Source organism: Pseudomonas sp. IT-P2, assembly GCF_949767575.1.
In the GTDB taxonomy this organism is placed as follows: domain Bacteria; phylum Pseudomonadota; class Gammaproteobacteria; order Pseudomonadales; family Pseudomonadaceae; genus Aquipseudomonas; species Aquipseudomonas pharyngis.
The window spans coordinates 1-50,918 of sequence record NZ_CATKQA010000013.1; the positions used below are offsets into that span (position 1 = coordinate 1).

General features: G+C 60.0%; 71 protein-coding genes and 1 tRNA gene. 28 read left to right on the forward strand and 44 right to left on the reverse strand.

All coding sequences use genetic code 11. The features are described 5' to 3' along the window. Position 1: 1 nt before the first annotated feature. Positions 2-70 (reverse strand) — tRNA-Pro (locus tag ACM6JM_RS12040). 229 nt (positions 71-299) lie between these two features. Between ACM6JM_RS12040 and ACM6JM_RS12045 the strand changes: the two genes are divergently transcribed. Both ACM6JM_RS12045 and ACM6JM_RS12050 read left to right on the forward strand, forming a co-directional pair. Continuing rightward, entirely contained in the window at positions 300-1,025 is a 726-nt protein-coding gene (locus ACM6JM_RS12045; protein WP_414881935.1) for a hypothetical protein, read from the forward strand. Positions 1,026-1,047: 22 nt separating this feature from the next. Next, positions 1,048-1,731 (forward strand): SOS response-associated peptidase family protein, encoded by a 684-nt coding sequence (locus tag ACM6JM_RS12050; RefSeq protein WP_414881936.1) that lies wholly within the window; start codon positions 1,048-1,050, stop codon positions 1,729-1,731. Here the strand turns inward: ACM6JM_RS12050 and ACM6JM_RS12055 are convergent. Genes ACM6JM_RS12055 through ACM6JM_RS12095 form a run of 9 tightly spaced genes read right to left on the reverse strand, consistent with a single transcriptional unit; the run spans position 1,721 to position 10,347 of the window. After that, entirely contained in the window at positions 1,721-2,224 is a 504-nt protein-coding gene (locus ACM6JM_RS12055; RefSeq protein WP_414881937.1) for a lysis system i-spanin subunit Rz, read from the reverse strand. The genes ACM6JM_RS12050 and ACM6JM_RS12055 overlap by 11 nt on opposite strands. Continuing rightward, complete coding sequence (locus ACM6JM_RS12060; RefSeq protein ID WP_414881939.1) at positions 2,224-2,649, reverse strand: cell wall hydrolase; 426 nt, start codon at positions 2,647-2,649, stop codon at positions 2,224-2,226. Before ACM6JM_RS12060 ends, ACM6JM_RS12055 begins: the two co-directional genes overlap by 1 nt. A gap of 42 nt (positions 2,650-2,691) precedes the next feature. Continuing rightward, entirely contained in the window at positions 2,692-3,237 is a 546-nt protein-coding gene (locus ACM6JM_RS12065; RefSeq protein WP_414881940.1) for a phage tail assembly chaperone, read from the reverse strand. 7 nt (positions 3,238-3,244) lie between these two features. After that, positions 3,245-4,621, reverse strand: coding sequence for a phage tail protein (locus tag ACM6JM_RS12070; RefSeq protein ID WP_414881941.1), 1,377 nt, complete (start codon positions 4,619-4,621; stop codon positions 3,245-3,247). Positions 4,622-4,642: 21 nt separating this feature from the next. Further along, on the reverse strand, positions 4,643-5,329 hold the full coding sequence (locus ACM6JM_RS12075; RefSeq protein WP_414881995.1) for a hypothetical protein: 687 nt from the start codon (positions 5,327-5,329) through the stop codon (positions 4,643-4,645). Further along, positions 5,326-5,631: a hypothetical protein gene (locus tag ACM6JM_RS12080; protein ID WP_234205116.1), complete on the reverse strand. Its 306-nt coding sequence runs from the start codon at positions 5,629-5,631 to the stop codon at positions 5,326-5,328. The genes ACM6JM_RS12075 and ACM6JM_RS12080 overlap by 4 nt, the downstream gene beginning before the upstream one ends. Positions 5,632-5,646: 15 nt before the next feature. Beyond that, positions 5,647-9,210, reverse strand: a complete 3,564-nt coding sequence (locus tag ACM6JM_RS12085; RefSeq protein WP_414881942.1) for a host specificity protein J — start codon at positions 9,208-9,210, stop codon at positions 5,647-5,649. A gap of 58 nt (positions 9,211-9,268) precedes the next feature. Continuing rightward, the gene (locus tag ACM6JM_RS12090; protein ID WP_414881943.1) at positions 9,269-9,871 is read right to left on the reverse strand and encodes a tail assembly protein; all 603 of its coding nucleotides are present in this window, start codon (positions 9,869-9,871) and stop codon (positions 9,269-9,271) included. Between the two features lie 53 nt (positions 9,872-9,924). Continuing rightward, positions 9,925-10,347 (reverse strand): hypothetical protein, encoded by a 423-nt coding sequence (locus ACM6JM_RS12095; protein ID WP_102687661.1) that lies wholly within the window; start codon positions 10,345-10,347, stop codon positions 9,925-9,927. A gap of 137 nt (positions 10,348-10,484) precedes the next feature. Between ACM6JM_RS12095 and ACM6JM_RS12100 the strand changes: the two genes are divergently transcribed. After that, the gene (locus ACM6JM_RS12100) at positions 10,485-11,042 is read left to right on the forward strand and encodes an ATP-dependent Clp protease proteolytic subunit (RefSeq protein ID WP_414881944.1); all 558 of its coding nucleotides are present in this window, start codon (positions 10,485-10,487) and stop codon (positions 11,040-11,042) included. Positions 11,043-11,138: 96 nt separating this feature from the next. Further along, on the forward strand, positions 11,139-11,384 hold the full coding sequence (locus tag ACM6JM_RS12105; protein WP_414881945.1) for a hypothetical protein: 246 nt from the start codon (positions 11,139-11,141) through the stop codon (positions 11,382-11,384). Here the strand turns inward: ACM6JM_RS12105 and ACM6JM_RS12110 are convergent. The 34 genes from ACM6JM_RS12110 to ACM6JM_RS12275 form a co-directional block, all read right to left on the reverse strand. Then, positions 11,377-11,574 carry a hypothetical protein gene (locus tag ACM6JM_RS12110; protein ID WP_414881946.1) on the reverse strand — a complete coding sequence of 66 codons (198 nt, stop codon included), beginning with the start codon at positions 11,572-11,574 and terminating at the stop codon, positions 11,377-11,379. The two genes, ACM6JM_RS12105 and ACM6JM_RS12110, sit on opposite strands and share 8 nt — an antisense overlap. 17 nt (positions 11,575-11,591) lie before the next feature. Further along, a complete protein-coding gene (locus tag ACM6JM_RS12115) occupies positions 11,592-12,362 on the reverse strand; it encodes a C40 family peptidase (RefSeq protein WP_414881947.1) in 771 nt (256 codons plus the stop codon). Between the two features lies 1 nt (position 12,363). Continuing rightward, the gene (locus ACM6JM_RS12120; protein ID WP_414881948.1) at positions 12,364-13,113 is read right to left on the reverse strand and encodes a phage minor tail protein L; all 750 of its coding nucleotides are present in this window, start codon (positions 13,111-13,113) and stop codon (positions 12,364-12,366) included. A 9-nt stretch (positions 13,114-13,122) separates the two neighbouring features. Next, positions 13,123-13,461: a phage tail protein gene (locus ACM6JM_RS12125; RefSeq protein ID WP_414881949.1), complete on the reverse strand. Its 339-nt coding sequence runs from the start codon at positions 13,459-13,461 to the stop codon at positions 13,123-13,125. Then, positions 13,461-16,439: a phage tail tape measure protein gene (locus ACM6JM_RS12130; protein ID WP_414881950.1), complete on the reverse strand. Its 2,979-nt coding sequence runs from the start codon at positions 16,437-16,439 to the stop codon at positions 13,461-13,463. Before ACM6JM_RS12130 ends, ACM6JM_RS12125 begins: the two co-directional genes overlap by 1 nt. A 10-nt stretch (positions 16,440-16,449) precedes the next feature. After that, positions 16,450-16,698 carry a DUF1799 domain-containing protein gene (locus ACM6JM_RS12135; protein WP_414881951.1) on the reverse strand — a complete coding sequence of 83 codons (249 nt, stop codon included), beginning with the start codon at positions 16,696-16,698 and terminating at the stop codon, positions 16,450-16,452. A gap of 62 nt (positions 16,699-16,760) precedes the next feature. Beyond that, positions 16,761-17,144 carry a phage tail assembly chaperone gene (locus tag ACM6JM_RS12140; protein ID WP_414881952.1) on the reverse strand — a complete coding sequence of 128 codons (384 nt, stop codon included), beginning with the start codon at positions 17,142-17,144 and terminating at the stop codon, positions 16,761-16,763. A 3-nt stretch (positions 17,145-17,147) separates the two neighbouring features. Next, positions 17,148-17,801, reverse strand: coding sequence for a phage tail protein (locus ACM6JM_RS12145; RefSeq protein ID WP_414881953.1), 654 nt, complete (start codon positions 17,799-17,801; stop codon positions 17,148-17,150). A 70-nt stretch (positions 17,802-17,871) separates the two neighbouring features. Next, the gene (locus ACM6JM_RS12150) at positions 17,872-18,288 is read right to left on the reverse strand and encodes a phage tail terminator-like protein (RefSeq protein WP_414881954.1); all 417 of its coding nucleotides are present in this window, start codon (positions 18,286-18,288) and stop codon (positions 17,872-17,874) included. Continuing rightward, the gene (locus tag ACM6JM_RS12155) at positions 18,285-18,710 is read right to left on the reverse strand and encodes an HK97 gp10 family phage protein (protein ID WP_414881955.1); all 426 of its coding nucleotides are present in this window, start codon (positions 18,708-18,710) and stop codon (positions 18,285-18,287) included. Before ACM6JM_RS12155 ends, ACM6JM_RS12150 begins: the two co-directional genes overlap by 4 nt. Positions 18,711-18,721: 11 nt before the next feature. Continuing rightward, positions 18,722-19,108 (reverse strand): hypothetical protein, encoded by a 387-nt coding sequence (locus ACM6JM_RS12160; RefSeq protein WP_414881956.1) that lies wholly within the window; start codon positions 19,106-19,108, stop codon positions 18,722-18,724. Further along, positions 19,108-20,145, reverse strand: coding sequence for a hypothetical protein (locus tag ACM6JM_RS12165; protein ID WP_414881957.1), 1,038 nt, complete (start codon positions 20,143-20,145; stop codon positions 19,108-19,110). The genes ACM6JM_RS12160 and ACM6JM_RS12165 overlap by 1 nt, the downstream gene beginning before the upstream one ends. Beyond that, positions 20,142-20,663 (reverse strand): DnaT-like ssDNA-binding protein, encoded by a 522-nt coding sequence (locus ACM6JM_RS12170; protein WP_414881958.1) that lies wholly within the window; start codon positions 20,661-20,663, stop codon positions 20,142-20,144. Before ACM6JM_RS12170 ends, ACM6JM_RS12165 begins: the two co-directional genes overlap by 4 nt. 50 nt (positions 20,664-20,713) lie before the next feature. Then, positions 20,714-21,112 carry a hypothetical protein gene (locus tag ACM6JM_RS12175; RefSeq protein WP_414881959.1) on the reverse strand — a complete coding sequence of 133 codons (399 nt, stop codon included), beginning with the start codon at positions 21,110-21,112 and terminating at the stop codon, positions 20,714-20,716. Positions 21,113-21,122: 10 nt separating this feature from the next. Beyond that, positions 21,123-22,082, reverse strand: coding sequence for a major capsid family protein (locus ACM6JM_RS12180; protein ID WP_414881960.1), 960 nt, complete (start codon positions 22,080-22,082; stop codon positions 21,123-21,125). A gap of 1 nt (position 22,083) precedes the next feature. Further along, complete coding sequence (locus ACM6JM_RS12185) at positions 22,084-22,566, reverse strand: hypothetical protein (RefSeq protein ID WP_414881961.1); 483 nt, start codon at positions 22,564-22,566, stop codon at positions 22,084-22,086. A 9-nt stretch (positions 22,567-22,575) separates the two neighbouring features. Then, positions 22,576-23,703 carry a DUF2213 domain-containing protein gene (locus ACM6JM_RS12190; protein ID WP_414881962.1) on the reverse strand — a complete coding sequence of 376 codons (1,128 nt, stop codon included), beginning with the start codon at positions 23,701-23,703 and terminating at the stop codon, positions 22,576-22,578. Continuing rightward, on the reverse strand, positions 23,700-25,520 hold the full coding sequence (locus ACM6JM_RS12195; protein ID WP_414881963.1) for an anti-CBASS protein Acb1 family protein: 1,821 nt from the start codon (positions 25,518-25,520) through the stop codon (positions 23,700-23,702). The genes ACM6JM_RS12190 and ACM6JM_RS12195 overlap by 4 nt, the downstream gene beginning before the upstream one ends. Next, complete coding sequence (locus tag ACM6JM_RS12200; RefSeq protein WP_414881964.1) at positions 25,517-26,797, reverse strand: terminase large subunit domain-containing protein; 1,281 nt, start codon at positions 26,795-26,797, stop codon at positions 25,517-25,519. Before ACM6JM_RS12200 ends, ACM6JM_RS12195 begins: the two co-directional genes overlap by 4 nt. Next, positions 26,772-27,293: a DUF2280 domain-containing protein gene (locus ACM6JM_RS12205; protein ID WP_414881965.1), complete on the reverse strand. Its 522-nt coding sequence runs from the start codon at positions 27,291-27,293 to the stop codon at positions 26,772-26,774. Before ACM6JM_RS12205 ends, ACM6JM_RS12200 begins: the two co-directional genes overlap by 26 nt. Positions 27,294-27,324: 31 nt before the next feature. After that, the gene (locus ACM6JM_RS12210; protein WP_414881966.1) at positions 27,325-27,948 is read right to left on the reverse strand and encodes a putative metallopeptidase; all 624 of its coding nucleotides are present in this window, start codon (positions 27,946-27,948) and stop codon (positions 27,325-27,327) included. 8 nt (positions 27,949-27,956) lie between these two features. Next, a complete protein-coding gene (locus ACM6JM_RS12215; RefSeq protein ID WP_414881967.1) occupies positions 27,957-28,295 on the reverse strand; it encodes a hypothetical protein in 339 nt (112 codons plus the stop codon). Further along, positions 28,292-28,612 carry a peptidase M48, Ste24p gene (locus tag ACM6JM_RS12220; protein ID WP_414881968.1) on the reverse strand — a complete coding sequence of 107 codons (321 nt, stop codon included), beginning with the start codon at positions 28,610-28,612 and terminating at the stop codon, positions 28,292-28,294. Before ACM6JM_RS12220 ends, ACM6JM_RS12215 begins: the two co-directional genes overlap by 4 nt. Positions 28,613-28,919: 307 nt before the next feature. Then, a complete protein-coding gene (locus ACM6JM_RS12225; protein ID WP_414881969.1) occupies positions 28,920-29,084 on the reverse strand; it encodes a hypothetical protein in 165 nt (54 codons plus the stop codon). A gap of 138 nt (positions 29,085-29,222) precedes the next feature. Next, complete coding sequence (locus tag ACM6JM_RS12230) at positions 29,223-29,918, reverse strand: hypothetical protein (RefSeq protein ID WP_414881970.1); 696 nt, start codon at positions 29,916-29,918, stop codon at positions 29,223-29,225. Continuing rightward, positions 29,915-30,514 (reverse strand): recombination protein NinG, encoded by a 600-nt coding sequence (locus tag ACM6JM_RS12235; RefSeq protein WP_414881971.1) that lies wholly within the window; start codon positions 30,512-30,514, stop codon positions 29,915-29,917. The genes ACM6JM_RS12230 and ACM6JM_RS12235 overlap by 4 nt, the downstream gene beginning before the upstream one ends. Beyond that, positions 30,511-30,762, reverse strand: coding sequence for a hypothetical protein (locus ACM6JM_RS12240; RefSeq protein WP_414881972.1), 252 nt, complete (start codon positions 30,760-30,762; stop codon positions 30,511-30,513). Before ACM6JM_RS12240 ends, ACM6JM_RS12235 begins: the two co-directional genes overlap by 4 nt. Beyond that, entirely contained in the window at positions 30,762-31,163 is a 402-nt protein-coding gene (locus ACM6JM_RS12245) for a recombination protein NinB (protein WP_414881973.1), read from the reverse strand. The genes ACM6JM_RS12240 and ACM6JM_RS12245 overlap by 1 nt, the downstream gene beginning before the upstream one ends. Continuing rightward, the gene (locus ACM6JM_RS12250) at positions 31,160-31,834 is read right to left on the reverse strand and encodes a hypothetical protein (protein ID WP_414881974.1); all 675 of its coding nucleotides are present in this window, start codon (positions 31,832-31,834) and stop codon (positions 31,160-31,162) included. Before ACM6JM_RS12250 ends, ACM6JM_RS12245 begins: the two co-directional genes overlap by 4 nt. Next, positions 31,834-32,640, reverse strand: coding sequence for an ATP-binding protein (locus tag ACM6JM_RS12255; RefSeq protein WP_414881975.1), 807 nt, complete (start codon positions 32,638-32,640; stop codon positions 31,834-31,836). The genes ACM6JM_RS12250 and ACM6JM_RS12255 overlap by 1 nt, the downstream gene beginning before the upstream one ends. Next, positions 32,630-33,436, reverse strand: coding sequence for a hypothetical protein (locus ACM6JM_RS12260; RefSeq protein ID WP_329517401.1), 807 nt, complete (start codon positions 33,434-33,436; stop codon positions 32,630-32,632). The genes ACM6JM_RS12255 and ACM6JM_RS12260 overlap by 11 nt, the downstream gene beginning before the upstream one ends. After that, complete coding sequence (locus ACM6JM_RS12265) at positions 33,436-34,263, reverse strand: Rha family transcriptional regulator (RefSeq protein WP_329517267.1); 828 nt, start codon at positions 34,261-34,263, stop codon at positions 33,436-33,438. Before ACM6JM_RS12265 ends, ACM6JM_RS12260 begins: the two co-directional genes overlap by 1 nt. A gap of 334 nt (positions 34,264-34,597) precedes the next feature. Then, entirely contained in the window at positions 34,598-34,789 is a 192-nt protein-coding gene (locus ACM6JM_RS12270; protein ID WP_024013551.1) for a hypothetical protein, read from the reverse strand. Positions 34,790-34,817: 28 nt separating this feature from the next. Then, a complete protein-coding gene (locus ACM6JM_RS12275) occupies positions 34,818-35,027 on the reverse strand; it encodes a transcriptional regulator (RefSeq protein WP_123587636.1) in 210 nt (69 codons plus the stop codon). Between the two features lie 91 nt (positions 35,028-35,118). Between ACM6JM_RS12275 and ACM6JM_RS12280 the strand changes: the two genes are divergently transcribed. From ACM6JM_RS12280 to ACM6JM_RS12395, 24 genes are all read left to right on the forward strand, one after another. Further along, positions 35,119-35,868 (forward strand): helix-turn-helix transcriptional regulator, encoded by a 750-nt coding sequence (locus ACM6JM_RS12280; protein WP_329517402.1) that lies wholly within the window; start codon positions 35,119-35,121, stop codon positions 35,866-35,868. A gap of 80 nt (positions 35,869-35,948) precedes the next feature. Continuing rightward, the gene (locus ACM6JM_RS12285; protein ID WP_329517268.1) at positions 35,949-36,524 is read left to right on the forward strand and encodes a hypothetical protein; all 576 of its coding nucleotides are present in this window, start codon (positions 35,949-35,951) and stop codon (positions 36,522-36,524) included. A gap of 465 nt (positions 36,525-36,989) precedes the next feature. After that, on the forward strand, positions 36,990-37,565 hold the full coding sequence (locus ACM6JM_RS12290; RefSeq protein ID WP_414881976.1) for a hypothetical protein: 576 nt from the start codon (positions 36,990-36,992) through the stop codon (positions 37,563-37,565). 487 nt (positions 37,566-38,052) lie between these two features. After that, positions 38,053-38,640, forward strand: coding sequence for a hypothetical protein (locus ACM6JM_RS12295; RefSeq protein WP_414881977.1), 588 nt, complete (start codon positions 38,053-38,055; stop codon positions 38,638-38,640). Positions 38,641-38,664: 24 nt separating this feature from the next. After that, positions 38,665-39,090 (forward strand): hypothetical protein, encoded by a 426-nt coding sequence (locus tag ACM6JM_RS12300; protein ID WP_414881978.1) that lies wholly within the window; start codon positions 38,665-38,667, stop codon positions 39,088-39,090. Continuing rightward, complete coding sequence (locus ACM6JM_RS12305; protein WP_414881979.1) at positions 39,087-39,302, forward strand: hypothetical protein; 216 nt, start codon at positions 39,087-39,089, stop codon at positions 39,300-39,302. The genes ACM6JM_RS12300 and ACM6JM_RS12305 overlap by 4 nt, the downstream gene beginning before the upstream one ends. Continuing rightward, complete coding sequence (locus ACM6JM_RS12310; protein WP_414881980.1) at positions 39,299-39,493, forward strand: hypothetical protein; 195 nt, start codon at positions 39,299-39,301, stop codon at positions 39,491-39,493. Before ACM6JM_RS12305 ends, ACM6JM_RS12310 begins: the two co-directional genes overlap by 4 nt. After that, positions 39,490-39,615 carry a hypothetical protein gene (locus ACM6JM_RS12315; protein ID WP_329514808.1) on the forward strand — a complete coding sequence of 42 codons (126 nt, stop codon included), beginning with the start codon at positions 39,490-39,492 and terminating at the stop codon, positions 39,613-39,615. The genes ACM6JM_RS12310 and ACM6JM_RS12315 overlap by 4 nt, the downstream gene beginning before the upstream one ends. A 168-nt stretch (positions 39,616-39,783) precedes the next feature. After that, positions 39,784-40,590, forward strand: coding sequence for a phage recombination protein Bet (gene bet, locus ACM6JM_RS12320; protein ID WP_414881981.1), 807 nt, complete (start codon positions 39,784-39,786; stop codon positions 40,588-40,590). Beyond that, positions 40,587-42,209 carry a YqaJ viral recombinase family protein gene (locus tag ACM6JM_RS12325; RefSeq protein WP_414881982.1) on the forward strand — a complete coding sequence of 541 codons (1,623 nt, stop codon included), beginning with the start codon at positions 40,587-40,589 and terminating at the stop codon, positions 42,207-42,209. Before bet ends, ACM6JM_RS12325 begins: the two co-directional genes overlap by 4 nt. Continuing rightward, positions 42,206-42,448 carry a hypothetical protein gene (locus ACM6JM_RS12330; RefSeq protein WP_414881983.1) on the forward strand — a complete coding sequence of 81 codons (243 nt, stop codon included), beginning with the start codon at positions 42,206-42,208 and terminating at the stop codon, positions 42,446-42,448. The genes ACM6JM_RS12325 and ACM6JM_RS12330 overlap by 4 nt, the downstream gene beginning before the upstream one ends. Beyond that, positions 42,445-42,909 carry a hypothetical protein gene (locus ACM6JM_RS12335; protein ID WP_047301322.1) on the forward strand — a complete coding sequence of 155 codons (465 nt, stop codon included), beginning with the start codon at positions 42,445-42,447 and terminating at the stop codon, positions 42,907-42,909. Before ACM6JM_RS12330 ends, ACM6JM_RS12335 begins: the two co-directional genes overlap by 4 nt. Positions 42,910-42,984: 75 nt before the next feature. Continuing rightward, positions 42,985-43,296 carry a hypothetical protein gene (locus ACM6JM_RS12340; protein WP_414881984.1) on the forward strand — a complete coding sequence of 104 codons (312 nt, stop codon included), beginning with the start codon at positions 42,985-42,987 and terminating at the stop codon, positions 43,294-43,296. A 57-nt stretch (positions 43,297-43,353) separates the two neighbouring features. Next, a complete protein-coding gene (locus ACM6JM_RS12345; RefSeq protein ID WP_414881985.1) occupies positions 43,354-44,385 on the forward strand; it encodes a hypothetical protein in 1,032 nt (343 codons plus the stop codon). A 70-nt stretch (positions 44,386-44,455) separates the two neighbouring features. Beyond that, the gene (locus ACM6JM_RS12350; protein ID WP_414881986.1) at positions 44,456-45,997 is read left to right on the forward strand and encodes a DNA cytosine methyltransferase; all 1,542 of its coding nucleotides are present in this window, start codon (positions 44,456-44,458) and stop codon (positions 45,995-45,997) included. 193 nt (positions 45,998-46,190) lie between these two features. Beyond that, the gene (locus ACM6JM_RS12355) at positions 46,191-46,754 is read left to right on the forward strand and encodes a hypothetical protein (RefSeq protein ID WP_414881987.1); all 564 of its coding nucleotides are present in this window, start codon (positions 46,191-46,193) and stop codon (positions 46,752-46,754) included. A 13-nt stretch (positions 46,755-46,767) separates the two neighbouring features. Continuing rightward, positions 46,768-47,268 (forward strand): hypothetical protein, encoded by a 501-nt coding sequence (locus ACM6JM_RS12360; RefSeq protein ID WP_414881988.1) that lies wholly within the window; start codon positions 46,768-46,770, stop codon positions 47,266-47,268. A gap of 80 nt (positions 47,269-47,348) precedes the next feature. Then, complete coding sequence (locus tag ACM6JM_RS12365; RefSeq protein WP_414881989.1) at positions 47,349-47,786, forward strand: hypothetical protein; 438 nt, start codon at positions 47,349-47,351, stop codon at positions 47,784-47,786. Between the two features lie 73 nt (positions 47,787-47,859). Then, on the forward strand, positions 47,860-48,321 hold the full coding sequence (locus ACM6JM_RS12370) for a hypothetical protein (RefSeq protein WP_414881990.1): 462 nt from the start codon (positions 47,860-47,862) through the stop codon (positions 48,319-48,321). 49 nt (positions 48,322-48,370) lie between these two features. After that, a complete protein-coding gene (locus ACM6JM_RS12375; RefSeq protein ID WP_414881991.1) occupies positions 48,371-48,877 on the forward strand; it encodes a DNA N-6-adenine-methyltransferase in 507 nt (168 codons plus the stop codon). A gap of 72 nt (positions 48,878-48,949) precedes the next feature. Beyond that, a complete protein-coding gene (locus ACM6JM_RS12380; RefSeq protein ID WP_414881992.1) occupies positions 48,950-49,120 on the forward strand; it encodes a hypothetical protein in 171 nt (56 codons plus the stop codon). Between the two features lie 56 nt (positions 49,121-49,176). Next, entirely contained in the window at positions 49,177-49,332 is a 156-nt protein-coding gene (locus tag ACM6JM_RS12385; RefSeq protein ID WP_414881993.1) for a hypothetical protein, read from the forward strand. Between the two features lie 36 nt (positions 49,333-49,368). Beyond that, positions 49,369-49,785: a hypothetical protein gene (locus ACM6JM_RS12390; RefSeq protein WP_414881994.1), complete on the forward strand. Its 417-nt coding sequence runs from the start codon at positions 49,369-49,371 to the stop codon at positions 49,783-49,785. After that, complete coding sequence (locus ACM6JM_RS12395; RefSeq protein WP_336353057.1) at positions 49,686-50,837, forward strand: tyrosine-type recombinase/integrase; 1,152 nt, start codon at positions 49,686-49,688, stop codon at positions 50,835-50,837. The genes ACM6JM_RS12390 and ACM6JM_RS12395 overlap by 100 nt, the downstream gene beginning before the upstream one ends. Positions 50,838-50,918 lie beyond the last annotated feature (81 nt).

Here is a 50,918-nt window from a genome sequence, read left to right on the forward strand (position 1 = left end):
ATGGTCGGGACGGAGTGATTCGAACACTCGACCCCTAGCACCCCATGCAAGCGGACTGATCTACAGCCCGCAAAAACAGAGGCTTCGCGCCGGGCGCTCGCTGCAACGATGCCCAACCGTGCGCAACCGTGTTTTACAAAGTCACTCGGAAAGTCACTGAGCCTTTTTGGCACCATCCCCGGCGTTCTGCCGACCGAACACCAATCCAAAATCCTACAGCTCGTCGCCTCGCCCTCGCCCACCTTGCGACACTCGATTACTGTACATGCATACAGCATTTGTACAGTGAATCCGTTCCCATGAATTTCGACCAGGCGAAAGCCCTCCGACTCCAGCGATGGCGCTCAACTCTCGATGATCAAGATTTCCGCATGCAAAACCCAGAGGGGCACCGAGAAACCCTTCATGAGATGTCAGCTGCGCTACAAACAGAGGGACTGATCGACCAGCTTGAACAGTTCGAAATGAACGAGGTGGCAGACGCTGCTTACTGGCACGCCGTCGAGGAGCTGCAGAATTCGCCGGGCCATTACCGCGGTGCGTCGACCTACAGGGTCGTGCAGATCGACAACGGAAAGCTGCTGGGCACCATCAGCCGGTCCATATTCAACTTCGCATCTGCCACGCCGCGAGGCGCGTCATTCGCGTACGACGGGAAGGTTTACTCTGGTCCAGAAGGCGTACATCTCAACCTGGGGCTCTCCAGGAACATTGGCAAAATTTCCGGACTGATCCTGGCCATGTATGGGCAGCAATACCAGTTGGTCGAAACTGAGCGAGTAATCGGTGGCGTCGACTACAGCCCCATCGACGACCCAGACACTTACCGCGCGCTGGTTGATGCTGGCCAAGTCGCAAAGGAAGAGCGCGATCTGCGTACTTTTGAAAAGGTGCGACCACACATTGAATCAGCGGCGTTCTGCACCTGCCCTGTGTGCCTCGACCGATTTGGCGCGCGCGATGACTGCCAGACCTGCGCCGGAAAAGGTTTTGTGACAAAGCCGGCGCCAGCAGGTCTACGCTGAAAGCTCATGCGAGGATCTGGCAATGTGCGGACGACTCTCCCAATACAGCGGCATTCACGACTTCGTGGCAGCGCTCAGCATGCCGAACGCCCTGATCAACTCAACCGGCGAGCAGCCTCTCGGGCGGTACAACGCCGCGCCGACCGCCCAGCTTGCCCTCTTCCACCAGGAAGGCGAGTTTCTCCACGCAGACATGGTGCGTTGGGGGTGGCGCCCGCATTGGGCGAAAGACCGAGCCGCACCGATCAACGCCAGGGTCGAGAAAGTCGCCCACGGTCCATTCTTCCGCGCCATCTGGCCGCACCGGGCAATCATCGCGATCAACAACTGGTTCGAGTGGGTTGACGAGGGTGGCCCGAAGAAGCAGCCATACCTGATCCGGCATCGGGACCAGTCGCCAATCCTCTGCGCCGCGATCGGCCAATATCCGAACGATGAGCATGATCCAGGCGAGCATGACGGCTTTGTCATCATCACCGCCGACAGCGTGGGCGGCATGGTCGACATTCATGACCGGCGGCCGGTAGTTCTCTCGCCAGAGCTTGCCCGCGAATGGCTGGACCCAGCGACACCGAAAGAACGCGCCGAACAGATGGTGTTGCATGAGGGCGAGCCATCCGAGGCTTTCGAATGGTTCAAGGTCGACCGCGCCGTCGGCAATGTCCGCAACCAGGGGCCCGATCTGATCCGCCCCATCAGCGCGTGATTTCTCGCACGTACGCCTGACAGGCCTGGAGTGCAATCAATCCCCGGTCACCTTCATCGGTGATGGCGATAATTCGTTGAGCATGCGCTGGGTCAAGTCGGGCGCGTACGGCTGCATGATCCAGGCCGCCGGGGCCGGTGGTTTTTGGCACGTCACAGCCACCGGCTGAATCCGCGTCGATGAGGACTGACAGCCGCAGATCAGCAGTGGCAAGGCGATCGCGCAGGCGATCTTGGTCACGTTGGGCATCGCTCAATTTCCTGTAATGGGTTTGCTCGTTCGCCGCGAGCCTCTGTTCGAGCGCCAGACGCTTGTCCTGCTCGGCCTGCTGCGCGGTAGCGGCGGCCTGGGTCAGCTGATTCAGGGTTTCGGTGTGCAGCCTGGACTGCTCGGCCAGCTGTTTGCCGAATCGCCAGTCCTGAACCTGCCAAGCCAAGGCAGCGCCGGCGAGCGCCAGCACTACCGCGCTGACAACTCTCCACGGCACGACCATTACGGCACATCCTTGAAGAACACGTGCCCGCCCAGCTTCAAGGTTTGCTTGGCCTTCGCCGCCCAGGCTGGCGGTGCCTTCATGCTGAGCGCGTAGTAGTGCGTGGCCCCGCCAGTAGGATCCGGCACCTTGCCGTCGACCACCTGGTCAGCGGCAATCCGGCACTGCGCCAGTTCGCGGAAAGGGATCTCCCGCGCGCCACTCAGGAATGGATAGTTCGGGTCGTTCTTGTTCCAGCAGCTGAACTGGTAAGGCTTCTGGCAAACGCCGGCGTAGCCCTCCCCCCACCATGAATTGGTCTTGCCGTCGAACACGCGATTGCGAATAGTCCAGGCCACGGCAACCTGCCCCGCCAAGGATTCGCCGCGAGCCTCGCCCCACAGGGTGCGTGCAAGCACGTCGCGGCCTTTTTCGGTTGCAGTCATCACGTTTCTCCATGCATAAAAAAGCCCCGAATAATCGGGGCTTCATTTGATTTTTTCGGCAAACCACGCGGGCGGCTCGGGTCGTTGCTGAATGGGAGGCTGTGCGGAGGCCGGCCAGTCCCGCAGCGACTGACGATAGGCGTACAGCTCGATTCGCTGCTCAGCGCTTATCGGGTAATCCGGCATAGCCAGAAAATCGCTCTCCGCAATACGAGCGCTTCGCCATTCGCGCTCAATGGCCAAGGCCTCTGCGGCGACCGCCTCTTCGTCCTGACGCCATTCGGCACCTGTCCAGATAAAGTGGCGGCCAGGCCATGGGAGCGCAGTAAGGGAAGGAGGAAGATCGCCAAGGACGGTGTAATTCTGTTCGGCGCCGGTTTCAACGCTATACACCACGCCACGGTTGTCTGCGATCTGCCGTACCTCAGCATCAACCCATGCCCAGACCTTGCCGGCCTCCGGCGGATCAAGCACGAAGTCCAGTGCAACAGCATTGCTCGGCGGTTGAATGCCGATGCCGGGAATTATCGGCAGCTCGACCGGTCCGTCGATAACCCCGCTTGGGTCAATCAGATAGATGTAACTCATGAACACCTCAGATCATTTTGATTCGGCCGGGCCACGCGATGTTGCGCGGACGGTTTTCTGTCGCCGTTGGCACTTGGCGGGAGGCGTCGAAGTTGACCGATGCGCTGTCGCCAGGGTCCGCACCGACCGATCCAGCCTTGGGAGGCGTGGAGCCGTATTGCGTGATACCCATGGCGCCAGAGGATCCTGCGGCGGCCGGGCGGTAGAGTGCCGAAACACTGCCGGTAATGTTGCGAATGGCGTCCCCCTGAGAGGATCCCGCGACGCGACTGATGTCCACCCCACGGGTTTCATCCAGGATGCGAATAAACTCTCCTCGGCCTTCAGGCCCGCGGAAAGTGGCTGAGCCGTCACCGCTGGTCCATCCGCCCTCGCGGCCGACTCGGGCCGCCTCAGTGGTCAGCATCCCGGACGCCTGCGCGTGGTCCCAAAGCCATGGCCATTCAGACCGCTGAAGCACCGGACCAGCCAGGCCGCCATATCCACCTGGTGGGAATGTCGTGGTCGTCTCAAAAGACGGACGGCCAAGCGGAGTGGTGTCTGCGCGTGCGATCGGCCACCAGCTGCCTGCGCCATCGCTGCGAAGGTGCCAGAAGTCACCGGCCCCCATCAGAACGAAGAACGCATAACCGGCCGAACTCAGGTGCGTGTGAAACTTGATCTTGTCCGTGCCGTTTGCCTGAATGGTGAGCCTGTTTCCTGAGTTGTCGACTCGGCGCAGCACTACATCGCGCACGCCAAGTGCGGATGTGGCTGCCGGCAATGTAATGGTGGTTGCTGCCACCGAAGCACTGGCCAATACCAGCCCCAGCTCTTCTGGCAGCAGTGCCCGGCTGGAGGAAACCGAGACCACTACCTTTTTCACGTCGACCACGTCTGCCTTGCTGGCCTGCAGCTTGCCGAACGCAGCAAGGATCGTATCAGTGGCCACAACCGCAGTTGCCTGGGTCAGATCCAGGCCGGTGAGCGGGATTGCCCTCACCCCCGCTCCACTCATGTACTTGTTGGTAGCGCCCTCCAATAGACCGTCTGTGCTGGCAAGGTTGAGGGAGGACCGAACGCCGGCCTGCGTGGGCACATCCCCCAGCACTGAAAGCACTCCGCCGAACTGTTGGAGCAGCGCTCGCAACGCGTCGGCTGAATCCTTGACGTAACCCTGCATCGGCGCCAGCGCGTAAACCCCGGCAGCATTTGTTGCGCCTTGATAGTTCGGGGAGATGGAAATCGTCGTATCGCTGCCGATGCCGATAATCTCGTACCATCCAGCATCTGGGCCGCGGAACGCATCACCTACGCGGCAGCCTGCAATGAACTCAGTTCCCGTACCGATAACGGCATTGGAATTTTGGACGACAGAAACCGTCCCGGCTTTGTACCAGGGCATGGCGTGTTCCTATTGGGGTGGTTAGACAGCCTGCTTCGCGAAGACCGCAGGCAGGAAAAAGGCAAATGGGTTGTTGGCTGCAACTGTTACCGCATAGAGCGTGCCGGTGGAAAAATCCCAAGTGCAATAAAGCTGCCTGGGGATTGTTCCTCCCGAAACCATCGTCATCCCGAAGTTGTTGATCAGCATGAATTCGTTCTGCGGGAAGCTGAACGGTACCGAATAATAGTTGCGGTATAGGCCTTGATCAGTCTGATCCGACTTCACGTATGTCCAGTTCTGGAAAGCTCGCGTGAATGTCGCGTTTGGCGTTCCTGAGTCGAAAAGCATCTTCCCGGCCCCATCCCAAAGCCGCATGCCGTACTGCGCGACCGCTTGTGCGGCAAACGCTGCAACGAAATATCGGCCGTTCGGCTGAGCCGTGGCGTTACTGTATGTCCTAACATAGAAGCCGACCCAGTTACCGGCTGACCCTATCAGCCTCACGTTGCTAAGGCCTGCAATTAGAGCGCTGTTGTCCGGTCGGACAAATACCAAGGGCGGCTCTTGAGATGTAACTGGCCTTCCGAAGTAAGTTGTTGACCCCATGCCGCCTTCTTCGGTCGGGGCATATCTTCCGCTGGAGATCACCATCAACCGGGCAAACTCCGAGTCGATAGTGACCACGTTGCTGTTGTTTGTGAATTGAAGCCCGTATCCCGCCATCAGTTGAACCTCATCACGATCAGTCGCATCGTCCCTGACGCGATCGTGCTGGCGTACCCCCGCGTGTGGTTGTAGACCCGGGCGACGTTGTCGACGAGCTCGGTTTCGAACTGCTGTTGCTGATCGGTGTAAGGGCCGATTGGAACAACTATGGCCACGCCGTTCCCAGGTCCAACGCCAGGCACGGAAAAGTCCTGGTTGGTCTTCGCGGCATTACTGAAAGTGACCAGCGTCGACAGCACCACCCGAATGGTGAATGAGTTCTCATCGACCTGAAGGGCGCCGTCGGCACCCCAGATCCGCATTCCATGTGCCATTGATCACCCCAGATAGCCGAGCCGAACGCGTAACACATTGTTTGCGTCGTAGACCGAGACGTTCAGCGAGTTGATCACCAGCCGGCCTTGGCCGGGCACGATGCCGTTGATCTCAAGCGTTCCGTCTTTATTGAGAATCCAGCCTTGTTGGCCGGCGATGTAGTTGGTCGAGCTAATGTAACTGCCAATCTTGGCGTTGGTAATCGTGCCGTCAGCGATGAACGCCGAGTTCATGAACACCTGGCCACCCTGCACCGCAAACGGAACAGAGATGGCGCCGCCGGCAATGGTGTTGACGATCGCGAAACGGTCAGCAGCGACCAGGAACTGGCTTTGCAGCCCTGCGCCAGTGTTTTCGATGCCTAGGCCAATCCCGGCAGCGACGTACTGACCGTTTGCCGTGATCTGCATCTTCACCGACCACATGGTGCTCAGCTTTCCGCTGGTGTCCGCGTAGGCAGTTGATGTCTCCTGAATGGCGGCGGTGTTTTCGCCCACCTTCACGTTGACCTGCGTGATCGCTTCCGCCGTTGCGGCCTTATCGGTCACAACGACCTGGCGCAGATCAGTGACTGCCGCAGAGTTCTCACCGACTTCCGCCGTGACCTGTTTCAGTGTTTGCGCCGTTGCGAGGTTTTCCGAAGAACGGACCCGATCCTCGTTCGCGATGGCCGCCGTACTGCCCCATTCCTTGAGCGCTCCGTCCAGGTCACCCTGGCCATCGTCATCACGCCAAGCCGCGCGCAAGGCCTGAAACGCAGTAGCCTGCGCGGTGACCACGCCGTCGACTTCGGTAATGTCGGCAGTATTGGTCGCCACCTGCTGGGCAAGGCCATTGGCCGTTTGTACCGTCTGGCCAACGTCGAGCCAGTAGGCAGGATTCGGCGGTGGCGTATCCACCGGTACCGGGCCAGTGGCCTGATAGATCCGTTTGCCCACCACGACCAGGTCGTTTTCCTCGTAGGTGGCCTCTGGGTCGTAACCCTTCAGTCCATCAAGCGCGTCAATCTGCGCCTGCAAACCCGGGATCTTGTCGATCTCGTCGAGGATGTCCTTGCCCAGCTCCGTGCGGCCGATCTCGCCGGCGATCATTTCCAGAATCGCCGCAGCATCGGAACTCGACTGCCCCTGCACGCCGATGCCGATCGGATACCAGGGCCCGATGTTGCCGATCTTGTCGACGATGCGGCCCCAGAAGTAGAACGTCACACCGGCGCGCAGGCCGAGCATCGAAAAGTCACTCTGCGGGTAGGCCAGATCCGTCAGCTTGGTGGCTGCCTCCAAAACCGTTGTCGGTCCATACCAGATCTCCGTCCGTTGGCTGTCCTCGGCACCCGGCGGAAAACCCCATTTCAGGTAGATGCCGAACAGCAGCGGCGTGGCCGTCAGATAACTCAGCGCCGGCGGCAGACCCTGCTTACCGCTGAGATTGGTCAGGATCGAGTTACGCCAAATCGACGTGATATCGAACGCACTCACCGCGCGAACGCGGGCCACATAGGCGCCGGCGTAAATGCCGACCACGTCCACGTTAGTCATGCCCGTGCGCTGGAGCTTGATCCAGTTGCCGCTGTCCTTGCGCCACTCCACGTCATAGCCGACCGCGCCATCCACGGCGGGCCAACTGATGGTCATGGTGGCAACGGCCAGGCCCTGCACCACCGATGAAGTCGACGACAGAGACACGCTCGCCGGCGCCGGTACGACGGTAATCGGGATCACGCTGATGGGCCGTTCTTCCAGCCTCGCGCCGGTGTCAATGTGCGCGAACTTGCTCGGGTTGAACTGCAGCGCGCTGATCTCGAAATCGCCCTCGGTGGTGCGCTTGGTGCGCAGCACGCGGTAAAGCGGGATTGCCAGATCATCCGCGTCGAGCGCCCATTGCAGTTGTGCCACCGGCGGCTCGCTGTAGTTGGTCGTGACCGTCACCGCTCGTCCGTTGACGCTCTGCACCGTGCGGCCTTCAGCACGCCCGCCGGGCAGGTTGATGATCAGCCGGTCACCGGCCTTGGCCTGGGTATCCCGATCGAGCGTGATGACGCGCCCCGCCACTGCCGAGATCCGCCCGCCAACTTCACGACCCGCCAGCAACGAGTCCGCCACTGGGATGATGTGGCCGGGCAGCGGGATCACGCCTTCCATACCGGTCTTGAACGACACGGTGCGGTCCTGGTTGTTGCTGAGGATCGCCCACTTTCCTCGGCGCTGCGCCTCGGATGCGCGGGTACAGCCAATCGCGCTGAGCTCGGTTGGCCGGTCGCCGTAGCGGCGTTGCAGTTCCAGATCGGCGAATGGGATGACGTCGGTGTCGTAGTTGTTGGCCGGGTTGTCGTAGCTGACCAGGGCCCGGGTGTATCGGGTTTTCGCCGAGGCACTGCCGTACGAGAATTTCCCGTCAATGACGTTGGCCCGGGTGAAGACATAGTCGAAGTCCTGCGCGCGCGGCATGTCGGCCTGCATCACCAACTGGCCCTGCGCCCAATAGGTCATGCCCCGGTAAATCGCCGAGATGTCGCGCAGCAGCGACCAAGCATCGGCCTTGCCCTGCAGGTTCATATCGCAAAGAAAGCGTGGTTCCTGACCGCCCAGCCCGTTCGGCACCAACTGATCGGCGTACTGGGCGATCCGGTACAACTCCCACTTGTCGACCATCCACGGTTTGATGCGCTTGCCCAGGCCGAAACGATCTTCGGTGCACGTTCCGTAAGTGATCCATGCAGGGTTGTTGGTCCATGCCGATTTCATCGAACCATCCCACGTGCCGGTATAGGTGCGCAGGATCGGGTCGTAGTTGCTCGGCACCATCCAGCGCCGGGCCTTGCACTTCACGGTCACGGCCGGGATGTTGGTGAACTGCTCGGCGTCGAATTCGATGTAGAGCAGCGCGGTGTTCGGGTAGCGCAGCTTTGCGTCGATCACCTCGGTATAACCGGCCACCAGCATGGTGTCGGCGATTTTGTTGCTGTTCTGGTTCGGCGTCAGGCGGCGCACGCGGATCTGCCAGCCCGTGGTGGCGTCCGGTAGATCGATGCGGCGCGAGCGCTCGTAGCGCGTGGTGGTCTTGCCGTCGACCGCGTCCGTCAACACCTGCTGATAGGCGCCGCCATCGGTGGCCACGTCGATGGCATATTCGATCCGGTAACCGCCGATGTTGCCCTGATCGTCAGACTGCTGAAGCGCGGGCCAGGCCAGACGCATACGCACGGCCGACAACTGGGTGTTGGTGATCGAGCGGACCCACGGCGCATCGCTGCGCAGCTCGATGTTCAGCGACGTCTCGTTCTCAACGGACGGGATGCCCGGAATGTACGTCTGATCCACGGAGCCCGGGCGCCAGTCCCACTTCACGCCCGGAAAGTTGTAGTTGCCGCTGGCATCGCGGATCGGCGTGTTGTCCAGATAGATGTCGTACTCGGTCGGGACGGCGTCGAACTCACCCTCGCCCACGGCAATCAGCAACTTGGCCAGGTTGGTCGAGCGCAGGCTGTCGCTGGCTTCGACCGGCGACTTCGGCTTGCTGCTGCCGCCCTTCTCGCCGTAGATCTCGATCTGTTCCACTGCGCCCATGCTTTCCTCCAGGCATAAAAAAACCGCCTCGCGGGCGGTTGGTGTCTTGCTGTCCTGCTTACACTTTGTCTTCAGCCAGGATCGAGGCCGAGATGATCATTCCGCCCCACCGGCGTTCGCCGATGCAGATCGGGACCGGGTTGCCGCTGGCCGTGGTGTTCTTGGCGCTGCCGAAGGCGTAGGACGGGGCGTTTTCGGGGGAAGCGCTTTGCTTTAGGCCTGAGGCTTGCGGGCTGAGCATCTGGATTACGCCGCCGGCGACAAGGCCGATACCCGCGCCAATCAGTGGCGCACCAAATGGCGTGGTCGAAAGAAACGTACCGGCAACGATCAGAACCGCGCCGACAATGGTCTGAATCAATCCGGCCTTCTTGCTTCCGTGGATGACCGGCACGATTCGAATATCAGTTGCGCCACCCAAGCCGAACTCCGCCTCACCAACGTTCTTTCGGTTGCGGAAAACGGCGAAGCGCATGCCAAGTCGATCGAGGCGTTGAATCTCCTCCTTGAATCCCTCAAGTGTCGCTTTCAATGCTCGGAACGCCTCCCAGGTCTGGCCAGAATCCAGCACTCGACGATGAACCCTGCCAAACTTGGCCGCAAGAGACCCTGACAGCCTGATCGTGGTCATCGGCTGATAGTGAGCGATGCTCGATTGCATGACTTTCTCCAGACATAAAAAAACCGCCCGAAGGCGGCTGAATGCGAACTAACTTACTGATAATCGACGTACGGGCCAAGAAAGAAGCCGCTCATATCTCCGCTGATTCGGTAGAGGCTTTCTTTGCCGCTTTGCACATTGGCGGAAATCGTACGAATGGCTGCCCCGCCACACAGCCCAGAGCCCGCAAGACCCGCTCCGATGCTTGGATTTCCCGGCGGTAGGTAAAAGGAGGCGCGCTGACCAGTGCCGATTTTCGCAGCCTTCCGGCCGTCGACATACACGACGATGTCACAACCAGATCCCACCATTCCCGAGTCCCGCACGACCGTCACCTTGCCGCTTTCGCCGGCTGGTTTGGTTTGAAACGCGTACAGTTCATCACGCGGCACCGGATCGGCCTGGCTAACCGGAATAGCTGACGATGCACACCCAGCCAACAGCGCTACCGCCAGCGCTCCTACGATCAATTTCATGCAGGTCACTCCTGTGGGAAAGGCTGCACGATATCACCCTGAGAGCTGTGTGGGCATCCAGCGTGGACGAAAGCCCAGTAACCTGGTTGGATCCCGCCGTAGTAGCGTTGTGCCTCCCTCGGTACAAGAGCGTAAACATGACAATCCATGTGATCCACTTCACCGGCAATATCCACCAAGGCGCAGCGTTACAGCTACAGGACGTGTCACTGCAAGCCTTGGCTCAAGGAGCTACCGAGATTCGCTACCACGTCACAACGGATGGCGGGAGCACAATGCTCGGTTTTTGGCTGTTCAATTTCATTCGTTCTTTACCCGTGCCCGTGACGATTCACAACACCGGAAACATTGAATCTATGGGGATAATTCTGTTTTTGGCTGCCGACCGCCGTATCGCCGCCCCGCATAGTCGCTTCTTGCTGCACCCACTGAATTGGGGTTTCCCTAATGGATCGAGACTTGACCATGCGCGATTGAACGAGCACTCCCTTAGTCTCGACAATGATTTTGACCGCTACGTCAGCATCTTCGACGAGAGGACTGCGGGAGCGGCGCAAAAAACAGACATACGCGCTTGCTTGAAAAACACAGCGCGCGTTCTAACAGCTGAGGATGCGGTGAGCGCCAATCTTGCAACCGAGATAGGTGATGTTGTGCTTTCTGCCGACTCCATCAGGTGGTGGATCACCGTCTGATGCTTTTTGACGTATGAGGATTCCCCAGTCCTTTGCCTGCAAGCCCAAGGACTGGGATTGCGCCAATCTCGGCGCGTTTATGACCTGGAGGTCAATGTGGAAACGCAACAATATCGTGAGATCCAAAAGGTTGTGAACTCTCATGCCGCTGATATTCAAGCTCTCACGGCCATGGTTTATGGCTTACTCGCACAAGTCCACTCCTCTCAGGGCGAGGAAGGCATAGCGGCGGCCGAAGCGCGTGCGATGACGATATCGAAATCACTGGGATCGGCTTTCGGTGTCCGACCAAACGCCAACCTGATATCTCAGCTCTTCAAGTCGGCGCGCCAGCCTAGCTGAGTGGAGCGAGTCCTAGCTCTTTTTCCAAACGAACAAGCCGACGCTCCAGCAGGTCGGCTTTCTTTTGCGACTTTTCTGCAAAGTCGGACGGCAGTGAAACCCCGACAGCCGTAACGATTGCTTGAGACTTCAGTACCGCATCGCTGATAAACACGCTTCCATCTTCAGTTCGCGCAAATGGCTGATTCATGTTGCTCTCCGGCGCGTTTACGCGCATTTGGTTGGTTGTGCATTTTTGTGCCTGAGAATCAGGCGAGTTCGATCGAGCCATGGCCCGCCAAAGACAATGACCTCTGACGGCCTGCCGTACAGGTGGTGCAACAGGAACGGACCGGGACCGAACGTCGCGGCATCCTCACCCGGCAACGCCGGATCGGCGCCGAGGAAGATCCCAGCATGGTTCGGGTAAACCGTTCGCCCGACCTCCATCACGATCATGTCGCCGCGCTGCGGCTGGTCGACCCGGTAGAAGCCGGCGGCTTCGTAGTTCGCTTCGTAAAGGCTGGCGTTGTCCTTGCTCTCCCACCAGCCGTCGGCGCGCTTGAAGGCTTCGAATTCCAGACCCCACTCGCGTTTATACCAGTCCGCGCAGACCTGCCAGCAGTCCCAGGCGCCGTGGACGAAAGGCCGCTTCAGCAGCGGCACCTCACCCGAAGGCATGACGGTGCGCAGGTCGCCCTCGGGCCAGCTCAGGATATGCCACGGCATGGCCGTCGCCTCGCACATGGCCAGGTCGCGCGGTGAAGGCCTGCTTGTGGCGTCCGGATGCGAGTGCACCACTCCGATCACTTCGCCGATGTCTTCGGCCGCTGCGTACTCCTCGGGATCGATCCGGAATTCCTCGTTTGGCTCGGTAGAGACGTTGCGGCACGGGTAGTACTGCTGCTTGCGGCCCACGGCGATCAACAGACCGCAGCACTCTTTCGGGTACTCGGCCGCCGCGTGCACCTGGATCGCGTTCAAGATGTGTTTGCGCATGTCAGCTCCGTGCGATCAGCGAAACGGCCGGGAAGCCACCGAAAGGCAGTGGGTTGCCCTCGCCGAAGCGTGGGATGCATCCCTTGCCCAACGTGGCGTCGCACTCGTCCAGTTCAGGGTTGTCAGTGACGACGCCGTCCTTGGTCACGTAAGGCCCGGTGTATCCGCAGTTCGGCCCACGGTAGCCGCCGGTGAGGCACCAGTGACACAGCGTCGTAGCCTGCCGGCCGATTGACTCGTTACCGACGTCGCCCGGGCTAGCAAGCTCCCAACTGACCGTTTCCCCGTCCTCGTTCGTTTTCTGGTCGATGTACCAGACCTCGATCGTCTCCTGGGTCGGATCTGCCGTTGGGTTACCGGCCGGGAAGTTCGCCGCGTCGAGGTACGTGCCCAGCGTGTGGCGCATCGTCAGCTTGAACTCGAGCAGATCCTCGAACGCCAGACAGAGCGCAGTGATGCGCCCGTTGACGTTGCCGACCGACAGTGTTGGCCGAACCGCCGTGCCGTCGCCGTTCGCCTCGATGCCTTCGATCTGCATCGGCCAGGCGCTGTACTCGTTGCCCTGCCAGTAAATCGCTTTCGCCGGCAGCTGGTCGGCGTCGTCGCCGGCGGCGATCAACTCGGCAGCCGTATGCGGTATCGCGTGCCCGTGGAAGCGCAGAACATCCGCGCCGTAGTCCGTGCCGTCCAATTCAAAAAGCAGCACTTCGCTGCCAGGCTCAAGCACCTGGATGTCACTGATCAGCGGCATGACTGCCCCTTATGGTTGGAATGCCCGCTCAAACGTAGCGGTGAGTTTGAAGACGCCGCCGCCCATTGGTGTGGGAGCGGGATTTTTGCAGGTGAACAGGCCGAGCTCCCCGAGCGGTGTTGTCCAGAGAAACGCTTTCGCACCGGCGTGCCGGTCGAGGAAAGCCATGATCTCCAGAACTTTGGCCTGTGGGCCGCTGTAGGTGATCGGATAGGCGTCTTCCTTGTTGTTCGGCCCGTCGCCGACTTCCTGCTTGTAGCCGCCACCAAACTGCGAGGTGCGCACTCGATACACGATCTCAGGCGAATCACCGTGTTGAGTCGGCCAGGTAAATTTCTCGATGGCCATCAGCCCCTCCCATTTGTAAGGCGCCAAATCGAGCCGCCCGGCTGCAGCGCACGGGCAATTGCGGTCTCAGCTTCGGCTTTCGCCGCCTGCTGAATGCCCTTGCCCAACTGCGTGGTGTCTTCCGTGCTGGCCGCACCGCCACTGCCCTGGGTTTGCACAGATACAGCGACAGGGAAGTTGTAAACGTTGCCTCCACCACTCCCGCCGCCGCTGATTGCGCGCACGCCCAGCTGACCGCCAGCGGTGCGAGTCAGAGGCATGATCGCCTCCGGCCCCGCCTCGCCCATGACGCCCGTCTGCCCGCCCGCCATGCCAAAGGCCGTGGGCTTGCTGACTACGCCATTGGTGAATGCGCCACCATTGGAGAACATTTGTACTCCACCCGACCACGCGCCGCCTTTGGCCTGGATGCTGCCCGGCGTGAAACCAGACAAATCACCGCTATATCCCGCAGCTGTAGAACCCGCCGAGGCTGCCGCGCCGCCGCCACCGAAGTAGCTCGCACCCGCACCGACCAGGCTGCTCAGCAAAGCCGAACTGGCCTGCCGGGTAGCGATCCGCGCCATGTCCGCCAAGATCGACTTGGTGAAGTCCGAAAACGAACCCTTGCCGGTGATTGCGAAATTGACGACCGCGTCTTCCATTGAGCTGAAAGCGTTGGTGAACAGATCGCGGGTCTGGCCGGCGATGTTGCGGGCACTCTCCAGGTAGTTGCTGAACGCCGAGGTTGCGCCGTTGCGCCAATCGCTCTGCGCGGCCGACATCTGCTCGTAGTTGCTGAGCACTGTTTCGCTCAGGTCCTTCTCGCTTCTGTTGATCGCGTCCAGCTTGGCCTGGTACTCCTCGGCGCTCATGTTGCGCGCCTTGTCGGCCCGGTCCCGCGCCAGATCCAGACGCTGCTGGTTGGCTCGATCAGCAATGCCGTTCAGTTCACCATTGATGGCGTTCTCACGCTCACCACGTCCGACACCGTCCGCCGCACGGCCGCCAGCGCGACGCAGGGCGACGTTCTGCTGGTCGAGGGCATCGGTGTAGACCTTGATCGCCTGCGCCTGCTTGGCGAGCCGGCCCTGCTCGTTCGTCGCGATGACTTCGAGCTCACTGTCGGCTTCCTTCTGAGCCTTGACCATGCTGGCCCTGGCATCGGCGATCTTCTGGTCGAGCTGAATGCGTTGCGCGGCCGAGGTGCTGGCCTTGCCTTTCGCTGCCTCCAGCGAGCTGATCTCGGCCTGATACGCGGCGGTTACTTCGTCACGCTCATTGCCGATCAGCGCCTGGCGCTTGAGTAGGTAATCTTCCTGCGTGACAAGCCCGGCCTTCTGCGCGGCCTCCAGTTCCTTCTGGGCGTTCTTGTATTCGCCAAGGATCAGCGACAGCTGGTTTTTCGAGTCGTTGAACTCGGTCAGATTGACCGCTGAGGTCGCTGCCTTCGGATCCTTGTTCTTTTCCTTGATGTTCTGGATCGTCTTCGTGACGACCGCTTCCTGCACCAGTGGATCATTCGGATTCGCCTTGCGCAGGGCCTCGACGTCCCGCTTGTACTCCTTGATCAGCTTGTTGCGCTTTTCCTCGTTGGTGAGGTTGGAATCGCTGATCGCCTTGAGTCGAAGGCTCGCGTCGATGCCGTCGCGCTCGGTTTTCGCCCGATCCGCATCAGCCTTTGCGCTGGCGGCAATCTCGTCCTTGCGCTTCTGCAGCAAAACAATCTGCTGCTCCAGGAACTTCGTCGACTGGCTGTTTGCACCGAGCTCGTCACCGAAAAACGACGACAGGAACCCGCCGGACTTTCGTCCGTCGAGGATCTTCTGATAGTTGGCGATCTGCGAATCAAGAGATTGCGTGCGGCCGATGTCGAGACTTGCATCGAGCGCTCCTGATGCCGCCGCCTTGATCTTCTGCCACGCCCCCTCAATCAGGCCGAGATTGGCAGTGACTTCGCCGGTTCGACTTTTAATCGTGTCGGCATATGTGTCAGTGAGCAGTTTGGCGGCACCAATGGTGTCGCCCTGCTCTTTCAGCGCCACGATCTGCGAGTAGACCGAGGCAGTGAGGAAGTTGTACTGGTCGTTGAGCTCCTTGGCTGCGGCGACCGGGTCCTTGGCGATCTTCGCGAACTCGGCAATCGTGTCGTCAATGGCCTTGCCCGTGGCCTTTTCCATCTGCAGAGCGGCTTCGGTGATCTCTTCGAAGCTGCCGCTGGCGATCTTGCCGTTGCCTGCCAGCTTGGCCAGTACCTCAGCAGCGGCACCGGTAGTGCCGACCGTTGCGCTCACCTGCTGCGCCATCGACGCCAGCTGAGTAGCGCTTGTGCCGGCGGCGTTTCCGGTGAAGATGATTGCCTTGTTGTACTCGTCAGCCTCCTGGCTGCCCTTGTAATAAGCCAGAGTCAGCGCACCGACTGCCGCCGCAGCGACAGTGAACGGGTTAACCAGGCCGAGCACGTAGCCGCCCAGCGCCTTCGCTGCCGGGCCGATACCGCCGAACATATCTTTGAGTTGGCCACCCTGCTGGAGCAAAACGGTCAGCGGGGCCTGGCCACCTTGCAGCGACACGACGATATCGGTGAATTGTGCAGGCACGCCGCGCAGCGCAGCGGCTGTCTGTTTGGCGGTGTTGCCGGTGCGGGTCAGGCTGTCGTCAAAGCGGGTCAAATTTGCCCGAGACTGGTCGATCTTGGATTGGTACTCGCTGAAGGTCGACGCATCGAGCGCGCCGAGTTTCTTCTGCTTCGCCAGCTTGTTCTCGAGCTCGTCCAGCCGGCCAAGGGCCTTTACCGTGGGATCGATTTCGCCGAGCAGATCGCTCAGTTCGTCCCTTTGCTTCTTGATCGATGCCGAGGCCTTGTCGGCGCCCTTGGAGACGCCCTCCGCCGCCTTCTCGGCCCGTGCACCTGCGGCCGTAAGCTTGTCGAGGTCGGAGCTCGCCTGCGCAGCATCGGTCGAATCGACCTTGATGCCGAGTTCAGCAATAGAAGTCATGCGGGCTCCGTTATTTCGATTCGCTCATCACGAGCATGGCTTCTGCTTCCATGACACGTATGTCGTGGAAGACTTCAGGGATTTCGCGCCGCTTCATGCCCAGCATCGACGCCACCGGCGGCAAGGCGTTGTAGTCCAAGCCTGTAGCGCCACCCATGCCGACGCGCCACTGCGTAGACATGGCCTCGAACAGCAGGAAGGCCGGCCAGTTGTCTGGCCAGACCTCGTACTCAACGTCGGGAATGTCCGCCTTGGTCAAACCAAAGGCCGCCAGATCTGCGTCTGATGGCCCTTGCTCATACAGGACGCGGGCGGCGCCGGTCAGTTTCCCAGGCGGGCCGGTTGGTAGGCGCCCTGGTATGCGGAGAGCACAGCCTGAGGCGCGCCAATGCAGGTCGTGACCAACGCCGTCAGCGACTCGTCCGAGAGCTTCTCGTCGAAACCCCAGCTCGCGATGATGTCCTTGAGCTGGCCGACCTGCAGTGCGATCTCGGCGCCGGTCGCTTCCTGCCAGTTCAACTCGTCTTCCTGCACCTTCTTGGCATGCTCGTCACGCGCCGCGTTCCACTTGTCGAAGTGCGCGGCCAGGGCCAGTCGGTCCATGTACTTGAACTCGAACTCAACGTTGACCGGATCGGCGCCCACCCGTGGGATTGCGACCTTCGCCGTGAAGGTCGGATTCTGCGAGATCTTGATCTTGGCCATGGGTTACACCGTCGCTGCGTAACGGGTTGGGCGACCGGCGAGCGACAGAGTGATGACTCGGGTCATCAAGTTGTTGCGGCCGAGCGTAGGAGTCGAGGTGATCGAGACGTAGCAGTTGTAGACGATGCTGCTGCCGCCCGGCAGGTTCAGCCGGAGCACGCGAGTCTGCTTGTCTTCGTCTGCTGCCTCGACAACAGCCACGTAAGGAAGATCCGGGTCATCAGCCACCGTAACAGCCATGCTGATCGGGTTTTTCGTGGTCGGGATTTGGCGATCATCATCGTCAGCCAAGAACCCGAACGTCAGGAACTGCTGGTCGCCCCCGTTGGACGTCAGATCAGTGATTTGCGGAATCTCGATAAAGCCGGTCACCTCACGCACCGAGCCAATACCGGAACCAGCCGGGTACGGTTGCACGTTGGTGGTGTTGATGCTCTCCAGCGCAAAGCTGCCAGTCAGGCTATCAGCCACACGCGCTGCACGGTCGTTGAGTCGCGTCCAGCCGGAAGCGATCGCGATGATATCGCCATCGGCCAGGCCATGCGCTGCGGCAGTAGCAACGGCGGGATTGGCATTGCTCAGCGCCGTAACCGGAATTGGGGTGCCGTAAGTCGAAGCAATTTCAAGCGTGGCGCCGTTGGGGAGTCGAAAGCCCATGTTTGTTTCCTCTGTGCAGAAATGACAAAACCCGCTCAATGGCGGGTTCTGGGTTTGCCCAACGGGCGGATTAGTTGGTGTCGGATCGGTATTGGAACGAGGCCGATACCGTGAAGGTGTTGCCGTCTGGTATCCCCGGCCCGGGCGCAACCGGCGTCATCACCAGTGCGACAAGTCCGGCGCGGGCAATACGCAAATTCAGCGGGAACAGCGCGGCCAGCTCGTCAACGATGCCGCTCGCCTCGGTGCGATACTTGCCGGAGGCCGTCACGATGTTGACCTGGAACACACCAGCGTAGACGCGGTGATCGCCGCTCAGCGTATTGCTGGCTGTGACCGCTGGCAGCGTGAAAGCGCGCAGGTACGCCTCGCCCGTCGCCGGCGTGTAGGTTTCGTTCTCGACCACGACCTTGATCGGCTTGGCGCGAGCCTTGGCCCAAGTCAGCAGGCGCGACTCGAAGGCCGCAGCAATGATGTTGTGGCTCATACCTGGTTGTTCCTGATGGCTTCTTCGACAATCTGCTGGAAGCGGGCGAGCGTTATTTGCACCATGCCGGCTGGTGCCTGCGCAGAATGCCCATACTCAAGCGGGACGCCGTACACTAGGTTGTTGACGATATAGGCAATTTGCCCCGCTTCAAGACTGCTGACCTGGGCTACCAATGCGGCAATCGTCTCATGCCCTGCCTTGTCGACTGTGTCGAGGCTCTGATTGGATGGGGAGCCTATGGTGAATTGCCAGTTACCTTTAAACCGACCGGTATCCACTGGTGACAGCCGGATAACCGAAGTGCCGATCTCGATCACCACCTCGCGGAACACATCGTCGATAACCTCCCTGGTCTTCTCAGCGAATGCCGCCAGGGTCTCGGCAAAGCTGCCTTGCTGGCCGCCGTAGCGGCTGGTCATATGATTCGCCATTACTTGCGCACCTGCAGCTCGAAACCGACCGTGAGGCCTGCGAAGTTCCATGGAGCGACGGCTATCACCGTGTAGACCGTGCCATCGAATGTGATTTTGTCGTTGCTCTGCGGTGTGGGCATGTCTTCGCCGGTCAATTGAACCGGCGAAACCAGCAGCTTCACGTCGCCGCGCACGATCAGCGTTCCGTCGATGTACTTGCTGTCGTACTCCTCGCGGAAACCGGAGCCATTCACCACCAGTTCGCTAGGAACCGGCGGCGCGTCTGGGTCGTATTCACCGATGATCTCGCGGCGCAAGACCAGTTCGAGCCCTTTCCCGCCCTTGCTGCGCGGCGCGAGCATGCGAGTTGCAGTAGCCTTGGCCCGGTCATAAATGTCTGCCATCACTTCCGCCTTATCTTGTAGATCGCCGAGCAGCGACAGCCGGCGCGCTCACTCCAGCCAGCACCCAGCGCAGAATCACCGGGGTAACGAAGCAGCGCGCCGTTCGGGCTTTGAAATGGCTGATCCTTCTGCACTTCCTGCCCGCCCATGACCGAATGCGTGTGCCGGACCTTCTTGTCGGCCCGATCGCGCCAGGTCTTTGTCACCGAATCGCGGTCAAGCCCTTGAGCAATGAGCTGCTCATACACCTGGTCACGGCCAGCGCCGAATGATTCCAGCGCCTCAGACTTGGACAGCATCTCAGCGTAGGTCTTCATCAGCCGGTCAGCGTAACGTCCAGCGATCTTGTCGACGTCAGCCTGAGCAACAGGCTTGCCCGCATTGATAGCGCGATTAACGATGCCGTCGAATCGGCGATCCCGGCGCTTGCGCTGCAAATAGTTGCGCATCTGGTCAGGGTTTCCGCTCAGCAGCTGCTGGCGGGCGTTGAGGACGTACTGCGCGTAATTGCCGGGTAGGCCAATCACGCCGCCTGAGCGGGATCCTGTTTGCGCGCTAACTCGTCCAAGTAAATCGAGCGCCGCCTGGCGTGGGCTTCGGGTCATTGGCGTGGCGCCGACTTCGACTTGCACCGAAGGCGTGACAATGCGACCGCGCGAGCCGATAACCGCCCGGATCGCCTCACGCACGTTCAAATCCGCGTCGCGTCGAATCTCGGCGGCTTTTTCCACCAGCCACCGCTCTGGCTCAGGCTTGCGGACGTCGAATTCAAATCGCCCCAGATTCTTGGGGATTGCGATCGCCTTGATCTCGAACTTGGCACCTGCGAGGTACACGTTCCGGGCTAGCTCGAGGAAAGCCGCCAGCGCTCCCAGGCTCAGCAGCGCTGCCAGCCCGTTTTCGTCCTCTTCAGCTATCAGCCGCTCGACCTCAGCAACCGTGGCTGCATCTACCACCAGCTTGACCTGTGCCAGATAGGCCCGCTGCATCGCGGGTTCCATTCCTTCGATGGCCTGGATGATCTGCGCCGGGGTCATACCACGAACACCGCAGGCAGCGTGTAGCGAGCCACCAGAACCGGGGCAATCATCTCGTCGATGATGCTGATCACCGGCCTGACCGACGCCGCGCCATCTGCCCCTGCCGCAACCGAGAACTCTTCCTCGATCGGGCCTACCTTCTGGCGTTTGACTGTGGACGCGGCCACGAAGTCAGGACTCAGGCTGCCAGGTTCTACCAGTTCACGCAGAGCGGCTTCGTACGTTGCCTGTTCAACCTCAACCGGAACCTGATCTGATGGGATTGCATGCCCCTCGTAATCCTCGGCACCTGTGCGCGGCCATTCCCTGGTTTGCCCTCTGCCCTCGGTCTTCACGCCGGGGAACAATGACTGCCACACACCGGAAGCCAGCAGCTTCCGATAGCGGCCGTCGATGTAGACCGATGCCCGGATCAGCGCGGCCTGCTTCGCCACGTCATCGCCGGTCCACGCGGCATTCGCGCGCGCAGCGTGATAGGCGTCGGCGGCTGCGACGGTTCCGTAAAAGTCTGGCATCGGGATATCTCGAATAGGTGGAGCGTCATGCGCTCCGGTTTTGCGTGGTGTTACGCCTTGGCAGCGGCCAGTGCGGCCTGCAGGGCTTCCAGATTTGCTTCTTTGTCGAACTGGACGTTCAGGGTGGTCAGCTCGTCGATGACTTCCTGCTTCTTGGCCTGCTCAGCGGCAGCCTCAGCGTCTTCCAGTTTCTTGCGCAGGGTTTCGACTTTGCTGTTGCCAGCAGCATCGATGCCCAGCGCCTTAAGTTTGGCGAGCAGTTCGGACTTCTCGTCGCCGGCCGGAGCCTCGACAGCCTCAAAACTGAGGACGTCGATTTTCTTGGCCTGCTCGAGCTCGCCCTCGGTCAGGGTCAGCTCCCGACTTGCACCGATGCCGATCAGCTTGATTGCACCCATGGACCAGAGCCCGCGCGGGCAGGTGCCGCCGTTGGTGACTTTCACTTTCATGACAACCCCCTTATGCAGGCTCGGACACGCCGTCCATGTACGCCATGGCGCCTGGCAGGCGAACTTCAACACCGCCGGTACGCGCGATGATGCCGGTCTCGAAGCCCATGATGGTCTTCTGGTGAACCGGCAGCACCATGCGAGGCATTGGCAGATGGAAGCGGATCACGTCCAGGGCGCGACGGTACGCGGCGATACGACCACCGCCACCAGCGCCCGCGGTCGAAAGCGAGTCGGCCGTCAGGATGGTCAGCGGGCGACCGGTGCGTGCGGTGTACACGTTGGAAGTGCGGAAGCGCTCCAGGATGGTCGGGCTGTTCGCTTCGGTACCGACGAAGGTGGTCGAGATGTAGTCCATCACTTCGAGAGGCAAGGCCAGAGTATCGGCCAACTCGACGTTGTTCGACGCCTGCGGCACCAACTTCAGCAGGGTGTTGAGGTCGTTCAGGATCTGCTGCGGCGTTTTGTCAACGAAGAGCGTGGAACTGCCGGTGCCGGTGGCCGCAGCGGTGATGGTCTGCACGTTGGACTGGTTTACAAAGCCACGCCAGTTTTTCTCGGTGCTACCGGTGGTCGCGATGTCGTAGAGCAGGCGCTCGGTGGAGCGACTTGCCGACATGGCTTTCAGGTCGTTCAGGTTGCGGCCATACAGCGCGGCCTGATTGACCTCTTCCAGATTCCACTCCCAGCCGGAGCCGATCATGGCGTAGTCGTGCGAGCCTTCGCCCCACGAAACGTTGTTGAACGGCATGTCATTGGCGGCGCCGGACAGGAACTTGGCCTCGCCGGCGAGTTGCATGCTGTAGAACTGGGTGCCGATTGCCCACTGGTTGCCCTCGGTAACTACCGGCATCAGGTCGCGGTAGGAGTACTCGGGATAGCGAGCCTCGTAGATCGCGGTTTCGATGTTGCGACCCTGGGCTACAACGAATGGCAACGCTGCTTGAGCGTCTGCGAATGCTTGTCGCATGTTATGCGCTCCGGTTTTTGATGGAGATTTCGACGATGTCGTCGGCGGCGGCACCAGTGGTGTCGAAGAAGACGTTCGCGAATGGGCCAACAATGCCGGTGCCGGCTGCGTTGGTGTATTTGTTGGTGGCGGTGATGTAGTAAACGGGGTCGCCGTCAGCTACTGGGGTGCCTACCTGCACGTACATCTGGCCACGCTCGCGAATGGACGCGGTGAAGTACTGCGGGTAGCCGTCGACCAGGGTTGAGCCTGCTTTCACCGCCGGGACAGCCGGGGTCAGCTTGGCGATGCCGACGAACTTGCCGCCAGCCGCGAAAGGGACGACGCCGTGGTCGCCGGCGCCGCGCTGGACTGGCTCGCCGAAGCGAACGCCAGCAGCGTTTTCGATGGTGCGGCTGATGTCGTTCTTGATCTCTTCGTTCGCCGAGGCGCCATGCAGGCCCTTGGCTGGACGATCAGGGTAAGTCGTTTGATAAGCGGCCATGATGGCTCCTTACTTGGCGGGCTGAGTGGAGTTGAAGTCGGCCAGCATCTTCGCGCGGGCGGCTTCAGCCGGGTTTTCGCCTGGCTTACTGTCCTGTTGGATCATGTGCTGACGGAACGGGTCATTGGCCGGGTTCTTGGCAGCGTCTTCGACCAGAATCTCGAAGCGCGCGTCGATGTAGGCCTCAGGCTTACCAGCCACTGCCGCATCACCCAGCTTGGCGACCACGACAGCCTTGCGGATGTCAGCATCGGTCTTGCCGGTGTAGTCGGCGTCAGCAATCGACTTGGCCTTGCTGATCAGGTCGGCACGGGCGGTGACGCGCTTGTCGATATCGGCATCGCTGAGCAGCTTGGCTTTCAGGTCGTCGATCTCGGCGTCCTTCTTGGCGAGCTCGCCATCCTTCAGCGCGATCGCCGTAGCGTGCGCATCGGTCAGGGTCTTGGTGGCGGTGGCAGCATCGGCAAGCTTGATGTTCAGCTTCTCGATGGCCTGGGCGCCTTGTTCGGTGACATCAATGGAGATGCCATCGACAAGGAGTTTCCGCAGTGAATCAGCCATGTCATGGCCTCCTTTGGGGGTGTGTGGTTTTTGGTCACCGATGCGAAGGTGCTCGCCACCCCGAGCGCGATGCTCAAGGCTGAGGTGATTCATTTTCATAGGGCCGAGGAAGCAGTCGTACTGCTCGCCCTCGGGGGAAACGCCGTCCTGAAACACGACTTCGGCGCCGTAGCCCATGGACAGCTCGCGCTTGCCTGACTCGTAGTCCTCGATCGCCTTGGCGTCCATCAGCACCAGCGGCACCTTGACGAATTGCCCGTCGCGGACGACTTCGCCACCGGTTTGGCCGATCGCGACGTCTTTCCAATTCCTGGAGTTGACGCCGTCGCCTCCCGGGTGACCGTTGGTCATTGGCCGGTATGCGTACGAGTGCATGGCGTCAGCGTGGAAGACCGCGCTTTCAGGCCGGTACACCCGAACGATCGGCTTGTCACGCAGGCCGTGTTCGTTGTCAGGATCGATCTCGGTGCCCAGATAGTCCTGGATACCGGTGCGTGCTACTCGGGCCTCGGCCACCAAATAGCCGTCCTCTGTGCGCCGCACTCCCGTGACCGGCACGGAGTCGGTGAAGATCATGACTGCTCCTTGATCTTGCCCTGCCAGTTCTCTACGACTTCTTCGAAGATTTCCGGCCCAAGCTCAATTGGTCCCCGGTATGGCTCAACCTTGCTCAGGTCAACGCTGCCGGGCTCATAGGTGAAGGTGATGTGCGGCTGATACTCAGGCCAGTCCCAAGAGGCGCCCGCCTCGACAATGGAGACGTGACGCCAGGACAGCTCTGAGCTGTTGAACAGCAGGACGACCGCCCCCTCGCCAAACTTGTCGATGAGGCGAGCCCCGCCAGGCGCCAGAGACAGTTCGCCTTTGCTGTTGCCCGACCACGGCTCGCCGACCTTCATCCAGTCAACAGGTGATCGGCTGTAGGCAATGGTGACGTGCAGGTCTGCTGCCGAAACTGTCGTTTCGAACCCCTGCGACCTGGCCCACGCGATGATTTCTGTGCCGTTGGTGACCTTGCGGGACACGTACAGCGTGCGCGGCGCGGCGTCAGTGATGGCTTTCTTCACTGCCAGCTCATCCACACCGATGCTCGGCAGGTCATCATCGTCATCGGGCAGTTCGGCGCCGAACCTCTCGATTGCGGCCTCAAGCCCTGGCATCACGCTCAGTTCGACCAGCAGGTTCACTGCGGCGGTCGATAGCGCGTCCTCAGGGAACAGGCCGGAGTCTTTCAGCGCCTTGATAGTGTCCGCCGTGGTTTTGCCGATATCCGCCCGCTCTTTCGCCGTGGCCTGCCAGAGTGGCGCCCAGGTGTAGTGGACCTCTTTCGGCCTGCTGCCCAACGCGGAGCGGATCAGCCCTTCATCCAGCACGCTCATGGCTGGCTTGATCTCCAGCTTCTGGCGTGACGCGACGTTGTCGTAGTAGTTGCGGGTGTTCTCTTCGCCATTGGCGCCCAGCCCGGTCGAGGACTGACCGAACATGCGGGTTCCGGGGATATCGAACGCGCCGGCGACGCCCTGCTCTGTCTTGGCGATCACATCCGGCAGCGTGCCGAAGCTGGCCGACTTGGAACTGTGAGTTTCTTGCCCGTCGAGAATCAGTGTGCCGTTGATGCCCTTCGCAGTGGCAGCGAGACGCAGGCGCTCCAGCAGCAAGCGCTCGTAGTTCTTGTCCTGCATGCTCGACATCAGATTCGGGATGTTGATGACGTCGATCTTGGCCTCGTAGACCAGGCTGACCACGTTGGCGACCGTCTCGTCGTAGTGACGCACAGCCGGCATGGCCGACAGCAGCACCGAGTCGCCCCAGCCGAAGCCAGTGCCTACGGCAAGCTCAGGGTCTGGATGCGGGACGCCGACAAAGATGACCAGGCGCGACGGGTGAATCTCCACCGTCGAACCGGGCAACCGGTAGGCCTTTGGCTTGCCGAAGCGCGGACTTTGCGGATCCTGCTCGATCTCGGTGGCGCTGAGTTGGCGACGAGTCATCACGGTCAGGTACTTGATGCCACCCTTCCCGACTCGTTCCGGCTTCAGCTCAGATGCGGTGTCACGCTCACCGGTACCGATGAACACTGCGGCGCCACCGAACAGCCGGGCCTTCAATAGGGCCTCCAGAATCTTGCCCTTGACGTTCAGGCGATCCTCTTCGGCTTCGATCAGCTCGATCTGAGCCTTGTCGGCCTGCCAGTTGCGCCAGTTGCGGCACGCATCGACGGCCGGGATGCTCACGCCCTTCTGCGCCGTCCACGATCCACGGAAAGCGTTCAGCAGCTGCTGGTCGTCCATCTCGGGGATTGCGTAGCGCGAGTGCGATGCCTTGTCGCGCGCAGTGCCCAATCCTGCGACCAGGTTCTGCAGGCTGTCTTTCAGATAAGTGAATGCGCTCATTGGTCGCTCACGTTCGCGAGTGTGTAGCTGCCCGCAATCGGGAAGCGCTGGACAATGAAGTAGCCGAGTGCGTCGACCGGGTCTTCAGTGCCGTCCTTGTTGGGTTCGCCTTTTTCGTCGTAGGCCTGCTGTTCGAGCACCTGCGTACTTACTGGGCAGTTGTCGGTGTTCACCAGGTAACGGCGTTTTTGATCGATGTTGAGCATCATGGCGTTCACGGCCAGCACCCGATCGCGAACCGCTGGGTTCGACGGGTTCACCATGACCATGAAGCCGGCGGCGCGGAGCAGGCTGTGGTCTGACTCGCTGCCGCTGACGCTCTTGCGGTTCTTGCCGCTGGCGTCCGGGTAAACCGTGATGCTGTGGCCCGGGTACCGCCGTTTGAGCTCGACGATCATCGCCGGCGTGTCGAACAGGTGCGTGGCCTCCTCCAGCAGCAGCGGCAGGCCGTCACGAATTACGTGCACCGTCGCGGCCATCCGGTTGATGTTGAAGTCCATGCCGATGTGCAACTGCTCGCCCGGGCGAATCGTGGCGTCCGTATGGTTCTGCTTGCGGCAGAAGTTTGGATACACGCTGCCCGACGTCAGGTTGACGAACAGGCCGTCGATGTAGGCGTCCACCAGGTTGGCCGGGTACGACTCACGCAGCGACTTGATGTAGTCCTTCGGCAGGTTCTTCGCGTTTTGCCGCGTTGAGGCGTGCACGATGCCGTACAGCGGGCGCTGACTCGGGTTGGCGGCCAACTCCTTGACGAACTTGCGATAGACCCAGTTGAAGCCCTCCGGCGTCGTGGTGACGTCGATGGTGTTCATTGCTCGGGTCGGCCACACGGTGGACATCCGCGCGATGATCTTCTTCCACGCGCTGTCAGCCTTCTTGATCGCCATGCAGTCGATCTCGTCGACCAGCGCGTGAGCGATGTTGAAGCCGACGATGCGGTGCGGGTGCTCCATGCTCTTGCAGACGATGGTCGACAGGCACCGGCCTCGGTTGTCACGCAAATAAACGCGCTTCTTGCTCGGCACGATGTCGGCGAACAGGCCGAACGCCTCGGCCACCACCGGCATGGTGTCGTAGAAGATGTCTGCGATCTGCGGATAGGTCGGCGCGAAGTAGCCCTGTGGAATGCCTGGGTGCTCCAGTGCGTTGATGCACATCCGGACACACCCCACGAACGTCTTGCCGCTGCGGTAGCCGCCGACGAACGCTGAAAACTTCTTGGGGTGACTGATGAACTCGAACTGCGGCCTATTCAGCTTCAGGGTCGCTTGCATCTTCTACCCCGATGATCACTTGTTTTGGCTCGGGCAGGCCCTTATTCGGGTCCTCCAATTCGCGCTGAAGCTTTTGGATGTTGAGCCGCTTTATCTCGTCGTCCAGCGACTTGTCTGGCTCGACGCGACGATTGACGTAGGCGTCTCCGACTTCCTTCGCGGCCTGCTCGAGGATCTGCATGGCCAGACCGATGTTCTTCATCGCCTCGGCCTTTTCGACAAACCGGCTCATGGCTCGAAGTCGATAGGCACGATTAGCGATCGGGATGTCTACCGTCTCCTCCCGGAAGCGCTTGCGGGCATCGTGAAACATCGTCACCCAGCGCTTGGCCAGGCCTTTACCTGATGTCTTTGTGGGGTCGTGCGTCTCCACCTGCTGGCGAGTCACCGTGATCCCGTATTCCTTTTGGACGGCTTCAACAACCTGTGAAGGCGTGTCGAAGCACGCCAAGGCCTGAACGATAAAGGCCTTCACGTCGTTTTGAAGGGCTGCCATAGATTTTCATCCGTCCAGAGCCTGTCCAGAATCAGGCCGACTTGAGCAGACAGGTTCCGCAGGCCCTCGAAATGTTCATTTTTCCTACCTCAGCAGGCTTATTTGCAGCGTCCACCAGCTCTTGAACCGCCGGGCTCGCACCATACCGACGCACAACACCGACGAACTCTTCAACGTCGTGTCCGCGCATCTCAAGCTTGGGCAATCCTTCCTGGGTGAACGCTGGCTGACCGTACTTATCGGTCGCTTGGGCAATGTGGTAGAGCTCGTGCTCGACCAGGGCGCAGAAGTCAGCGTCGGAGCACTGGGCGCAGTAGTCGGCAGCCAGGGTGATGATGTAGGCCGGCACATCGCCGAACCAATCCAGCATCTGCTGTTCCATCCGGGCCTTCTGCCAGCCGCCGGCGCGGAACGCTACCTGTTCGGCCTGGCCAACTACTGTCCGACCCTTTTTCGTGAAGGCAGCAGATGCCCACATCACACGAATGTCCGCATCGATCAGATGGGCGTGTTCTTCGTTGTGGATGCTGCCGGTGTCGGCAAGGATCTCGTCTTGAAGCCACTCCCACACCTCAGGCGCAGGGATCAGGCGGATACCGAAGCTGGAAAGGTCAGACAGCTCGAGCAATGATGCGGGAGGCATTGGCCTATCCATCTCAAGCCTCACGGTTTTCTAGGTGGCGCCTTTGCCTGTCGATTCGAAACAACTGGCGAATATCCACAGTGCTTGCGTGGAGTGGCATCAGCAGCGGCAGTGAAGATGTACTGGCGCCGAGTCCAGGCGTACACGACTATTCCGGCGTGCAGGATCAGCGAATACACGGATGAGCCGCCAGCGCGGATGGTTTCGATCAGCACGCCGAACGCGCCGATTGCGACCAGGTAGAAGGCGGCAGCGAGCACCGGGTGCTTGAATACGTCCACGGCGCGCAAGTACTCGACCGCAGCCAGAGCTACCAGCCCGCAGAGAATCACATCAACAACCATCAGCGAAGTGTTCATGGGCCCGTTGCTCCCGTAGCGCCCCACTTCCCCGCAAGAGCCTTGAGCGCCGGGATGATGTTCATCGCCAGAAGGCCGATCAGGAATGCAACGCCGTATTGAGTTTCACCGCCCGGCTCGAGCTTGAAAAACCCTACCGCCAGCGGCGTGCAGAAGACTGCCGAACTGAACCCGGTGAAGAAGGCCCAGAAGGCCTGTCGACGGGTGAGCCCCTGCAAGAAGGTCAAGGACAGAATGGCTCCAGCGAAACCGGCAATAACCACTCCGTATTTCAGCATCAGTACGCTGGCAGCGGTGGTGCTCGCCGGTTCTGCCATTGGAGTCTCCAGAAATAAAAAAGCCCGCTGCGTACGGGCGAGGCGACGGATGAGTGACGACGCCAAAAACGAAAAGGGCCCGATCAATATCGAGGCCCTGAATAGGTGCGCGCGTTTTTCCGCGCTGTCCGCCAAAGACCTTCTCAACGTCGACGCCCCATTGCATCGATCTCGCTGATCCAGTCTCGCGCCACCCCGAAAGCAATGTGAGGTCAAGGTGCGCGGGCTGCCGGTGTTTTTCAGATGCGCCGCACTACCGGCCAACGGCGTCCAGGCCTCCCGAAGGCTGTCCTGGCTACAGGTGAAACTACAGATTCTTCTTGTGGATGCGCCAACCCATGGCGACACCAGGGTGGAGGTATTCGCCGGTTTTCGGATGGCGAGAAAAGTCCGTCTCACCAACCTGCCGCGCGACCGTCTCCCATGCTGTTCTTGCGCGCTCCAGCAGATTGGCTTTGGCCTTCAGCTTCATGCGCACCTCCCAGCGAGTCGAATTCTAGGCAATAAAAAACCCGGCGCGGTGGCCGGGTTTCGTTTGTCAGTCCTACACACGCAGGAATGACAGGATGGGATTAACTTCGCTCATCCGCTCACTGATGTCAACAGGCAATCACGCTGCCCGTTCAATCAGCAATCCTTCACCATCCAGAATGTCGGCGGCGTGCGCCAGGGCTTCATTCACCAGGTCATCAGCAGCCTTGCCGATATCCTGCCGCCACCGACGCCGCGTCGACTCCGGAGTGCCGTCATTGTCCCAGGTGTTCATGTCGTAGAAGCTGTCCTTCAGGACGATCATATCGGCAGACCGGGACTCGTCCTTCCTCGCCTTGGCCTGCCCGGCTGCAACAGCTGCTTTCACCATCGACTCCCGACGCCACTCCGGCGCATCGAGCGGAATCTCTACGGATACGGACGTGGCCACCTTCACCCGCGCTCCTTTGAGCTGCGGGATTGCCCAGGCGGTGGTCGCCTTGAACAGGAACAGCTTCGGCGCCGGGGTCCTAATGAGGGCCTGCAAAGCGGAGATGGCCTGCACCTTGCGCCCTTTGTGGGTGCTGTACTTCGCCACCAGCGCATCCCAGTGCTTCTGCTCAAGTGCACTGTGCAGCCGGGCGGATACCCAGCAATCCACTTGCGTGCGGTCGATGGTGTCAGCGCCACGGGAGCGGACCAACGTTGCCATGTCGCCGCCCTCTTCCTCGTCGGCAGAGTTGTACAGCTTCTGCCATGCCTGTTTGCTGGTGTTGTCGATGGCCTCGGCCGCGAGGGCGGAGACAACTGCGTTCATAACGCTTGGGTAGATCATGCTGCAGCCCTCTTCAGTTCGCGGGTCTTGGCCCGGTACTCGGCCTTGATGGTTTTGATTTCTTCGACGGTGTACTTGCGGGGCTCATGAGGCCCTTCCAACCAAGCCACGGTTTCGGCGCCGAGGCGCAGCACCAGCCGGATCCGGTACTCGACCGCGTTGCCGGACAGGTTGCGATTGCACTTCACGCACTGGCGGTGGATGTTCAGCGGCTCGAAGCGAAGCTCCGGGCAGGCGCCGACGGATCGATAGTGCCCAGCGTCCCAGCGGCTGCCCGTCATCAGGTCGCAGTCGTTCGGCATCGAGTCGCAGCTGATGCACGGCAGGTGCGCGTCACGCAGGCGGACGTACTCGTTCACGGCAGCCTGGGCCTCGCGCAGGTGATCCGCCCTGCTCTTCAGCTTCTCCTTGCGGACCTTGATCTCTCGACGGTCACGCTGGGCGATGGCCTTGCGGGCTTTGTCTGCGTTTGCCGGAGCCATGGCCAGCGCGCACTTCGGGCTGCACACCGCCTGACCCAAGCGCTGCGGCGGGAAGCTGATGCCGCACGCGGGGTTCTTGCACTTCTTCGGCCTGGGCGTCTTGGCGGCGATCATCGGCGGTTCTCCCGCTTTTCACGCATGTAAAAGTTCGCCACCACTTCGGCAAGAAACCGGCAGCCAAGCTCAGATAGGCCGCCGGCAAACTCGCTAGCCGCTTCCGCTCTATTCGCATACTCGCTATCCAGTCGAAGCGCCACAGCGCTGCAGAACCCTGCGATGTCTTCCGCGTCCATTTCCTTGACCAGCTTATCGACGGACAAAAACACGGTCGTTTCAGTGGTGATTCCAAGTCCATCACTCATCAGTACCGCCCTCCCCACTTGTCCTGCTCAGTCCAGCGCACGTCATGCTCGGCGCCGAAAGCATGCATCAGCTCGAACAGATCGCTGAACCACTTCTGCGACTGTTTGCGGGTGGAAACGGCCATCACGACGAAGCCACCGTCGAGGCCTGGCTCCGCACGCTGCTTCTCCAGCGAGGCACTGAAAAGGCACTTCCAGTCCTCACTGCTCAGCTTCTTGCCGTGCCAGATCACCTGTTCGGAGACATCCTTGAGCATTGCCCACATTTTTCGGTTGCATACGTCCGGTCGTTTCTCATCGCGGATCACCACCACCTTCGGCTTGCTGAGGTCGATGGCGTGCAGGACACCAGCCAGGCGGTTGATGTCGCGCTGGTCGCGGATGGTGTATTCGGGGTTCATGGCCGCACCTTCAGGCGCAGGGTCTCGTTCTCGGAAGTAAGTTGGTCTCGCGCCCCCTCCGCTCGAACGGTCGCTGCGAGCAGCTTCGCGTGAGCCTGAAGCGTTGCTTCGACCTGACTCTTCTCGAATGCCAGATCCTCAATCAATGCCTCTTTTTCCTCCTGGAGCTGGCCGGCAGCGCGCCGCAATGCCTCAACCTGCCCGCGCAGCGCAGCGTTCTCCGCGTTGACGTGGTTTAACTGTGTGGCGATGTGCTCTTCCAGCGAGACCTGATCACGTTGCCAGTCGGCCTCGTCGTGGAAGTACCCGAATCGCACGCAAAGGCTGCGATGGAAGTTTTTGAAGCCGGCTTGAAGTTGCTCGATGCGCTCGCGCAGGACGTCAGCACGGTGCTTACCCAGCTCTGACCAGTGGCAGGTCTTCTGTACCCAATCGGTCTTTTCTACCCACTCGACGAGTGCGTTTTCAGCGCTTTGCAGTCGTTCGTTTTCCATATGCTCCGCTACTACCCGTCGAATCCACTCGGCCCATGCATGCTGGGTGCGCTGTTCGACGTAGAACCCGCCACCACCAGGGTACGTGTCGAGGCACATCCCCTCCTCAGCGGCATCCTTCCGAAACTTCGCACTTTCTGCGGCGAAGTCAGGTTCCCAACTTGTTTGACTGGACATCAGAATCCCTCCTTGCCGCGCTGCGATTCCCACTCGAACGGCACCACGATCATTCCGCCCTCGCGCAGACGGTCGACGCAGCGCTCGCCCATCGCGCCCGGCAACTGGTGGGCGTCCAGGTTGGAGATCACCACCGTGGGGCGCTCCTGCTCGTACCGGCCGTTGATGATTGCGAACAGGGTCGTCAGCTCAAAGTCGCTCGGCTGCTCCTTGCTCACCCCTACCTCGTCCAGCACCAGTAGGTCGGGGTCGATCAGGCTCGACAGGATCTCGGCCTCGCTGCGCTCGCTGTGCTTGTCGTACGTGGAGCGGATCGCCTGCAGGATTGCGCCGACAGTGCGGTACACGGCAGTGCGAGACGTGTTGTGCAGCAGCTCGTTGGCCATGCCGGCGCCGAGGTGGGTTTTCCCGGTCCCGGGCTTGCCGATCAGTACCATGCAGCGACCGGTCTTCAGGATCTCGTCAAAGATCTGCACGTAGTGCTGGCAGAACCGAAGGGCCTTGCGCTGGCCGTCGTTCTCGGCCTGGTAGTTACCCAAGGTGCGAGTGGTAAAGCGCTTCGGGATCAGCGCGTCGCCCAGCTTGCGAGCGAGGGACATGCGCAGTTCCATCGCCTTGTTCGCTTGCTCGGCGGCTTCGGACTTCTCGCGGGCGATACGGCTGCACTCGGGGCAATTGCTTCTGAGCTCACGGCCCAGCACGGCATAGACCTTCTGCTCGTAGGCGCCGTGGGTTTCGCACTCAGCAGGCTGGATGCGAGTGCCAGGCGGCAGTTCTGGAGTTGCTTGGACTGGCTCAGAGCGCATAGCTGCCGTCCTCCCGCTGCTTCAGGCCGGAGGTGTAATCGCGATCAGCGAAGCCGGTGTGACGGGATTGCGGGAACGGGTGCACGTTGCTGGCGAGCTCAGGGATCTCGTCCTGCCAGCGCTTGCCGTTGAGCCACGTCGCAGGGTGCGGGATGAACTGGCCCCGCTCCTTGGTCCAGTCAGGCGTCAGAACCTGCTTGGCCAGAGCTGCGACCATCAGGTCGTAAAGCCCCTGAGTGACCTTGAGCTTCGCCCACGCCTTCTCGGCCTTGTCCTTTCCGACCTTGCGCGGGTAGAGCTTCCAGAAGTTCGGGAACAGGTCCTCGGTCACCACCGGAGCAGGCGACGGAGAGAGGGAATCAGGAATCAGGAATCCGGAATCAAGAGAGAGGGAATCAGCCGGGAAGGAACTGTTCTTGTCTGGTGCTTGCACCGGGCTTGCACCATGCTCCCCCTCCGAAGCCTCTAAACCGGGCATTTCAGGGATGACACTCTTTGCCTCTTTCACGTGAGGGTTCTGGTGCTTCGACCAGTTCACGATCTGGATGGCCTTGAATGATCCGACGGTGTACCGCGTGATGAACCCCAAATGATCCAAGTCGGCGAGCATCTTTTCGATGTCGACGTTGTCAGCCGGGAACAAAGCCATTTTCAGGCGGCGCGGGCGATCTTCCAGGCGCCCTTCCCGATCAGCCTCGGTCCACATGCCAATGAAAAGGAGGCGCGTTGCAAAATCTACTTCAGCCAGGTGTTCGTTCGAGAAGAACCCCGGTTTTATATTTCTGGATCTGGCCATCATGGGCGTCCTTTGCCGATAAGCACGGCAAGCTCAAGGAAGCGATCGACGTACCAGTGAGGTTGCGTCTCGCGCGGACATTGAGGGCTGGTGAGGTTCTTGCCGTACTTGAGGCCTTTTTCGGTCACGGACCAGAAGTCGACTGTTTCGCCTTTGGAGTTACGGCGCTGCAGGGATTTGAGATAGCCATGCTCGGCGAGAGCTCGATTGAAGGCTGCCGCCGTACTGCTGATGGCGTGCTCTTTGATCAGGGCGGTAACGGCCTTGGTTGGCATCGAAGAGCCGCCGGTGGCGTCAGGCGCTGCATCTATGGCGTAACCCGGAAGGAACTTCGCATCGAGCCCGTTATTTGCGGCTATCTGGGCAAGCATCATCATCTTGCTCGAAGCCGCCGGCTTGAGCAGGCGATCAAAGCATTCGAGAATTGCCAGCTCGCCGACGATCTTCGGATTGGATGGATTCGAACGAGCTCGTTCTCGATCCTCGAGTGCTGTCATTCGGTCGAAAACGAGAGCCTGGAGCTCATAGCTATAGGACATAGCGATCAGGCATGCTTCACGCTTTGGGAAGACGAAGCATTTTTGGGACCGGCTTCGGCTGTCCATGTAATCGGCTGAAAATTTAGCCGATTGATCTGCACCCAAAACGCGGGGGACTTTGGCCATCAGGTTTTTATGGGTGAGGACAGGGTCGCCCTCTTCGCGATTTGAATTGATGAATTGAACCAGCTCCAAGCTGGACATAGAAACGGTTCGCGACACGTTTTCAGAATTAGAAAAACGTGTCGCGACACTGAGGGTATTGCCGGTATTGGGTGAACTGTGCATAATCAGCTCCAGAACGTTTTGTTGTATGCAGTAAAAAGAGCCGGGATTGCGCCCCGGCTTTTTTGTGCCTGCGATTTGGTGAATGGTTGTTTCATTGGCAGTTCCTCATGAGTCCCTGAGGGGCTTATCAGCCCTTCCGTCCTATGGAAGCGACGTTGCTCCGGCTCTTTGGTGGCCGGGTCATTCGATCCAGCGCCCGGTTCATGATTGTTGCGGCCATCTCTTCTGGCGTTACCCCGTTGCGTCTGGCTAATAGCTCCAGATCAGCGAGTCCCTGCCAGTCGAGCTGGATTTCCAGCGGCTTTCTTTCAGGCACAGGGCCTCCTCGGCTACTTCAGGCCACGTCTGTTTTCGCGTTAAGCTCTTCCATCATTTGGTTCAGGCCGCGCTCCAGGATTTCGCGAGCGAGCACAGCTTTTTGAGTCCGCTGAAAGCGGGCCATCGCTGTCAGCAGGTCGTCAGCCGCCTCGTCCAGGCGAACCTTGGTCGGCTTGTCGTGGAGGTGGTCAGGTTCGAAGTACGACATCTGTGGTTCCTTGTGTGGTTGGAAGTGGTTAGGCAGCTTGTTGAGGAATGCTCGGGCGAAGATCGCGCGCCTTGATCGCACCGTTGGTGACGATCTCCGCTCGCATAGCGACCTCAGCAGCGCAACCGTGTAGGCCGCGCACCCAGCCGCTAACGGTTCCCTGCTTTACGCCGAGAGCTGCCGCCGTAGCGTTTTGCGAGCCGAAATGCTCGACCAGCTTTTCAAAGGGATTGTTCATGATTCTCCGCCCATATAAAGGGATGCCTTTATCTTATGGCAAAGGTATACCTTTTTGCAACTTCAAAGGACAACCTTTAAATTCCATGCCCATGGAACTTAAAGATCGCCTCAAATACGCACGCAAAAAAGCCGGACTCACTCAGGTTGAACTCGCTGAGCGCGCTGGCATTAAACAAGCATCGATTTCAGAAATAGAGCGAGGCCTTACTCGCTCCAGCGGTCACTTGGTAAGGCTCGCGCAGATATGTGGTGTGGACCCTGTCTGGCTGTCAGAGGGAACGAAATTCCCGGCTGATCAGTGGCGAACGATCATGTCAGAGCCGCAGCCCATGCTGGAGCCGCCACCCATTACCTCGAACGCAACGATGATCGGCCCAATTGATGTATGGGACGACGAAACCCCACTGGATGATGACGAGGTTGAAATCCCTTTTCTCAAGGAAGTAGAGCTGTCGGCGGGATCTGGCAGAACGGCCGTTCAGAAATCAGTGACGAGGAAGCTCCGCTTCGGAAAGCTAACCCTCAGGAACCAGGGAGTTCAGCCGGATCAGGCGGTCTGCGTAACGGTACATGGGAACAGCATGGAGCCTGTGCTCCCAGATGGAAGCACTGTCGGGGTGGACCTATCTGCAACCACGGTCAAAGATGGCAAAATGTACGCTGTAAACCATGATGGCGAGCTCCGTGTGAAAACGCTCTACCGCATACCTGGTGGCGGGATAAGGATGCGCAGCTTCAATATCGACGAGCACAAGGACGAAGAGTACACAGCGCAAGAGCTCACAGAAAAAGGCATCGTGGTGCTCGGAAAGGTCTTTTGGTCTTCTGTGCTCTACTAGAGCCCTTCTCTGCCTCCACCTCGAATGGCTGTGCCACCACCGTGATGGTACAGTTGCCCTTCAATCAATGGAGGGACCCGATGAAATCCGTACTCGCTTTTATTTTGCTTTCCGCTGTCGTCGCTGCGCCTGCGTTAGCTGCAAAAAAGCCGGCCGCAACCACATGGACACAAGAGCCCGACAGCTTCATGGGTCTGCGCTTCGACCAGAAAGTGGATGCAGCACTGCCGGCCTGCCCTCGCGGCGTCGGCATACATAAGCAAATGTGCCATGAGCCGCCCTACACCAATCTCTACACGGTCAACGGGGGCCCTTCTGTAGGCTTCGGCTATTCGCTTTCCGTGTTCGCCGGTGGTTCGGGTGTCGAGTCGTTTTACCTGAGCACCAACAGCGATAATTTTTCGCAACTTGCAGCGCTCTTCACCACTAAATACGGCGCCCCGCAGAGCAGTACGAGTGAGGTAGTCAAAACCAAGGGAGGCGCCTCATTTACCAATGAAACGCTTTCTTGGCGAGGCTCGAAGGTCAGCATCACCCTTCAGAAATTTGCAGGCGACATCAACACCTCTGCCGCCACCATTAGTGACATCGCGGCTGCCCTCAAAAAAGCTGAAGAGCGCGAGGCGAAAACGAACAGCGCCGCGAGCAAGCTTTAAGCGCTCAATCTGCTCAACCCCAAACCCGCCAAGTGCGGGTTTTTTACGCTCGCTAAAAAAATAAAGGTAAACCTGTTGACTCAAAATAAAGGCTGCCCTATATTTCAATCCATCGAGCAGCGGAACAGCAGCTCGACAGGGACTCAACAGACCCGCCGCTCTTTAACAACCAGCGCCATGAACGACTACCCGGCCAGTCCGGTTAGGTCACTCCCGGCTCCATCGGTGGGAGGTCAGTAAACCGATGAACAAAACCGCACTTGCCTCTACTGGCGACCGGCGATCCGACAGGCCCGAAAGCCTGCCCACGCGCAGCCCACTGCGACGGCGGACGAGGTGTTGACCGAACTGAGTGAATGACCTGGTAAGCGGGTGTGGAGAAAAACAGATTTCACTGGCTGGCCTTGGTGACAGGGCCAGACGGGAAATCAACCGCCCAGTTGGGCACAACAGCAGGTGACAGGCATGGACATCAAAACCCTTGAAGCGCTGGGCGTGAGCGCAACCGATCTTTCCGGTCGCATCGTGGAGCAGGCGGTGCACGCTCTTCTCTACTCCACCGGTTATGGAGAAGACGACGAGGAAGGCACGCAAGCGACCCGTTTCAAGCAGCAAATTGAAAAGCGTGTGAAGGATGCGGTCGACCAGAAGATCGACGCGATGTTTGCTGAGCACGTTCTGCCGCGCGTTGGCGAAATCATCGAATCGGCCGACATGCGCAAAACCAGCCACTACGGCGAGCCGAAGGGCGAACCGATGACCTTCAAGGAGTACATCGCCAGTCGCGCTGAGGTGTACATGAGCGAGAAGGTCGACTACCACGGCCAGTCGAAAGACGAATCGAAGGACAGCTACAACTGGCGCGAATCAGGCCCGCGCCTCACTGTTCTGATGAAGCTCTACATCAAGGACACGCTCGAGAAGAGCGCGAAGTCGGCGATTAGCGACGTGAACAAGGTGATCGCCAAAAACATCGAGCAGGCTGCCAAGGATGCGATTACGTCCTGCGCCGCCTCTCTCAAGGTTGCAGCGACTCTCTGACAACCAGCGCCACGACAGCCTGTCGTTAACTGCCCGATCCTCTCTATGAGAGCGCATCGGGGTGTGATCTGAGGCGAAGCCTCGGGCAGCGGATGTGCCAACCGGTCGCCTTCAGGGCTACCCCTTCCGCCGAATGCCGGTTGAGCCCCGGCCAGATCACACCCCGATGCGGACGAAACTGCGGCCTATAACCGCCCACCTGCATCAACTCAGCAGAGCCGATCTGCTAGTCAGCCGCTCCAACAGCTGACAGGTAACTCCGTAACCTGCCTTGCCGGGTATCGGTAGCAAGGAAAGGCAGCCTCGTCTCACCGGGGATCTCAACTACCTGCTTGCAGTAAGCCATGAGCAAGCCGACTTGCCGCCGTAAGCGGCTCCCACTAATCCCCGACACCACCCGAATGCACTCCCCTCCGCGCCCAACGGCAACCAGCGGAGCGGATGAGTGCATCCGAGTTTTGTTGGATCAATCACAGAGGTTTCCGTAATGCCGAAGATCATTGATGTGATCAGGACGAAGCAGGGGCAGACGTTTCTGCTCCTCGACGAGTTGCCCCGCTGCGTTTACGAGCGCACCGGAAACCTTTTGATATCGAACGACGGCGGCTTCTACGACTTCCTGAAGATTGAGCCTGGATCACGTGATGCGTTCGCCGGTCGGGCGTTCACAATCAAGCTTACCGATGGGTCGACGCTTGAATGCAAGGGTCAGGTCTGGTCATGCGGCGCTGATGTTGGCGTACCAACCGCACAGGTCGGCGTCGGAACTCTTGAGTCTCTTGCGAACTGCTACGTCTTCAGTTCGGCCACAGTCGACGTATCGCTGGTGAACGAATGGCTCTCGAAAAACAAGCCGAGCAGCCGGTACTACAAGTACGACAAGCGCGAGACGGTCGAGTACTGGGAAGCCATCTACCGCACCGAGAAATGGGGGAATCGAATTTCTCCGGCTCGGGCCCGGAAGCTCCGCAAGCGTGGTGCGACCATCTGGCGCGTAGATGGCAGACCAACTTGGAGCTCCCGCTTCGAGAAGCGCAAGGCGCAAATCCTCGCCGATATCGCAGCAGACTCCTGATCTACCGCCACTCTGGAGGCAACCATGAACGCAACCGCGCTCGCACAAAGTAAATTCGATAACCGCCTGCCGCCTCCGGTGAGCGAAAGCCCTCGCGAAGTTGCTCGGGCTGAGTGGCTTTACAACGCCGTAGAACAAATGGTTCGGCATGGCTGCGACGCGAAGGTGCAGCGCCGCATGCGTCCGGCTCAGGGCGTCACGCTGGCCCAGTTCGCTCTGGCAGTTGATGAGTATGCAAATGGACGGCTTGCCGACTGCGAGGTCACCACGGCTTCGCTGGGCTTCCTGCTCATCGCCGCCGAACGAGGTCACGCGGACAAGGTCGCCTCCGCCGAACTGCTCGGCCGCAGCGACCACCCACTGGGCAAGCTCGGCGAAATCGCAGAGGGCCTACTTCGACCCCTTGTCGATGAGGCGCTGATCGCCCAGGCCGAGGACAACGACCTATGAGCAATCAGGTAGCACTGGCCCGGCTGGGCCTTGAGATCGCGAAGATGCGCAAGTCCTGCACACCAGTGCCGGATCGCACCTTCGTCATGGGCATGATCGAAATGGCGGAGTTCGCCGAGATCATCGACACCCGCACCGCCAATCGTTATCGGGATGCGCTGGACGCCAAGTTCTTCGAGCGCAACACGCATCTGAAAGGAGTTTCGGCATGACAACCCCTCTGGTGAAAGCGCTGGTCGATGAGCAGCTCGACGATATCGAGCGCCGCATTGCGATTCTCGGCTTCGGCCTGCCCTTCAATGAAGTGATCGGCCGCAAGCGCGAGGATCTGGTCGATAGTCTCCCGCAGCGCCTGTCGGTAACCATGAAAGGCGGACGCATCGCGGTGAGGGCTCGGCCATGAATCTCTTGTACTGGTTTCTCGTTGTGATCTTGATTGCCGGTGCAGGCGCCTACGGCATCGTGAAAGACGGCTCGGGCACTTGCCAGGTGCCGCGCTCCACCACCTACCAAGTGTTCCGGTGACTAGCCGGCAGATGGCCCGCCGCATCCTCATTCGGCGCGGATCGTTCTCCGCTATCGGCATGTTCACCTTCCTGATGCTGCTCAGCGCCCTCGCCGATCGCGTCACTCAATAACCCAAGCATTCAATCGCTGCGCATGTCGCGGCAAGGATTTCCCGTGAGCGCAGTAATGAAGCAGGAAGACCAATTGCCTGCGATGTCTGAGGCGGCACTTGTTGAGGTGCTGAGCAACAGCCTCTACCCAGGCGCAGAAAAGAACTCGGTGGTGATGGTGTTGGCTTACTGCCAGGCCGCGCATCTGGACCCAATGCTGAAGCCTGTGCACATCGTGCCGATCTGGAACACCAAAGCGAAAAAGATGCAGGACACGGTAATGCCCGGCATTGGTCTTTATCGCATCCAGGCCGCGCGCACTGGGCAGTACGCAGGTATCAGCGATCCTGAATACGGACCGCTAATTACCGCAAAGATGGGTGGCGTGGACGTCACCTATCCAGAGTGGTGCCGGGTAACCGTCAAGCGCCAAATGTCGAACGGCCTCGTTGCTGAGTTCACCGCAAACGAGCGCTGGCTTGAGAACTACGCAACGGCCGGCAAAGACACGATTGCCCCAAACACCATGTGGAAGCGCCGCGCTTTCGCCCAGCTCGCCAAGTGCGCTGAGGCTCAAGCGCTGCGCAAGGCATTCCCTGAGGTTGGATCAGCGCCAACGGCCGACGAAATGGAAGGTAAAACATTCGAAGAGGCGCCGCGTGATGTGAGTCCGCAGCGGCAGCAAGAGCCTGAGCCCGAAGCGCTTCCGCCCTACTCCGATGATCTCCTGAAAGAGAACATCGCCAAATGGCAGCCACTGGTTGATGCCAACCGAACCAGCCCAGAACATCTGATCGCGACCATCAGCAGCAAGTACACGCTCAGCCCGGCCCAGATCGAAAAAATCCAGAACCTCAAAGCCATCGACGGAGACGCAGCATGAAAATTCACAACGTAGCTCAAGGCTCCGCCGAGTGGCACGCATTACGCGCTCAGCATTTCACCGCGTCCGAGGCACCCGCAATGATGGGTGCTTCGAAGTACCAGACCCGCACCGACCTGCTCACCATGAAGAAAACCGGCATTACGCCGGAGGTCACTCAGGCGCAGCAGTACATCTTCGACAAAGGCCATGCAACTGAAGCGCTTGCCCGGCCACTGGTTGAAGTCATGATCGGCGAGGAGCTGTATCCCGTCGTAGGCACCGAAGGCAATCTGCTCGCTTCCATGGACGGCGCGACGATGCTGGGCGAGACCCTCTTCGAGCACAAGCTTTGGAACGAATCGCTGGTCGCCCAGGTGAAGGCCGGCGAGCTGGATCCGCATTACTACTGGCAGCTTGAGCAGCAACTGCTGGTGAGCGGCGCCGAGCGCGTGATTTTCGTTTGCTCCGACGGCACCGCCGAAAACTTCGTGCACATGGAATACCGACCTGTCGCCGGCCGCGCCGCGCAGCTGGTCGAAGGCTGGAAACAGTTCGAGGCCGACCTGGCCAACTTCGAAATGGCCGAGGCGCCGTCGATTGTCGTCGGAAAGGCGCCGGACGAGCTGCCAGCGCTACGCATCGAACTGACCGGCATGGTCACCGCGAGCAACCTCAAGGTGTTCGAGGATTCGGCTCTCGCTGTCATCGACTCTGTGAAAACCAACCTGCAGACCGATCAAGACTTTGCCGACGCCAAGAAGGCGGTCAAGTGGTGCGGCGATGTCGAAGAAGCGGTTGCGGTAGCGAAGAAACAAGCGCTCTCCCAAACCCAAAGCATTGACGAGCTTTTCTCGTCTCTTGATCGAATCAGCGCACATGCTCGCGAGACGCGCTTGAAGGTCGACAAGCTTGTGAAGGCTCAAGAGCTGCTGGTGAAGACCAACATCAAGCAGAAGGCTGAGCAGGCGCTGGCGGATCACGTCGCGGCCATCAATAAAACACTGGGCCGGGTAACGCTGCCAGCGGTTGCTTCTGACTTCGCCGGCGCGATGAAGAACAAACGCACCATTGCCAGTCTGCAGGACGCCGTCGATACCGAGCTGGCTCGAGCAAAAATCGCCGCGAGCCAGTCAGCAGATGCAATTCGCTTGAATTTGACCAGCTTGGCCGAGCTCGCGCCCGACCATGCATTCTTGTTCAACGACATCCAACAGCTCGTTCTGAAGGCCAACGATGACCTGGTCGCGCTGATCAAGGTGCGAATCTCTGAGCACCAAAAAGCCGAGGAGGAGAAAGCCGAGGCGCAGCGCGAGCAGATCCGGCAACAGGAGCTGCAACGGATCGAAGCTGAGGCGAAAGCCAAGGCCCCTGTTGAGCCTGCACCAGTCGCCAGTCCAGCACCGGTAAAAGCAGCCTCGCCTGTTCAGTCTGCCTCGAAGCCAACGACCACAACTGCGGCGCCGACGAACCTGCAGGCCGAAGTGTTCGATCTGGAAGAGCTGATCAAAGCGGTTGCTTACGGCCAGGCGCCAATCTCGGTGCTGACCGTGAACTGGGAAAACCTCGACGCGCTGGTCGCCGATCAGGGCAACAAATTCAGCATGGCCGGCGTGAGGCTGGTAAAGGTGGCAGCATGATCAGCAACCACCTCAACCTCGTCGAGCAGCACCGGCCGGACGCCGAATCGATCGCTGAGCGAATCGCGCAATACCTGGCCGCTGGCGGGCGGATCGACCAACTGAAAAGCCCGCCGCGCAATCCGCTTCCACCGCCCCGCTCGAAGAAAATAGACCCTGAAACGGTCCTCAAGCGGCGGCCGAAGCCGATATCGGCCGCTGAGCGCAAGGTGCTGCGCAAAATGGCGGACTCGCTATGAAGTCGAAACGCAAACCCAACAACGGTTTCGCCCGGGCCGAACGCAGTTGCCGGGCGTTGCTGCGCACCAACCACGTTGCGGTGGTGAACATCGATCCCAGCGGCAGCCAGATCATGGCGAACTGGAAGAGCTGCAAGCAGATCCGCAGTCTGGCGATCGCCAACGCGATCTTCGATTTCTCCTACCGCTGGACGATCTACATCGCCGCCATGTGTCGAGACGAGCGCGGCGCCGAGTACATCAAGTCGGTGGAGATCTCGCCGGAGGGTATCTACAAGGTCGAGCGCCTGACAGATGCCATCGAGCATTACTACCTGGAGCTGCGCAACAGCGCGAACCCGAACCATCTGGTTGCGTCAGGCTGGATTGCCATTCCCGACGAGATTTCCATGGACGAAGCCCAAGCCGCGAAGCTGTTCTACGCCGCCGGCGCATGGCATCAGGTGAAGGTCGCAGCGTGAGACGCTCCAGACCCCAACAACGCAAACGACAGACCTGGCTGGACTTGCCGGCCAGCGGAATTGAAGAGGTAGGCCATGGCCAAGAGCAACGCGGAACGCTCAGAGAAAGCCGCGGCGAAGAGGAAGAGCCGCGGCGAAGAAGAGATCAGGCTGCACTGCCTGCCCGGTACGCGCCAAGCCCTTGCTGAGCTGATGGCCTGGAGCGGCATCGAGGAACCAGGCGAGGCAATGACGCTGATGATTCACCACCTGCACGGCCTCGGCCCGGGCGGCGCCCTTCCTCTGCTCACGCCGCCGCGACACAAATACGTCATTCCAGAAAACGTGTCGCGGAAATTGAAACTCGCTCACGACCGCGAAGCCCTTCGCATCACCCACGAAGAATAACCCCTACCCTCGCTGCGCATCCGGTCTCGGAGGGTGGCGCCTGACTGGAGATATCCAATGCAAATTCAACGCGAAGGCCGCGTTTCGTTCGGCGAGGCGAGCCTTTATGTATGGGAGGAAGGAATTCCTCGCGAATGGGACGCAAAAGTTGTCTGGGAGCGAAAATTCAAGCGCGAAGTGTTCAAGCGCATCATCCAGACACTCAATCGTATCGGCTGGACCGTCCGCGAACAGACCCATATTTTCACCGACAACAATGCACGCCATTGCGTGAAGGGCGACCTTCAGGCCGACCTGAAGATCTCCGGCCGCAGTATTGATCTTGAGTTCTTCCAGTCCGTGAGCACCCCGGATCGCGCAGACCACGGTGGGCGTTACCAAAGCGACAAAGAAAAGCACATGCCGTACCTGGTGCGCCTGGAGATGCAGCGGACACGCCGGCGCATTCGCGACTACCTTTGCAACGTCTTTACCGGCTACACGTTCAAGGATCAAGAACGCAAATGCGGTATCGGCGGCATGACCAACATCGAATGGATCAATGCTGACTACGTGAGCCAGCGCCGTTTTGGGCCGCCCACTATCCCGCCAGATCGCTACAACTCTGGTTCAGGCGACAAGAAAACCATTGAGCACGGCGCGAAGGTCTGGACGACTGATCGCAAAGGCCGCTGGTATCAAGGCACAGCCTTCGTGAACATCAACAACATGTGGTGGGTCGCACATGGCAAGTACGGATACGACAACAAGGCTTGCTTCGAACTGTTTGTCGACCGACCAGCCGATATCAGAATCAAGAAAAACGAGCGAGCCAGACGCCAGCGCCTGGAGGATCTGATCGCTAAGGCTGTGGCTGGAATGAATTACCGTCGGGCCGAGGTTCTGCGAAAGGTACTTTTCCCAGGGCAGGAGCCTCTGTTCATGATCTTCAACGTGAAGGATGGGGTCTACTTTCGCCCCAACTATAGCGGCTACACCAGTGACACGGTCAGGGCTGGCAAGTACACCCGCGCCGAGCTGAAACCCTACCTGGGTGATGCTGACGAGAAAGACGGCCTGAAGGCTGTGCCGATTTCACAGGCGGCCTGATCCGGCCCCATGCCGGGCCGAACACAAATACCCCACTTCTACGAATCACGCCAGCCGGCGAGGATCCCCTATGGAAATCACTTACGGCTCGGTCTGCTCCGGCATCGAGGCGGCAACGCTTGCATGGAAGCCTCTCGGGATGCGCGCCACCTGGTTCGCCGAGATCGAACCCTTCCCCAGCGCGGTGCTGGCCCACCACTACCCGAACACGCCGAACCTCGGCGACATGACCAAACTCGGCGCCCAGGTGCTGGCCGGAAAGATCGCCGCACCGGACGTCCTCGTCGGCGGAACACCTTGCCAGGCATTCAGCGTGGCCGGCATGCGCGAAGGCCTCACCGACCCGCGCGGCGCCCTCACCATCAAATACGTGGAGCTTGCAGATGCAGTTGACTATGTTCGCGCCGGCCAGCGAAAGCCCGCCGTCGTCATCGTCTGGGAAAACGTCCCCGGCGTCCTCAGCGACAAAGGGAACGCCTTCGGATGCTTTCTTGGCGCGCTTGCTGGGGAAGACTGCGAACTGCAGCCTTCAGGGAAGAAATGGCCGGACGCTGGTTGTGTGTATGGACCCAAAAGAACAGTCGCGTGGCGGATCGTGGACGCCCAATATTTCGGCCTGGCCCAACGACGCCGCCGTGTGTTCGTTGTCGCAAGTGCTCGAGACGACTTCGATCCCACAGAGGTACTTTTTGAGCGAGAAGGCGTGCGCCGGGATACTGCGCCGCGCCGAGGCGAGGGGCAAGACGTTACCGGATCAGCTCCTTTCGGCCCTGCGCTCCAGTGCGGATGCGGAGAAGTCTTCGCCGAACACCTCGGACCTTACGGCTGCGTGAACTGCGAGGGTGATGAAGGGCCTGCGGTGTCGATGTTTGGCGGTATACCGGCGTTCGGTGGCCACAGCCTGGCCGGATCGGTTGAGCGCTCAGCAACACTCACCGCCAAGGACAGCCGGCTCGACATGGAAAGCGAGACTTTTTTCGTGGCCCCAACGCTCGCCGGCGGCGCACGCAAGTCGGGCGGCTACAGCTATGACGACGTTCCGTGCGTTACCGCGACCCTCGATGCGAGTTACGGTCGACTTCAAGGCTGCTCAGGCCAGGACGCCAACCACGGACACAGCCACCTGGTGGTTAACGGCACACAAGATCCGGACGTCCGCTATGAACAAGCCCACACCCTCGGCCGCAACAACGGCGGCGAAAATGCTGTGCTTGCAATTCAAAACGCCACGCGCGGAAAAGATCAGAACGGGCTTGGCATCGCAGAACCTGGCGACCCCATGTACACGCTTGATCAGGGTAGCCAGCACGCCGTAATGGTTGCCGAAGTCTCCGGCACGCTCGGTGCCAATCATGGAAACATCAAGGCGGAACAGGCATGGACCGGCCAACTCGTCGGCGGGTCAGGCGTTCGCCGATTGTTGCCGCGCGAGTGCGAACGCCTCCAGGGCATGCCCGACGACTACACGCTGATCCCATGGCGCGGCAAGCCAGCCAGCGAATGCCCGGACGGACCGCGCTACAAGGCGATCGGTAACAGCAAGGCCGTTCCCTGCGTACGCTGGATCGGCCGCCGCATCCTCAAGCAGATCACACCCAGCCCGTACGGATGATCACGTCGATCAGTCGAACAACGGCAGCGATCAGGTTTATCCACTCGGTGAGACGTTTCATTTTTTGAGCCCTTTGGTGGTATCGGAACCAACGAACTCAACGATGAATCGGCAGATGCCATAGAACAGCGCGAACTTTCCTGAATCCCCCACCCTCCACTGCCCGGGCATGCCCCGGCATAGGACGCCATCCATGCTGAACATCTTCTGGCGAATCCTCGCCAAGGTAATCGCGCGCCCGGCAATCGTCGACTGGCTCATCGCCCGCGCCAAGCTCACCCCGTACCAGCACATCATGTCCGCCGACGGCACCGAGATGTACATGGGCCGCTGGTGGCTGCTCAACCCGTACAGCCGCATCACGCACAAGCCGAGGTTCTGGTGGTGCCCGTGGTCGTTCCGGATCCACCACATCCTGCGGCCGGACGAGGACAGGGATTTGCACGATCACCCGTGGCACGCCCGCACGATCATCCTTCGTGGCTGGTACCGCGAACAGCGCCTTGAAACTCCCGACCTGCCGACAGGAATGCCGATGGTGCGCGAGCCAAGCGATGAACCGGCGGAAACCACCAGCATCATCCGGCGCCCCGGAGACACCGCTCGCCTACTTCACGGCGAGTACCACCGAATCGATGAAGTCTCCGAAGGCGGCGTATTCACTCTTTTCATCACCAGCAAGTGGCGCGGTGACTGGGGATTCCTCGTAAACGGCGTGAAGGTGCCTTGGCGCACCTACACCGGTACCGACAATTGAAAAGGATTGCATGATGAGCGGAATACAAACTCTGGCCACTCTGGTGCTCGGCGGCGCATTCGACTCAACCGAGCTTGGCGAAAACGACATTCAGCCAGATTCGAAGCTGATCGAAGAGCTGCAGCAGCGGCTGGTCACCGGCACCGATGACGTTTATGTCGAGCTGATCGACCGCGCCGAGCTCGACCGGGTCACCGCCGAGCGTGACGCCCTGCAGCAGCGCCTGAACGCAGCGGATCAGCGGATTGATGAGCAGGTCCAAGAGCGGGAAAACCTAATCGCTTACGGCCGAAGCCTGGGACTTGATGAAGCCTCGACACTGTGCAGTCGGATGGCCTACGACGAGTACTACCCGGCCGGATCTCGCTTCAAGTTATTCGTGCCGAAGACGCGGGAGAAAATGGGCAACCTGCTTATCAAGGCAGCAAATGCAATAGCAAATCTCCCGGACGGCCCGTTCAAAAAATTCAGGGACGGCGTCAAGAGGAAAGCAGAAAAGTCTGCCACGGCCTGACAGGAGTACATCTGTACTCCACTCGCAAATCTACTCCCTCCCCCTTCAAAGTCAGCCGCTATAGCGGCAAGGACGAAGTCATGAACAAAGAAAAGCTCGCAGCTGAACTGAACGACATCCAATACCCGGCGCACCGTTCGATCACCAAAGAACAGATTGCCGAAGCCAAGAACGCCGGACTAGTGATCGTCTATGGCGCCAGCGACGACCTGATGGAGTTCGAAGGCGCCATCCGGGACGAGCTTGGGTGCAACAACGGCGGCACAGCTTGGGTGGACGCCAATGGCTTGCTCGATCGCTCGCAGGTTGACGACGGTGATGATCAGGCGATCGCGAATTTCGTGAAGCGAATGGCGACGGCAGAGTTCATCAATGCGGTTTGGGATGTGGACGGTTTCAGCTGGATCTACGAAACGGACATCCCTCACGCAACTTTCAACGTTTGGGACGGCGAAGACGGCTACTGCCGGGGCATTGTGTTTGCACTCGCCGACCTCAAATCGCAAGCGCAGCCATGATCCTTTCCTGCATGGCCGGCTGCACCCTCTTCTTCTGGCTTCCATTGGCCCTGACCATAAAGGCGGTGATCGGATGAAAGTTCCTGATTCGGAAATCCTGCGGGCTATCTGGCGCGCGCAGGTGAAGAGAACCGCGAAAGGCGTGATCGTGAATTACGTCGGCGGCAGCAAAGGGCTGACCGGCGAGCGCGATCTGGATCGCCACTTCGCCCAGTACCTGAGCATGATCGGCCGTGGCGCGCTCGGGATCTCACTGAGCAACGGGCAGCTCGCCAGGCGCATCAAGTCGCTGATCGGACAAGCCGGCTTGCAGTGGAATGGCCGCCCCGGAAATGCATACGAGTTCCAAACTCAAGCCGCAACCGAGGCATTCCACTTTGCACGCAACTGGTGGGCAGAGCGCGGCGTTCCGACCGGGTTCGACCATGAAAACCAGCGCATGAGATCGATCAAGCTTTCCGATTACGAGAGCTTGGTGGCTCAGCTTGAGAATGAACTGCTCGACCAATTCGGTGAAAGGAAGGTGACGCCATGATCTTCGCCCCGCTCTACATGGCCTACCTCATCTACAAGGGGCCGTGGCGATGACCGGAATGATCGGCGCCCGCGCGGCGCCGCCGAAGCACAAGAGCGTCGAGTGGTGCACGCCGGCCTGGATCTTCGACCGCCTGGACTTGCAGTTCGACCTCGACCCATCCAGCCCGCACGACTATGTGACAGCGGTACCGGCGAAGACGAAGTACACGATCTTCGATGACGGCCTGTCGAAGGAATGGTCGGGCCGCGTTTGGATGAACCCGCCATACGGTCCTGACACCGGGTTCTGGATGCGCCGCCTGATAGCTCATGGCAACGGCATTGCGCTGGTATTCAGCCGCACAGATGCCGAGTGGTTTCAGGAAGCAATGGCCACTGCATCGGCCACGTTGCTGATCAAGGGGCGAATCGCCTTTGTGCCCGGGCACGAGAACAGCCACAAGAAAGGCCGATCAGGTGCCGGCAGCGCGATGTTTGCTTTCGGCGATGACTGCGCGATCGCTCTGCAGAGCCTGGCGGATCTCGGCGTTTTGGTTCCCCGAATCGCTGCCTGATTCGAACTCATTCAGCAGTAACCCCTCCCCCTACTCAACAGCCTGCCGGTGTACGGCGGGCGAGGAATTCGCATGCTCGAAGAAGAGAAAGTGCAGTGCACCCGCTGCCGGAACAAGCACCTCCACGGTGAGCGGGTCAGCGTACCGAGCAGCTGGCTCAATGGTGTTCGCGATCTGGTCTGCCCGCACTGCAAGTGCCGCAACTACTACAGGCTCGACGCCGACGGTAAGCGAGCCGCGTAACAAACCACCTTCTGCCGCCCCGCGCGGCACCGCTCACCCGGGCAAGGAAGTGCGCCATGACCATCACGAAGACCATCAAGGTCCCGCACCGATTCGCTGGCCTTTGGTGGGTCGTCGCCGACTGCAACGGCATCACCCAGCACATCTGCCGCCGCACCGAACAACTGGCTCGCGCCATCGCCCCAGGGCAGGACAGCGTGACCCTTCATTAAAACCTTCTGCCGCCGCCGGCGGCGTGGAATATCACCATGGCAAATCGAAGCGCGGCACAGGTCGCGCCAATCCTCCCGCGCTTCATTCGCGCCGGCGAGGCATACGGCTATCTCGGCATGTGCCGGGATGAGTTCAATAAAACGGTGCGGCCGAACGTCCGCGAATTCCCGATCGGGAAACAGGGAGTCGGTTTTGACCGGCTCGAGCTGGACGAGTGGGCCGATCGTTACATCGAGTCGATGGCAATTGAAAAGGCCGCCAATCAGGACAACAATCGCCCTCGCAGCGAGCGCCAGGGCAAGAAGAAAGGAGCAACGCCGTGGCCCAAAAAGCAATCACCGGCCTCCAGCAAATGCCGAACGGCATCTGGAAGATCGACAAAAAGTACAGAGGAGAACGAATTCAAGAGAGTACTGGCACTTGTAACCGCGCCGAAGCAGAGCAGTACCTGATTCACAAGCTGGAGCAGTTGCGCCAGCAGAAGGTGTACGGCGTCAGACGGGTAAGGACGTGGCGGGAGGCGGCGACTCGCTTCCTGCTGGAAGTGAAGGATCAGGCTTCAATCCACATCTCGGCCACCTATATGGAACAGCTCGACCCGTTTATTGGCGACATGCCGCTGACCCACATCGACGACGACGCACTCGCGCCTTACATACAGTCGAAGCTAAATCCGGCGGTAGGGAAGCCAGTCACGAACCGGACAGTGAATATCGCGCTCCAGCGGGTCATCCGCGTGTTGAACCTCTGTGCACGCAAATGGCGTGACGAGGAACGACGGCCGCTGCTGGACGTGGTGCCGATGATTTCCCTGCTGGACGAGAAGACGAACAGCCGAAAGCCCTACCCGCTTTCATGGGAAGAGCAGTCGATCCTGTTCGCCGAACTCCCGGCGCACCTTCAGACCATGGCTATGTTCAAGGTCAATACAGGTTGCCGGGAGCAGGAAGTTTGCAAGCTTCAGTGGAATTGGGAGATTGCGGTACCGGAGCTGGGAACGAGCGTGTTCCTGATACCGGCGGGATTTGGGGGAAGGAGCGCCAGGTCTGGCGTGAAGAACCGAGACGAGCGTCTGGTCGTGATGAATGACGTTGCCAAGTCTGTGATCGAGAAGCAGCGCGGCAAGCATCCGCTCTACGTCTTCCCGTTTGGCAAGCCAGATGGTGAAGGGAATGAAACGACGGTTCACCGCATGAATGACTCGGCCTGGAAGAAGGCGCGGATTCGAGCGGCAAAGAAGTGGCAGGAGAAATTCTTGCGGCCGGCACATGACGGCTTTGCCAGAATCCGAATTCACGACTTGAAGCACACCTTTGGGAGAAGGCTGCGTGCTGCTGGCGTGACTGAGGAGGATCGCAAAGCGCTGCTCGGCCACAAGAACGGGAGCATCACCAGCCACTACTCGGCAGCGGAGTTGGATCAGCTCATTGCGGCGGCAAATAAGGTATCAGCAACCGACTCGCGCGCACCAGCGCTGACGATTCTGAAAAGGAGGGAAGCATGATCGAAAATGCCAAGGTCACTCGGAAAGTCACTATGGCAGAAACAACAAAGCCACTCGAAAACGGCTAAGTCGTTGAATTAT

Coding starts and splice junctions, on each gene's coding strand:
- ACM6JM_RS12070 (WP_414881941.1), bottom strand. CDS start 4,621: ATGCCCTGGTACAAAGCCGGGACGGTTTCTGTCGTCCAAAATTCCAAT.
- ACM6JM_RS12395 (WP_336353057.1), top strand. CDS start 49,686: ATGCCGAACGGCATCTGGAAGATCGACAAAAAGTACAGAGGAGAACGA.
- ACM6JM_RS12240 (WP_414881972.1), bottom strand. CDS start 30,762: ATGAGTGATGGACTTGGAATCACCACTGAAACGACCGTGTTTTTGTCC.
- ACM6JM_RS12270 (WP_024013551.1), bottom strand. CDS start 34,789: ATGTCGTACTTCGAACCTGACCACCTCCACGACAAGCCGACCAAGGTT.
- bet (WP_414881981.1), top strand. CDS start 39,784: ATGAAGCAGGAAGACCAATTGCCTGCGATGTCTGAGGCGGCACTTGTT.
- ACM6JM_RS12170 (WP_414881958.1), bottom strand. CDS start 20,663: ATGCCAGACTTTTACGGAACCGTCGCAGCCGCCGACGCCTATCACGCT.
- ACM6JM_RS12290 (WP_414881976.1), top strand. CDS start 36,990: ATGGACATCAAAACCCTTGAAGCGCTGGGCGTGAGCGCAACCGATCTT.
- ACM6JM_RS12065 (WP_414881940.1), bottom strand. CDS start 3,237: ATGAGTTACATCTATCTGATTGACCCAAGCGGGGTTATCGACGGACCG.
- ACM6JM_RS12165 (WP_414881957.1), bottom strand. CDS start 20,145: ATGACCCCGGCGCAGATCATCCAGGCCATCGAAGGAATGGAACCCGCG.
- ACM6JM_RS12245 (WP_414881973.1), bottom strand. CDS start 31,163: ATGAACCCCGAATACACCATCCGCGACCAGCGCGACATCAACCGCCTG.
- ACM6JM_RS12365 (WP_414881989.1), top strand. CDS start 47,349: ATGAACAAAGAAAAGCTCGCAGCTGAACTGAACGACATCCAATACCCG.
- ACM6JM_RS12330 (WP_414881983.1), top strand. CDS start 42,206: ATGATCAGCAACCACCTCAACCTCGTCGAGCAGCACCGGCCGGACGCC.
- ACM6JM_RS12060 (WP_414881939.1), bottom strand. CDS start 2,649: ATGACTGCAACCGAAAAAGGCCGCGACGTGCTTGCACGCACCCTGTGG.
- ACM6JM_RS12380 (WP_414881992.1), top strand. CDS start 48,950: ATGCTCGAAGAAGAGAAAGTGCAGTGCACCCGCTGCCGGAACAAGCAC.
- ACM6JM_RS12385 (WP_414881993.1), top strand. CDS start 49,177: ATGACCATCACGAAGACCATCAAGGTCCCGCACCGATTCGCTGGCCTT.
- ACM6JM_RS12160 (WP_414881956.1), bottom strand. CDS start 19,108: ATGGCAGACATTTATGACCGGGCCAAGGCTACTGCAACTCGCATGCTC.
- ACM6JM_RS12350 (WP_414881986.1), top strand. CDS start 44,456: ATGGAAATCACTTACGGCTCGGTCTGCTCCGGCATCGAGGCGGCAACG.
- ACM6JM_RS12080 (WP_234205116.1), bottom strand. CDS start 5,631: ATGCGGATCTGGGGTGCCGACGGCGCCCTTCAGGTCGATGAGAACTCA.
- ACM6JM_RS12335 (WP_047301322.1), top strand. CDS start 42,445: ATGAAGTCGAAACGCAAACCCAACAACGGTTTCGCCCGGGCCGAACGC.
- ACM6JM_RS12155 (WP_414881955.1), bottom strand. CDS start 18,710: ATGACCAGCCGCTACGGCGGCCAGCAAGGCAGCTTTGCCGAGACCCTG.
- ACM6JM_RS12045 (WP_414881935.1), top strand. CDS start 300: ATGAATTTCGACCAGGCGAAAGCCCTCCGACTCCAGCGATGGCGCTCA.
- ACM6JM_RS12355 (WP_414881987.1), top strand. CDS start 46,191: ATGCTGAACATCTTCTGGCGAATCCTCGCCAAGGTAATCGCGCGCCCG.
- ACM6JM_RS12215 (WP_414881967.1), bottom strand. CDS start 28,295: ATGAACACTTCGCTGATGGTTGTTGATGTGATTCTCTGCGGGCTGGTA.
- ACM6JM_RS12370 (WP_414881990.1), top strand. CDS start 47,860: ATGAAAGTTCCTGATTCGGAAATCCTGCGGGCTATCTGGCGCGCGCAG.
- ACM6JM_RS12325 (WP_414881982.1), top strand. CDS start 40,587: ATGAAAATTCACAACGTAGCTCAAGGCTCCGCCGAGTGGCACGCATTA.
- ACM6JM_RS12130 (WP_414881950.1), bottom strand. CDS start 16,439: ATGACTTCTATTGCTGAACTCGGCATCAAGGTCGATTCGACCGATGCT.
- ACM6JM_RS12225 (WP_414881969.1), bottom strand. CDS start 29,084: ATGAAGCTGAAGGCCAAAGCCAATCTGCTGGAGCGCGCAAGAACAGCA.
- ACM6JM_RS12115 (WP_414881947.1), bottom strand. CDS start 12,362: ATGCGCAAACACATCTTGAACGCGATCCAGGTGCACGCGGCGGCCGAG.
- ACM6JM_RS12375 (WP_414881991.1), top strand. CDS start 48,371: ATGACCGGAATGATCGGCGCCCGCGCGGCGCCGCCGAAGCACAAGAGC.
- ACM6JM_RS12195 (WP_414881963.1), bottom strand. CDS start 25,520: ATGAGCGCATTCACTTATCTGAAAGACAGCCTGCAGAACCTGGTCGCA.
- ACM6JM_RS12310 (WP_414881980.1), top strand. CDS start 39,299: ATGACAACCCCTCTGGTGAAAGCGCTGGTCGATGAGCAGCTCGACGAT.
- ACM6JM_RS12305 (WP_414881979.1), top strand. CDS start 39,087: ATGAGCAATCAGGTAGCACTGGCCCGGCTGGGCCTTGAGATCGCGAAG.
- ACM6JM_RS12190 (WP_414881962.1), bottom strand. CDS start 23,703: ATGATCTTCACCGACTCCGTGCCGGTCACGGGAGTGCGGCGCACAGAG.
- ACM6JM_RS12345 (WP_414881985.1), top strand. CDS start 43,354: ATGCAAATTCAACGCGAAGGCCGCGTTTCGTTCGGCGAGGCGAGCCTT.
- ACM6JM_RS12090 (WP_414881943.1), bottom strand. CDS start 9,871: ATGCAATCGAGCATCGCTCACTATCAGCCGATGACCACGATCAGGCTG.
- ACM6JM_RS12235 (WP_414881971.1), bottom strand. CDS start 30,514: ATGATCGCCGCCAAGACGCCCAGGCCGAAGAAGTGCAAGAACCCCGCG.
- ACM6JM_RS12340 (WP_414881984.1), top strand. CDS start 42,985: ATGGCCAAGAGCAACGCGGAACGCTCAGAGAAAGCCGCGGCGAAGAGG.
- ACM6JM_RS12055 (WP_414881937.1), bottom strand. CDS start 2,224: ATGGTCGTGCCGTGGAGAGTTGTCAGCGCGGTAGTGCTGGCGCTCGCC.
- ACM6JM_RS12260 (WP_329517401.1), bottom strand. CDS start 33,436: ATGGCCAGATCCAGAAATATAAAACCGGGGTTCTTCTCGAACGAACAC.
- ACM6JM_RS12220 (WP_414881968.1), bottom strand. CDS start 28,612: ATGGCAGAACCGGCGAGCACCACCGCTGCCAGCGTACTGATGCTGAAA.
- ACM6JM_RS12265 (WP_329517267.1), bottom strand. CDS start 34,263: ATGCACAGTTCACCCAATACCGGCAATACCCTCAGTGTCGCGACACGT.
- ACM6JM_RS12360 (WP_414881988.1), top strand. CDS start 46,768: ATGAGCGGAATACAAACTCTGGCCACTCTGGTGCTCGGCGGCGCATTC.
- ACM6JM_RS12125 (WP_414881949.1), bottom strand. CDS start 13,461: ATGGCCATCGAGAAATTTACCTGGCCGACTCAACACGGTGATTCGCCT.
- ACM6JM_RS12110 (WP_414881946.1), bottom strand. CDS start 11,574: ATGAATCAGCCATTTGCGCGAACTGAAGATGGAAGCGTGTTTATCAGC.
- ACM6JM_RS12180 (WP_414881960.1), bottom strand. CDS start 22,082: ATGCGACAAGCATTCGCAGACGCTCAAGCAGCGTTGCCATTCGTTGTA.
- ACM6JM_RS12275 (WP_123587636.1), bottom strand. CDS start 35,027: ATGAACAATCCCTTTGAAAAGCTGGTCGAGCATTTCGGCTCGCAAAAC.
- ACM6JM_RS12280 (WP_329517402.1), top strand. CDS start 35,119: ATGGAACTTAAAGATCGCCTCAAATACGCACGCAAAAAAGCCGGACTC.
- ACM6JM_RS12185 (WP_414881961.1), bottom strand. CDS start 22,566: ATGGCCGCTTATCAAACGACTTACCCTGATCGTCCAGCCAAGGGCCTG.
- ACM6JM_RS12200 (WP_414881964.1), bottom strand. CDS start 26,797: ATGCAAGCGACCCTGAAGCTGAATAGGCCGCAGTTCGAGTTCATCAGT.
- ACM6JM_RS12300 (WP_414881978.1), top strand. CDS start 38,665: ATGAACGCAACCGCGCTCGCACAAAGTAAATTCGATAACCGCCTGCCG.
- ACM6JM_RS12315 (WP_329514808.1), top strand. CDS start 39,490: ATGAATCTCTTGTACTGGTTTCTCGTTGTGATCTTGATTGCCGGTGCA.
- ACM6JM_RS12145 (WP_414881953.1), bottom strand. CDS start 17,801: ATGGGCTTTCGACTCCCCAACGGCGCCACGCTTGAAATTGCTTCGACT.
- ACM6JM_RS12295 (WP_414881977.1), top strand. CDS start 38,053: ATGCCGAAGATCATTGATGTGATCAGGACGAAGCAGGGGCAGACGTTT.
- ACM6JM_RS12175 (WP_414881959.1), bottom strand. CDS start 21,112: ATGAAAGTGAAAGTCACCAACGGCGGCACCTGCCCGCGCGGGCTCTGG.
- ACM6JM_RS12095 (WP_102687661.1), bottom strand. CDS start 10,347: ATGAAATTGATCGTAGGAGCGCTGGCGGTAGCGCTGTTGGCTGGGTGT.
- ACM6JM_RS12050 (WP_414881936.1), top strand. CDS start 1,048: ATGTGCGGACGACTCTCCCAATACAGCGGCATTCACGACTTCGTGGCA.
- ACM6JM_RS12230 (WP_414881970.1), bottom strand. CDS start 29,918: ATGATCTACCCAAGCGTTATGAACGCAGTTGTCTCCGCCCTCGCGGCC.
- ACM6JM_RS12140 (WP_414881952.1), bottom strand. CDS start 17,144: ATGGCCAAGATCAAGATCTCGCAGAATCCGACCTTCACGGCGAAGGTC.
- ACM6JM_RS12255 (WP_414881975.1), bottom strand. CDS start 32,640: ATGCGCTCTGAGCCAGTCCAAGCAACTCCAGAACTGCCGCCTGGCACT.
- ACM6JM_RS12250 (WP_414881974.1), bottom strand. CDS start 31,834: ATGTCCAGTCAAACAAGTTGGGAACCTGACTTCGCCGCAGAAAGTGCG.
- ACM6JM_RS12210 (WP_414881966.1), bottom strand. CDS start 27,948: ATGGATAGGCCAATGCCTCCCGCATCATTGCTCGAGCTGTCTGACCTT.
- ACM6JM_RS12390 (WP_414881994.1), top strand. CDS start 49,369: ATGGCAAATCGAAGCGCGGCACAGGTCGCGCCAATCCTCCCGCGCTTC.
- ACM6JM_RS12120 (WP_414881948.1), bottom strand. CDS start 13,113: ATGCCGCTGATCAGTGACATCCAGGTGCTTGAGCCTGGCAGCGAAGTG.
- ACM6JM_RS12100 (WP_414881944.1), top strand. CDS start 10,485: ATGACAATCCATGTGATCCACTTCACCGGCAATATCCACCAAGGCGCA.
- ACM6JM_RS12150 (WP_414881954.1), bottom strand. CDS start 18,288: ATGAGCCACAACATCATTGCTGCGGCCTTCGAGTCGCGCCTGCTGACT.
- ACM6JM_RS12205 (WP_414881965.1), bottom strand. CDS start 27,293: ATGGCAGCCCTTCAAAACGACGTGAAGGCCTTTATCGTTCAGGCCTTG.
- ACM6JM_RS12285 (WP_329517268.1), top strand. CDS start 35,949: ATGAAATCCGTACTCGCTTTTATTTTGCTTTCCGCTGTCGTCGCTGCG.
- ACM6JM_RS12085 (WP_414881942.1), bottom strand. CDS start 9,210: ATGGGCGCAGTGGAACAGATCGAGATCTACGGCGAGAAGGGCGGCAGC.